The organism is Agarivorans aestuarii, from assembly GCF_019670125.1.
GTDB lineage: Bacteria > Pseudomonadota > Gammaproteobacteria > Enterobacterales > Celerinatantimonadaceae > Agarivorans > Agarivorans aestuarii.
Window position 1 is genome coordinate 1,479,589 of record NZ_AP023033.1, and the last position, 56,643, is coordinate 1,536,231.

General features: G+C 43.9%; 58 protein-coding genes (2 of these 58 cut by a window edge). 30 read left to right on the forward strand and 28 right to left on the reverse strand.

Annotation, left to right across the window (positions count from 1 at the left end; translation table 11 throughout):
- Positions 1–2,668: the 3' portion of a diguanylate cyclase gene (locus K5609_RS06930; RefSeq protein WP_221076535.1), read on the forward strand. The gene continues 533 nt to the left of window position 1, outside the view; 2,668 of the gene's 3,201 nt are visible here — the last part of the coding sequence; the start codon falls outside the window, past its left edge; it ends in the stop codon at positions 2,666–2,668.
- A gap of 287 nt (positions 2,669–2,955) precedes the next feature.
- Complete coding sequence (locus K5609_RS06935) at positions 2,956–3,966, forward strand: MBL fold metallo-hydrolase (protein ID WP_221076536.1); 1,011 nt, start codon at positions 2,956–2,958, stop codon at positions 3,964–3,966.
- 34 nt (positions 3,967–4,000) lie between these two features.
- On the opposite strand, the gene K5609_RS06940 is transcribed toward K5609_RS06935, so the two are convergent.
- Entirely contained in the window at positions 4,001–5,380 is a 1,380-nt protein-coding gene (locus K5609_RS06940) for a glycosyl hydrolase family 8 (protein ID WP_221076537.1), read from the reverse strand.
- Between the two features lie 394 nt (positions 5,381–5,774).
- Between K5609_RS06940 and K5609_RS06945 the strand changes: the two genes are divergently transcribed.
- The 3 genes from K5609_RS06945 (at position 5,775) to K5609_RS06955 (ending at position 7,689) form a co-directional block, all read left to right on the forward strand.
- The gene (locus K5609_RS06945) at positions 5,775–6,650 is read left to right on the forward strand and encodes a WYL domain-containing protein (protein ID WP_221076538.1); all 876 of its coding nucleotides are present in this window, start codon (positions 5,775–5,777) and stop codon (positions 6,648–6,650) included.
- An 8-nt stretch (positions 6,651–6,658) separates the two neighbouring features.
- Positions 6,659–6,877 (forward strand): DUF6500 family protein, encoded by a 219-nt coding sequence (locus K5609_RS06950; protein ID WP_221076539.1) that lies wholly within the window; start codon positions 6,659–6,661, stop codon positions 6,875–6,877.
- A 149-nt stretch (positions 6,878–7,026) separates the two neighbouring features.
- On the forward strand, positions 7,027–7,689 hold the full coding sequence (locus K5609_RS06955) for a cation efflux transmembrane domain-containing protein (protein WP_221076540.1): 663 nt from the start codon (positions 7,027–7,029) through the stop codon (positions 7,687–7,689).
- A 78-nt stretch (positions 7,690–7,767) separates the two neighbouring features.
- Here K5609_RS06955 and K5609_RS06960 read toward each other — a convergent pair whose 3' ends face one another.
- The 3 genes from K5609_RS06960 to K5609_RS06970 all read right to left on the reverse strand — a co-directional run bounded on the left by K5609_RS06960 (position 7,768) and on the right by K5609_RS06970 (position 10,383).
- A complete protein-coding gene (locus tag K5609_RS06960) occupies positions 7,768–8,145 on the reverse strand; it encodes a hypothetical protein (RefSeq protein ID WP_221076541.1) in 378 nt (125 codons plus the stop codon).
- Between the two features lie 461 nt (positions 8,146–8,606).
- Entirely contained in the window at positions 8,607–9,494 is an 888-nt protein-coding gene (locus K5609_RS06965; RefSeq protein WP_221076542.1) for an NAD(P)-dependent oxidoreductase, read from the reverse strand.
- 199 nt (positions 9,495–9,693) lie between these two features.
- Entirely contained in the window at positions 9,694–10,383 is a 690-nt protein-coding gene (locus K5609_RS06970) for a hypothetical protein (protein WP_221076543.1), read from the reverse strand.
- A 166-nt stretch (positions 10,384–10,549) separates the two neighbouring features.
- On the opposite strand from K5609_RS06970, the gene K5609_RS06975 reads away from it, so the two are divergent.
- A complete protein-coding gene (locus tag K5609_RS06975; RefSeq protein WP_221076544.1) occupies positions 10,550–11,917 on the forward strand; it encodes an aminotransferase-like domain-containing protein in 1,368 nt (455 codons plus the stop codon).
- Position 11,918: 1 nt separating this feature from the next.
- Here K5609_RS06975 and K5609_RS06980 read toward each other — a convergent pair whose 3' ends face one another.
- Positions 11,919–12,287 carry a winged helix-turn-helix transcriptional regulator gene (locus K5609_RS06980; RefSeq protein ID WP_016402764.1) on the reverse strand — a complete coding sequence of 123 codons (369 nt, stop codon included), beginning with the start codon at positions 12,285–12,287 and terminating at the stop codon, positions 11,919–11,921.
- A 157-nt stretch (positions 12,288–12,444) separates the two neighbouring features.
- Here K5609_RS06980 and K5609_RS06985 point away from each other — a divergent pair, with 157 nt between their 5' ends.
- Both K5609_RS06985 and K5609_RS06990 read left to right on the forward strand, forming a co-directional pair.
- Positions 12,445–13,116 carry a glutathione S-transferase family protein gene (locus K5609_RS06985; RefSeq protein ID WP_221076545.1) on the forward strand — a complete coding sequence of 224 codons (672 nt, stop codon included), beginning with the start codon at positions 12,445–12,447 and terminating at the stop codon, positions 13,114–13,116.
- A gap of 50 nt (positions 13,117–13,166) precedes the next feature.
- Positions 13,167–14,255, forward strand: coding sequence for an alkene reductase (locus K5609_RS06990; protein ID WP_221076546.1), 1,089 nt, complete (start codon positions 13,167–13,169; stop codon positions 14,253–14,255).
- A gap of 98 nt (positions 14,256–14,353) precedes the next feature.
- On the opposite strand, the gene K5609_RS06995 is transcribed toward K5609_RS06990, so the two are convergent.
- Entirely contained in the window at positions 14,354–14,812 is a 459-nt protein-coding gene (locus K5609_RS06995) for an invasion associated locus B family protein (RefSeq protein ID WP_221076547.1), read from the reverse strand.
- 55 nt (positions 14,813–14,867) lie between these two features.
- Entirely contained in the window at positions 14,868–16,106 is a 1,239-nt protein-coding gene (locus tag K5609_RS07000; RefSeq protein WP_246611953.1) for a nidogen-like domain-containing protein, read from the reverse strand.
- Positions 16,107–16,386: 280 nt separating this feature from the next.
- Here K5609_RS07000 and K5609_RS07005 point away from each other — a divergent pair, with 280 nt between their 5' ends.
- A complete protein-coding gene (locus tag K5609_RS07005) occupies positions 16,387–16,929 on the forward strand; it encodes an NUDIX hydrolase (protein WP_221076548.1) in 543 nt (180 codons plus the stop codon).
- Here K5609_RS07005 and K5609_RS07010 read toward each other — a convergent pair.
- Positions 16,926–17,540 carry a class I SAM-dependent methyltransferase gene (locus tag K5609_RS07010; RefSeq protein WP_221076549.1) on the reverse strand — a complete coding sequence of 205 codons (615 nt, stop codon included), beginning with the start codon at positions 17,538–17,540 and terminating at the stop codon, positions 16,926–16,928. The genes K5609_RS07005 and K5609_RS07010 overlap by 4 nt on opposite strands.
- A gap of 106 nt (positions 17,541–17,646) precedes the next feature.
- Between K5609_RS07010 and K5609_RS07015 the strand changes: the two genes are divergently transcribed.
- On the forward strand, positions 17,647–18,531 hold the full coding sequence (locus K5609_RS07015; protein ID WP_221076550.1) for a LysR family transcriptional regulator: 885 nt from the start codon (positions 17,647–17,649) through the stop codon (positions 18,529–18,531).
- Here the strand turns inward: K5609_RS07015 and K5609_RS07020 are convergent.
- The 7 genes from K5609_RS07020 to K5609_RS07050 form a co-directional block, all read right to left on the reverse strand.
- Positions 18,523–19,014 carry an ureidoglycolate lyase gene (locus K5609_RS07020; protein ID WP_221076551.1) on the reverse strand — a complete coding sequence of 164 codons (492 nt, stop codon included), beginning with the start codon at positions 19,012–19,014 and terminating at the stop codon, positions 18,523–18,525. The genes K5609_RS07015 and K5609_RS07020 overlap by 9 nt on opposite strands.
- A gap of 9 nt (positions 19,015–19,023) precedes the next feature.
- Entirely contained in the window at positions 19,024–20,031 is a 1,008-nt protein-coding gene (gene alc, locus K5609_RS07025) for an allantoicase (protein WP_221076552.1), read from the reverse strand.
- 125 nt (positions 20,032–20,156) lie between these two features.
- Complete coding sequence (locus tag K5609_RS07030; RefSeq protein WP_221076553.1) at positions 20,157–20,984, reverse strand: MurR/RpiR family transcriptional regulator; 828 nt, start codon at positions 20,982–20,984, stop codon at positions 20,157–20,159.
- Between the two features lie 40 nt (positions 20,985–21,024).
- Positions 21,025–21,747, reverse strand: coding sequence for an amino acid ABC transporter ATP-binding protein (locus K5609_RS07035; RefSeq protein ID WP_281423345.1), 723 nt, complete (start codon positions 21,745–21,747; stop codon positions 21,025–21,027).
- Positions 21,740–22,390, reverse strand: a complete 651-nt coding sequence (locus tag K5609_RS07040) for an amino acid ABC transporter permease (protein WP_221076555.1) — start codon at positions 22,388–22,390, stop codon at positions 21,740–21,742. Before K5609_RS07040 ends, K5609_RS07035 begins: the two co-directional genes overlap by 8 nt.
- Positions 22,391–22,402: 12 nt before the next feature.
- Positions 22,403–23,071: an amino acid ABC transporter permease gene (locus K5609_RS07045; protein ID WP_221076556.1), complete on the reverse strand. Its 669-nt coding sequence runs from the start codon at positions 23,069–23,071 to the stop codon at positions 22,403–22,405.
- A gap of 11 nt (positions 23,072–23,082) precedes the next feature.
- On the reverse strand, positions 23,083–23,871 hold the full coding sequence (locus tag K5609_RS07050) for a transporter substrate-binding domain-containing protein (protein ID WP_221076557.1): 789 nt from the start codon (positions 23,869–23,871) through the stop codon (positions 23,083–23,085).
- A gap of 437 nt (positions 23,872–24,308) precedes the next feature.
- On the opposite strand from K5609_RS07050, the gene K5609_RS07055 reads away from it, so the two are divergent.
- The 6 genes from K5609_RS07055 (at position 24,309) to K5609_RS07080 (ending at position 31,559) form a co-directional block, all read left to right on the forward strand.
- A complete protein-coding gene (locus K5609_RS07055; protein ID WP_221076558.1) occupies positions 24,309–25,007 on the forward strand; it encodes a spondin domain-containing protein in 699 nt (232 codons plus the stop codon).
- 13 nt (positions 25,008–25,020) lie between these two features.
- Positions 25,021–25,728 carry a spondin domain-containing protein gene (locus K5609_RS07060; RefSeq protein ID WP_152779470.1) on the forward strand — a complete coding sequence of 236 codons (708 nt, stop codon included), beginning with the start codon at positions 25,021–25,023 and terminating at the stop codon, positions 25,726–25,728.
- An 82-nt stretch (positions 25,729–25,810) separates the two neighbouring features.
- Positions 25,811–26,512, forward strand: a complete 702-nt coding sequence (locus K5609_RS07065; RefSeq protein ID WP_016402779.1) for a response regulator transcription factor — start codon at positions 25,811–25,813, stop codon at positions 26,510–26,512.
- Positions 26,502–27,995 carry a sensor histidine kinase gene (locus tag K5609_RS07070; protein ID WP_221076559.1) on the forward strand — a complete coding sequence of 498 codons (1,494 nt, stop codon included), beginning with the start codon at positions 26,502–26,504 and terminating at the stop codon, positions 27,993–27,995. The genes K5609_RS07065 and K5609_RS07070 overlap by 11 nt, the downstream gene beginning before the upstream one ends.
- Positions 27,996–28,433: 438 nt before the next feature.
- Positions 28,434–29,642, forward strand: coding sequence for an MFS transporter (locus K5609_RS07075; RefSeq protein ID WP_221076560.1), 1,209 nt, complete (start codon positions 28,434–28,436; stop codon positions 29,640–29,642).
- Between the two features lie 294 nt (positions 29,643–29,936).
- Positions 29,937–31,559, forward strand: coding sequence for a patatin-like phospholipase family protein (locus K5609_RS07080; protein WP_221076561.1), 1,623 nt, complete (start codon positions 29,937–29,939; stop codon positions 31,557–31,559).
- Between the two features lie 34 nt (positions 31,560–31,593).
- Here K5609_RS07080 and K5609_RS07085 read toward each other — a convergent pair whose 3' ends face one another.
- Both K5609_RS07085 and K5609_RS07090 read right to left on the reverse strand, forming a co-directional pair.
- Positions 31,594–31,764, reverse strand: coding sequence for a hypothetical protein (locus tag K5609_RS07085; RefSeq protein WP_221076562.1), 171 nt, complete (start codon positions 31,762–31,764; stop codon positions 31,594–31,596).
- 94 nt (positions 31,765–31,858) lie between these two features.
- Positions 31,859–32,221, reverse strand: a complete 363-nt coding sequence (locus tag K5609_RS07090; protein WP_221076563.1) for a hypothetical protein — start codon at positions 32,219–32,221, stop codon at positions 31,859–31,861.
- Between the two features lie 118 nt (positions 32,222–32,339).
- Between K5609_RS07090 and K5609_RS07095 the strand changes: the two genes are divergently transcribed.
- A complete protein-coding gene (locus K5609_RS07095; protein WP_221076564.1) occupies positions 32,340–33,197 on the forward strand; it encodes a hypothetical protein in 858 nt (285 codons plus the stop codon).
- A gap of 99 nt (positions 33,198–33,296) precedes the next feature.
- Here K5609_RS07095 and K5609_RS07100 read toward each other — a convergent pair whose 3' ends face one another.
- Positions 33,297–33,608, reverse strand: coding sequence for a hypothetical protein (locus tag K5609_RS07100; RefSeq protein WP_221076565.1), 312 nt, complete (start codon positions 33,606–33,608; stop codon positions 33,297–33,299).
- 78 nt (positions 33,609–33,686) lie between these two features.
- The gene (locus tag K5609_RS07105; RefSeq protein WP_221076566.1) at positions 33,687–34,202 is read right to left on the reverse strand and encodes a hypothetical protein; all 516 of its coding nucleotides are present in this window, start codon (positions 34,200–34,202) and stop codon (positions 33,687–33,689) included.
- Between the two features lie 208 nt (positions 34,203–34,410).
- Here K5609_RS07105 and K5609_RS07110 point away from each other — a divergent pair, with 208 nt between their 5' ends.
- On the forward strand, positions 34,411–35,190 hold the full coding sequence (locus K5609_RS07110; protein WP_221076567.1) for a hypothetical protein: 780 nt from the start codon (positions 34,411–34,413) through the stop codon (positions 35,188–35,190).
- 138 nt (positions 35,191–35,328) lie between these two features.
- On the opposite strand, the gene K5609_RS07115 is transcribed toward K5609_RS07110, so the two are convergent.
- The 3 genes from K5609_RS07115 to K5609_RS07125 all read right to left on the reverse strand — a co-directional run bounded on the left by K5609_RS07115 (position 35,329) and on the right by K5609_RS07125 (position 39,247).
- Positions 35,329–35,601: a hypothetical protein gene (locus K5609_RS07115; protein WP_221076568.1), complete on the reverse strand. Its 273-nt coding sequence runs from the start codon at positions 35,599–35,601 to the stop codon at positions 35,329–35,331.
- 478 nt (positions 35,602–36,079) lie between these two features.
- A complete protein-coding gene (locus K5609_RS07120; protein WP_221076569.1) occupies positions 36,080–37,471 on the reverse strand; it encodes a hypothetical protein in 1,392 nt (463 codons plus the stop codon).
- A gap of 315 nt (positions 37,472–37,786) precedes the next feature.
- Entirely contained in the window at positions 37,787–39,247 is a 1,461-nt protein-coding gene (locus tag K5609_RS07125; protein ID WP_246611954.1) for a polysaccharide lyase family 7 protein, read from the reverse strand.
- A gap of 578 nt (positions 39,248–39,825) precedes the next feature.
- Between K5609_RS07125 and K5609_RS07130 the strand changes: the two genes are divergently transcribed.
- The 3 genes from K5609_RS07130 to K5609_RS07140 are packed head-to-tail and all read left to right on the forward strand — an operon-like array spanning position 39,826 to position 43,183.
- On the forward strand, positions 39,826–40,488 hold the full coding sequence (locus K5609_RS07130; RefSeq protein WP_221076570.1) for a nucleotidyl cyclase domain-containing protein: 663 nt from the start codon (positions 39,826–39,828) through the stop codon (positions 40,486–40,488).
- Positions 40,460–41,200 (forward strand): hypothetical protein, encoded by a 741-nt coding sequence (locus tag K5609_RS07135; RefSeq protein ID WP_221076571.1) that lies wholly within the window; start codon positions 40,460–40,462, stop codon positions 41,198–41,200. The genes K5609_RS07130 and K5609_RS07135 overlap by 29 nt, the downstream gene beginning before the upstream one ends.
- 33 nt (positions 41,201–41,233) lie before the next feature.
- Positions 41,234–43,183, forward strand: a complete 1,950-nt coding sequence (locus K5609_RS07140) for a RecQ family ATP-dependent DNA helicase (RefSeq protein WP_221076572.1) — start codon at positions 41,234–41,236, stop codon at positions 43,181–43,183.
- Between the two features lie 16 nt (positions 43,184–43,199).
- Here K5609_RS07140 and K5609_RS07145 read toward each other — a convergent pair whose 3' ends face one another.
- Entirely contained in the window at positions 43,200–43,604 is a 405-nt protein-coding gene (locus K5609_RS07145; protein WP_221076573.1) for a ribosome recycling factor family protein, read from the reverse strand.
- A 121-nt stretch (positions 43,605–43,725) separates the two neighbouring features.
- Between K5609_RS07145 and K5609_RS07150 the strand changes: the two genes are divergently transcribed.
- A complete protein-coding gene (locus K5609_RS07150; protein WP_221076574.1) occupies positions 43,726–44,106 on the forward strand; it encodes a SpoIIAA family protein in 381 nt (126 codons plus the stop codon).
- On the opposite strand, the gene K5609_RS07155 is transcribed toward K5609_RS07150, so the two are convergent.
- The 4 genes from K5609_RS07155 to K5609_RS07170 form a co-directional block, all read right to left on the reverse strand.
- On the reverse strand, positions 44,103–44,405 hold the full coding sequence (locus K5609_RS07155) for an AzlD domain-containing protein (RefSeq protein WP_221076575.1): 303 nt from the start codon (positions 44,403–44,405) through the stop codon (positions 44,103–44,105). The two genes, K5609_RS07150 and K5609_RS07155, sit on opposite strands and share 4 nt — an antisense overlap.
- Positions 44,402–45,124, reverse strand: a complete 723-nt coding sequence (locus tag K5609_RS07160; protein WP_016402801.1) for an AzlC family ABC transporter permease — start codon at positions 45,122–45,124, stop codon at positions 44,402–44,404. The genes K5609_RS07155 and K5609_RS07160 overlap by 4 nt, the downstream gene beginning before the upstream one ends.
- Positions 45,125–45,157: 33 nt before the next feature.
- Positions 45,158–45,982, reverse strand: coding sequence for an AraC family transcriptional regulator (locus K5609_RS07165; RefSeq protein WP_016402802.1), 825 nt, complete (start codon positions 45,980–45,982; stop codon positions 45,158–45,160).
- A 584-nt stretch (positions 45,983–46,566) separates the two neighbouring features.
- Positions 46,567–48,972, reverse strand: a complete 2,406-nt coding sequence (locus K5609_RS07170; protein WP_221076576.1) for a M48 family metallopeptidase — start codon at positions 48,970–48,972, stop codon at positions 46,567–46,569.
- Positions 48,973–49,221: 249 nt separating this feature from the next.
- Here K5609_RS07170 and K5609_RS07175 point away from each other — a divergent pair, with 249 nt between their 5' ends.
- From K5609_RS07175 to K5609_RS07185, 3 genes are all read left to right on the forward strand, one after another.
- A complete protein-coding gene (locus tag K5609_RS07175) occupies positions 49,222–49,605 on the forward strand; it encodes a VOC family protein (protein ID WP_016402805.1) in 384 nt (127 codons plus the stop codon).
- An 87-nt stretch (positions 49,606–49,692) separates the two neighbouring features.
- Positions 49,693–50,373 carry a helix-turn-helix transcriptional regulator gene (locus K5609_RS07180; RefSeq protein WP_040307408.1) on the forward strand — a complete coding sequence of 227 codons (681 nt, stop codon included), beginning with the start codon at positions 49,693–49,695 and terminating at the stop codon, positions 50,371–50,373.
- A gap of 160 nt (positions 50,374–50,533) precedes the next feature.
- Positions 50,534–50,959 (forward strand): N-acetyltransferase, encoded by a 426-nt coding sequence (locus K5609_RS07185; protein ID WP_152779427.1) that lies wholly within the window; start codon positions 50,534–50,536, stop codon positions 50,957–50,959.
- A 68-nt stretch (positions 50,960–51,027) separates the two neighbouring features.
- On the opposite strand, the gene K5609_RS07190 is transcribed toward K5609_RS07185, so the two are convergent.
- Positions 51,028–51,597, reverse strand: coding sequence for a lipid-binding SYLF domain-containing protein (locus tag K5609_RS07190; protein ID WP_221076577.1), 570 nt, complete (start codon positions 51,595–51,597; stop codon positions 51,028–51,030).
- Positions 51,598–51,763: 166 nt separating this feature from the next.
- On the opposite strand from K5609_RS07190, the gene K5609_RS07195 reads away from it, so the two are divergent.
- From K5609_RS07195 to K5609_RS07215, 5 genes are all read left to right on the forward strand, one after another.
- On the forward strand, positions 51,764–52,759 hold the full coding sequence (locus tag K5609_RS07195; RefSeq protein ID WP_221076578.1) for an AraC family transcriptional regulator: 996 nt from the start codon (positions 51,764–51,766) through the stop codon (positions 52,757–52,759).
- Positions 52,760–52,970: 211 nt separating this feature from the next.
- The gene (locus tag K5609_RS07200; protein WP_221076579.1) at positions 52,971–53,618 is read left to right on the forward strand and encodes a tetratricopeptide repeat protein; all 648 of its coding nucleotides are present in this window, start codon (positions 52,971–52,973) and stop codon (positions 53,616–53,618) included.
- Between the two features lie 425 nt (positions 53,619–54,043).
- A complete protein-coding gene (locus K5609_RS07205; protein WP_221076580.1) occupies positions 54,044–55,216 on the forward strand; it encodes a glycerophosphodiester phosphodiesterase family protein in 1,173 nt (390 codons plus the stop codon).
- 201 nt (positions 55,217–55,417) lie between these two features.
- Positions 55,418–56,098, forward strand: coding sequence for a tetratricopeptide repeat protein (locus K5609_RS07210; RefSeq protein ID WP_221076581.1), 681 nt, complete (start codon positions 55,418–55,420; stop codon positions 56,096–56,098).
- A gap of 160 nt (positions 56,099–56,258) precedes the next feature.
- Positions 56,259–56,643 carry the beginning of an alpha/beta fold hydrolase gene (locus tag K5609_RS07215; RefSeq protein ID WP_221076582.1) on the forward strand. Its footprint extends 551 nt past the window's final position, so only the first 385 of its 936 coding nucleotides appear in the window; its start codon is at positions 56,259–56,261; its stop codon lies beyond the right edge, outside the window.

Genomic DNA, 56,643 nt, shown 5'->3' on the forward strand with positions numbered 1-56,643 from the left:
TGTTGATACCCAATATGCTCTGGCTAATCGCCAAGACGATGAAGCCTGGGAAGGCTTCTTAGATTGGCTCGATGACACTACATTGTTGCATAACTTGCCTATTAGCCAATCACCATTAAAAGTACATTGGCATTATCGAGACTGTGTAAAAAGTGCAGAGTTACTAGTTGCAGAGAACATCGCGTTTATGGCGTGGCCGGAGGCCGAAGTTGCTGCCCGCTTAATGCTAGAAACTGCAGATTTAGAAAGTAGTTTAAAAGTAAGGCTACAGTTATTCTTGGCAGAAGCTTTGTTGTATCAAGGTGAATTAAATGCAGCTGTGACCGAATTAGAACTTCTTCAAGTTTTCCAAGAGTCTTTAAACAATACTTACGACAAGGTGCGCTTGTTAAATTTGCTCAGCGTTACCTTGGTGCAACAGCAAAGTTTTGAAGAAGCAATGCAATGCTCAGAAGCGGCCTTAGAGCTCGCTGGACAAGCCACAAATGGTCATTTGGTGGCGCAATCCTTGTTCGTAAACTTTTATGCTCATGATAAATCATCTACGCCGCTAAAATTGGCTGAATTTGCCCATTTAGACAGTGAGCTGCAGCAATACAACATGGACTGCTCACGGCTGTATGCCTTGCGCAACTATTACACCTATTTGCGTTTTTACGAAGATTTAGATTCAAGCATTGCTTTAGATTTTACTCAAAAGGCGGTAAAGCTAGCGCGCCGTATTGGCCACCGACAAGGTATCGCTGCCAGCTACCATAGCAAAGGCATTATTTATTCTTATATTAGCCGTTACCACGCCACCTTCCGCTGTTTTGGTATTAGCTCGCGTATTCGAGAAGAGCTTGGTGAAGCCAGTGAGCGGGTACGCATGTATAACGGCACCGGCTACTTTAATACTCTTTTAGAGAAATATCCTGAAGCCCAAGAACAGTACTTGGCTGCTTACGATATTGCCCGGCACACCGGTGATTACTCTGAGCTGGTAGTGACCTTGTATAACTTTGCCTGGTTATACTTTTGCACCCGCGATTACCAACAAGCCTGTGATGTATTGGAGCAATTGGTAAGAATTTGTCGAATTAGACAAATGACTCACTTCCCCTTTAGAAACCTCTACGACGTATTTAGCTTAAAGGGTTTTTGTCATTCTAAACTTGGCGAGCGTGCTCGCGCCCAGCAATGTTTAGAGCGTATGCAAGGTTTGCCTTTTAAGCCCTCTGGCACCGGTGCATTTTTAAAAGCCTTGTTGCAAGGTGCGCTTGAAGTGGTAGATGGTCGCTTAAATAAAGCCGAAGAAATATTCGAAGAAGCGCCTGCCTTACTTGGTGAAGTGGTCGACATGGACAGCCGTTTGTTGCCGCAGTGCAGCACCGAGTTGTTAGAAGTGTATAGCCGCCGCGGTAAATGGGAAGCCTGTGATAACTTGCTGAACAATAGTCTAGCCATGTGCGAAGTGCTTATTTTGCCGCGATTCACCGAAATCTTTAACAGTATTAGAAACATCATTGATAAGCGCCAAGTATTTTACGCCAAAGACATTGGCAGCTATAAGCTAGCGTCAATTCATCTCAATCTTGATGATTTAGTACGCAGTGCTAAACAAGATACTCAGCTTCGCCAAGTGCAGCAGCGCTTAAGAGAAATGCAGCTCATTAGCCGCATGCAATCGTTGCCTGAACGCTTTGAAAGCACCGTAGATTTAGCGGTTGAAAGCTTAAAGCTGGTTTGTGGTAATTTCACTGTGCAAGTGGGAATGGTGCACCACCTAGCGGGTGACGCTTGGGAAGAATGGGCGCATGTAGGTAAATTGCTAAGCAAAGAACAAGTAGAGCAATATTTAGCACATGTGAAAGACAACCAGAGTACTTGGATAAACAATAGCTTTAGCTCAAAAGGTGAAGATGGTAAACGTGCTACTTATAACTCGGTTGCTTGCTTACCAATATTTGTAGATGAACATTTATATGGCGCGTTAACCCTTTGTAACTTCAACAGTAATCGTTATTTTGACCGCCAAGATCAAGATACACTTAATTTAATTAGCCGCCAGTTAGGCAGCCAATTACAGCAGCTTAAGCACCGAGAAAACCTGCTTAAGATGTCTACAACCGACTCGCTTACAGGGCTGCTAAACCGACAAGCATTGTTAGCACGCTTAGAGCAAGAACTGGTGATGTTTGAGCAGCAGGCTGGCACCTATCACTGTTCTTTGGCTTACATCGATTTAGATAACTTTAAAATTGTAAACGATTTGCTAGGCCACGATGTTGGCGATAAAGTGCTTTCGGCTTTCTCTGATTTGTTAGTCGACACCATGCGCGCTGGCGATATTGTTGCCCGTTGGGGCGGTGATGAATTTGTGGTGGTTTTCCCCAGTGCCAAACACGACCAAGCAAAGCTCACTGCTGAACGCTTGTTGGCCAACCTGCACAAGAAAAATTATTTTAAAGAGCAGTTACGTGCTTGGGCAGAAAAACCAGAGTTGGTGGACAACTTACCCGATCTTAGTTGCTCAATCGGTATTACCGATTGTGGTGGCGTAGAGCACAATGATTTAAACGAAGATTGGTTACTTAAACAAGCTGACCGTGCCCTATATCGCGCGAAAGCCGAAGGCAAAGGGCGGGTGAGTGTTATGAGTTTAAGCAAAGAGTTTGAGCTGGACTAAATAAAACAGTATTGCGAGAAAGCGCTGGTAAACCCCAGCGCTTTTTTATTGCCTAATATCAATCACACCAAGTTAGTGATCAGAAATAACGCAGGAAAATACTCGAGAATAAGGCAGGATTTTTCGATAAGTAGTTAATCTACAATCAAAAATTTTAACGCAGTTATCGAGTATTTTAACCAGGTAGAATGAACAGTTACTTGGTACGATTGGTATAACGACTTGCCAAAGCTTATGACTAGACACTAGAGTGAGCTTTCTTGGAAAAGATTTAAGGGATGTAAAGCGTGAAGTTATTGGTAAAGCTGTTGATTTTGGCTGCGGTTGGCTTAGTCATCGCCTGTAGTTCGTCGGATAAAGAGTACCAAAATAACCATCTTGAGCCGATCGCTAAAAACCCCTTTAAGTTCTTCTATGTTCGTTATTTTGGTGATACTCGTTGGTCTGATCAAGCTGCCGAAGCTTACCGCGTACCACGCCAAGATGTTGATCTAGAGCTACTTAAAGATGAGCACGCAGGTACAAAGGTGACTTGGTTAGGTCATTCTAGTTTCTTAGTACAACTGCCAGAGTTGACCTTTCTTACTGACCCGGTTTTTAGTGAACGGGTATCGCCTGTGAGCTTCGCTGGGCCAAAGCGTTTGGTGCCACTCACCTTTAATCCAGAAGACTTACCCAAGGTTGATTTTGTAGTGATTTCTCACAATCACTATGATCACTTGGATAAAAAAGCCATTAAACACTTTGGTAATTCTACTCATTATTTTGTGCCAGAAGGCTTAGGTATTTGGTTTGAAAAAATGGATATTAAACCAAGTAATATTACTGAATTGCCTTGGTGGGGCTCGCAGCAAAAAGGCGAGGCCTTAATCACTGCTACGCCTAGCCAACATTGGTCGGCACGCGGCTTGTTTGATCGCAATAAAAGCCACTGGGCGAGTTGGTTGATTGAGTTTAAAGGTAAGCGTTATTGGTTTGCAGGAGATACAGGCTATAACCCCTATGACTTTAAAGAAATAGGTGAGCGAGCGGAAGAAATCGATTTGGCCTTTATTCCTATTGGTGCTTACTCACCGCGTGGTTTTATGAAAGATCAACACGTTAACGTGCCTGAGGCGATTAAAGTTCACCAAGATGTAAAAGCTAAACTGTCGATTGGCATGCACTGGGGAACTTATCCTCTTACGGCAGAACCGGTAATGGAGCCCGCCGAGTTGTTAGAAGACCTAAGTAGCAAACAAGCCGCGTCGGCACCGTTTATTACAATGAAAATGGGCGAGACCTTATTATTGGATTAGGGTTATACCGCTAAATTAACCCTAGAACTTAAGCCTAATTTAGTGCCGGTTTATAGGTATTCCCTGTGAGAGTAAGTGCATATAAAGCCGAAAGCGCCATGCCGTAGTAATCGTTATTGGCGTTTTCATAACCGTTAGCCCCAATGTTCCAAGGCAGGCTGCCATTTAAGGTTTCATCAACCCAATGCTCGGTGTAATTGTTAGCATTGTCTGGATACCAGTTATAGAGCATTGCCGCTACTGCAAATCCTCCAGAGAAAGAACGGCCGTTATAACCAGCGGAGTTACCGGTTGCTTGGGAAATATCTGCTTTAATATCGGCAATGCCGCCATTATTGGAGTTGTTTACTAAGTCGTTGATTAAACGACGAGTCCAGTTTTGCGACTCACTGGTTCCATACCAGGCATAGTCCATGGTTACCCGCCAAGGAATGCGTGAGGCATCTGAGCCATAGTTAGTACTTCTGCCAGTTACCGCGCTTCCATCTAACTTCATCCAATCGGGAACAAAGGTTTTATCCCCATTTGAGCCAGCTTTTTGTTTGTCGAGTAATTTGCTGTAAAGATCACGCGCGGCCGAATTCCAGCGGTCATTGGCATTTTTCACCGAGCTGTCTACCGAAGCCACTTCAGCAAAGTAGCGGAAAAATGCGGGTATAGAATAAGAAGCATCGATTTCATCTTTACAAGGGTCGAAGTTAGATTTTTGATAAGGTTTCACCACCCATGTACCGCCGTCATCTGCGCACCAATGTAACCAGTTATCGTGCAGCTCATTAACTATGTGAATCGCCTCTGCGCGATAATCAATATCTGGGTTGTCCCATTTATCAGCGGCAACAAACAGTGCCATGGCGATATCAATATCACCATCAGTAGCTGGGCCACCGCCACCTGCACCAAAACAGGTTTGGTTTTGGCCAACAATGCCATAACAAATTTGGTTGGTTACTGGTGAGGCATTATTCCAGACTAACCAAGGCATTAAGTCTGCATTGTTATCATCTAAGGCTTTTCTATAAAACCGAAAGAGTTTATCGAAGCGAGTTTTGTCGTCGCCATAAGCGGTAACTAGCATTCCGTAACCCATTCCTTCAGAGGCTGTTGCGTAAGCATCTTTACTTACATTGCCGCTACCATCGCGCAGAGCTCCGCCAGAGCCCCATTTTACTCGCGCCATGTTAGTACCAGCGTCGACGATGTAGTTGTCGACAAAACGGTTATATATGGTGTTCAGTTCTGATGCGTTAATCGCAGTGTCGTTGGGTAGCAATATACCGCCCCAATAACCAGAATTGGCTAAATTCTGTTTACTTAATGCCGCACTGGCCGAAAAACTGGCGCAATTTAACATCAATGCAGAGCCGATTATTGCGCAACTTAGCAATGGGCGCGTAGTTGAAAAAACTGTCATTGTTCATCCTTACAATTGATCATTATTATTTTTGTTAGCGCTAACAGTGATAGTTTATATTTTGTGCTGATCAAAAAGTGTTCAGGATGCGCTTTGGTCTTAGTGAATGTGATCTAGATGTGTGACATTGGTTGATAGTAATTTGTTAAGTTGTTGATAAAAAAGGATTGATTTATTTCATGGCCTTTGCTGGTTTTGAGAGGCTGGAAGCTATTTGCTAAAAAATAGTTACTTAGCTTGCAAAAAAAAATAATTGTTCGCTTCGTCTTATAAGGGATTTTTTACTTTAAAATCGGTTTATATCACAGCTATTTTTATACCTAATCAAAATGATTGCCTATGCCTAAAGTGCTTGTTAATATTTGGTTTTCAAGATGAACAGAGCGAAGTGAAAATGGAGTTGAACGAACTAAACCATGGACAAAGAAGCCGACTAGCTTTTATTGATTTTAGCCTAGAGTACTTTGGCGAAGTTAGTCGTGCCGACTTAATTAGTCGATTTAAAACAGGCCTTGCAGCTGCAACTCGTGATTTAGCCAGCTATAAGCAACTTGCACCTAATAATGCTTTTTTAGACCATAAGGCGCGCAGGTATTTACGCAGAGATAAATTCTCTCCTTTGTTTTCTCATAATCCCGAAGCGATCTTAACGGGGCTGTCTCATGGCTTTGGTGATGGCTTGTCGTTTCCTCTAGAGCCCAGCGATACCTGCTTTGATGCGGTGAGGTTGGTGCACCCAAAGGCCGATTATATTGCCTCGATTATGCGTGCTATTCATCACCGCGTGCCGTTAAAATGCAGCTACCTGTCTATATCGTCTGGCGAAAGCAGCCGAGAAATAGTGCCTCACAGTTTAGTGAACAATGGTCACCGTTGGCATGTTAGAGCTTTTGACAGAGTAAGTGGGAGCTTTAGAGATTTTGTATGTACTCGCTTTACCCAACTCGAAGTACTCGATCAGTCAATTGCTACGCTAGAAGCTCGTGATTATGACAAACAGTGGAATCACATTGTGGAGTTGGAGCTGGTGGCTCATCCAAGTTTGCAATACCCACAGGCTATTGAACTTGATTATGCGATGCATGAAGGGGCGCTTAAACTTGAAGTACGCGCTGCGTTGGCGGGGTATTTGTTACGCCAATGGAATGTTGATTGTTCAAAACAACACAGTTTGAGTGGTGGTGAATATCAATTAGCCTTAAAAGACAGCAAGGTATTGGCAAATGTATCTGGCTTAAGTATTGCGCCAGGTTGGCAGTCAGAGGATTAACAAGAACGATGAGAGCAAGCTTACGCAGCCATGTTATTAAGGTTTGCCAAAGCAAAATTGACGCTAAGGGCAGTAATGTAGGTTTGTCTTTCTATGCGTTTTTTGCCAATAAAAATGATAATCCCGAGCTGCTAATGGAAGCTGCCAGGTGGTGGATTGAAACTCATCAGCTCGATCATTTCGAAAAAGCGCATAAAATTAAAGCATTAGTTGAGTCTGAGAATTAACGCTCACTTGTAGGCTTGTATTTCGGCTCTCTACTGCTGTTTTTCTAGTGGAGAGTTCGGCTTGAATGTGGATTATTTAACCACTACAATAGCGAACTTTTATTGTTTGATAGAAGGTTGTGGTGCCAAAAGGCGTCATAAGTAGTTAAATGTTTCGCTCCGCTGTAACAGAAAAAACGCTGTTAAGTTTTTCTAGTTTTTCCTCCTTTTTGTTCGCTTTACTCGGTATCAGCCTTGGTTTATGGGCCGGTTCTTTAGTGATTGTATTTGATGGTGCCTATTCTTTGGTGAGCCTAGCCTTAACGTTAGTTTCGCTGGGCTCCCTAGCGCTTAGAAAACACCCTATATTTGAAGAGCAGCCCAATAAAGCATTAATGATAGAGCCTGCGGTTGTAGCCTTCAAAGGCTTGGCTATTAGTGCTATGTGTTTGTTTTCATTTGGATCTGCGGTTTTGGCTATAGTAAATGGGGGCCGCGATGTAGATACCGGTTTAGCTTTGGTGTTCGGGCTGCTTAATGTTGTTGGTTGTGTCGCGACTTACCTAATACTAACAAAAGCCAGTAAACAGTCTTTGCTACTGGATGCAGAAGCGAAACAATGGTTAATGGACAGTGTGATAAGTGGGGCGGTACTGCTCGGTTTTGTGGTGGCTATGCTACTAAGCAAAAGCGCCTATGCTGCATTTGCTGTTTATGCTGATCCGGCAATGGTGATTATTGCCTCAGCATATTTCGTTTGGGTTCCGCTTAAAATGACCTTACGAGCGCTAAATCAGCTAAATAGTATTAGAAAGCTTGAATTTAGTTATTAGCTGGAAGCGAGCTGTTAATATTTGGCGAACCGAGAGTAAAAAGGCGTAAAGTAATAACTTACGCCTTTTTTGTTTGGCTTAGTTGCTGTAGCAGCTATCCCAATCGCCGTAGTTTGCGTCACCGGCAAGAACTTGCAACTCAACGTCACCTAGTACTTTAACAATGGCGGCATTGGCCAGCTCAATCACGGCATCTAACTCTGCTTGCTCGGTGAAAAAGTTAATGGCTACATGGTACTGTTCGTTAAAGTAGGCGATAAACAGCTCCCAGCCTTGCTGTTGTTGGGTATTGGCTAGCTCAGCATCTACTTCATCAAATTTTTCAATGTCTGCTATAAAACGGATTTCGGCACAGGTCTGTGCAAAAGGTCCAATCGCCATCTTTTTTAGGTGGCGGGCTTTATGGTGGCTTTTAACTTGTGGTTTGGCTAAATCAGGAACAGAGATAACAGTCATTTTAAGTACCTAGTGGAAAATAGTAATTGGATTCAGCCAGGCAACATTTTTATGCCAAGCTGTTTGAGCGCGAGCTTAGTCTAGCTGCTGCATTGGCGCAAGCTAAAGCTGAGAGTCTAGCTATTTTTGTACTAGCATAAATCACTGTACATCAAAGCTTACAGTCAAGTTTTGCCAATTGAGCTTGCTTTGCCTGAGATGGGTTAATATTAGACGGTGCTAGCGAAAAAGTTGTCAGTTTGAGCCGCTGCGCTAGGCAAGACAGATGCAAGCATACTGGTAGCTACCATACATACTTTTTGGTGTTGTTGCGGGTATGAGTTGTCGCGCTCTTTTTCGTTTTTTTGAACTTCTATTGTTTTTAAGTATTCACGTTCTCGCGTGACTCCCACCTAAGGCCACTGGCCTTAGGTTTTTTTTGTCTGCAGTTTGCTGCTTAATAATAAGCAGCGAAAGGGCAGCTAGCGCTGCTCATCATCGAACTGTTTGATCAGTACTGACGTGTCGGCGCGAGAATAGCCACGCTGTTGTAACTTGGCATATTCATTATCAACTTGTTTGGCTAAAGGTAAGGCAACGCCCAGTTTGTCGGCTTCATCAAAGCATATTGCTAAGTCTTTTCTCATCCAATCAATGGCAAAGCCAAAGTCAAACTCATTGGCGGTCATGCTGCTAGCTCGATTGCTCAGTTGCCAGCTTCCTGCTGCGCCATGCTGCAGCACTTCGACAACTTTGTTTATATCTAGATTAGCGGCTTCTGCCAGTTTTAAGGCCTCGGATAAACCTTGCAAGATTCCAGTGATACAAAGTTGATTAACCATTTTGCAGCGCTGGCCATAGCCTACCGGCCCGATTAAATTAACGGCCTTGGCATAGCAATCAAAAACAGCTGCTACTTTGCTTAAAGTGGACTGCTCTCCGCCTACCATTACTGTTAGGCAGCCGTTTACGGCGCCGGCCTCACCACCAGATACCGGCGCATCGAGAAATTCAAGTTGGTGGGCTTTGGCCGCGCTATCTAGCTCACTGGCAATTTCTGCCGAGGCAGTGGTATGGTCAACTAAAATGCTGCCTGGTTTTGCAGCGCCAATAATGCCCTGTTCACCAAGATAAACCTGCTGCAGATCTTGATCGTTGCCTACACAGCTTAAAATAACATCTGCTTGGCTAGCGGCTTCCGCTGGGGTAAATGCTTGTTTACCTTGGTACTTGGCTAGCCATTTTTTAGCGGTGGCATCGGTGCGGTTATAAACCACCACTTGGTAGCCTTGCTGGCTTAAGTGACCAGCCATAGGAAAGCCCATTGTTCCTAAGCCTATAAACGCAACGGTAATTGAAGATGATGTCATAACGGTTGTCCTTAACAAGTCAAACTAAGTGCAGCAACCCGTGCTGAATTATTAACGATAGTTGCATTGAACTAGTTCATTGGCAATTGTTTGGGCGTTAATTGAAGCTTTAACTAAAAATTGACTTATTTTGCTGGTTCAATCTGGGTTCTTAGGCGCTTATAAGCTAAAGACCGTAAGTCTTTTTCGTTGTTAGCCATTAAGAGCTGAACTTTAACAGATGCATACTAAGTTCAAGCAATAGATTGCGATTAGTGATCATTGAGTCCCAGGATATAAACACTAAAGTTAAGCCACTACCTAGAACTATCCAGCGCCATCGATAAATACAGGTATCTTGGCCAGTAAAACGCTTGTGCAAAAAGAACATACCAGCAAAGAGTAATACGAGAAAACACCAGTAATAAGCAACATCGTATGCTTCTGACGCTGACATTGCTAAGGTTTGATGGCAAAACGCCAGCAAAAAAATGAGAGAGTTAAACAGAGCTGGAACTTGAAATAGGGTTCTTTGAAAGGCTTCGCTAATAAAGTATTGCGATTGCTTGGCGACAATATTCTGTTCTAAGTAAACTAAGTCTGAGTCTAGCTCTAGAGTTGTCTGCAATATACTTATTTGGGGAATTAGCTGGTCAACAATGTATTGCCAACGTACAAATATTTGTCTTAGTTTGCTCAGATGAATGCTATCAACAATGTATAAAGCAAAGGGAAGGAAAATGACCGCAAACATTCCTGCTGGCTCTGATACTTGGGTAAGCAGTAATCCAAAAAGTGCAACCTTAATATAGGTGATTCGAGTGAGCGCAAGTTTGTCACTGACAATATCAACACGGGCTTGAAGCAAATAGTTTGTAAGAAACTCTAGCTGTATCTTTTCTTTGCACATAGAGCCTCCTTTTGAGGTAATAGAGCTAATTGTAGTTACTAATCGTCTGCTGGGTAGCAATAAATAGTGCGGCTCTATGGCAGAATCTTTTGAACAGTAGTTATTCACGAAATATCATGCAGATAGCTTTATCCTGCTAATTGTAAATAAGGGAGTGAGCGTAGGTTTGCTAGATACATTACTGCTAGGTTTTAATCCAAAAGCTCGACCTCTATATCTTGAAATTGCTCGGTGCATCGAGAATGCCATCTTAAAGGGGCAGCTAGACTATCAAGATAAATTACCAGCGCATCGAACTCTCGCCAGTGAAATTGGCAGTAGTGCGGTAACGGTGCGACAGGCTTACCAAGAATTAGAAAGCAAAGCGCTGCTAAGCTCTGGGGTTGGCAAGGGTACTTTCGTTTCTTTTAACGTAAATCTTAGCGCTGGCATTAAAGGGCGTACTCAGAATGAGTTCAACCTTTCCTTGGTTACACCGTTAAATGGCCCCTTACTTAAGCCTTTAAGCATTCAGCTAAGCGCGCTTGCCAATGCTGACTTAAGTGCCTATTGCGATTATGAGGCAGATGCCGGTAACGCAGAGCAGTTGGCCATTTTGCATCAATGGCTGCAAACTCAAGGCATTGATTGTGAAAAGAGCCAAGTGATTGTCTGCCATGGTGCCCAGCATGCTTTATTGGTTGCAGTATTGGCCTGTACTCAAGTAGGGGATAGGGTTGCAGTAGAAAGCTTGTGTTATCCGGGGATCCTCTCGGTGCTCCGCCAAACTGGCAGAATACCTGTGCCAGTGGCGCTTGATGAGCAGGGTCTAGTGCCTAACTCTTTAGAACGGCTGCATGAGCAACAAACTATACGGGCGTTAATGCTGGTGGCTTCGTGTCAAAACCCAACTGGAACGGTAATGCCGAATCAGCGGCGTGAGCAACTAGCGAAGGTGGTTAAGCGTTGCGCTATTCAAGTGATAGATGACGATATTTATGGCTTTTTGGCTGCAGAAGAGATCAAACCCTTTTATCATTTTGCCCCGCAGCAAAGCATCTATCTAACGAGTTTGTCTAAGTGTGTATCGCCGAGTTTGCGGTTAGGGCTGTTGGTGGTACCTAAAAGTAGTCGTGACGATTATATAAATTTGGTGAGAACAACGGTTTGGTTGCCTTCGCCCTTACTTATGCAGCTAGCTTGTCAGTTAATTAACAGTGGAGCTGTAGCCAAAATAACTCAATGGCAGAAGCGTCAAGCATTGGCGCGACAGAATTTGGCAAAAACAATGCTCAATGAACTAGAGTTTGTTAATCAGCATTTGGCTGACCATTGTGCCTACCACCTGTGGTTATATCTGCCACAGGGCTGGACCAGCCAGGCCTTTGTAGAGGTAATGATCGGCCATCATATCCATGTAAGTGGTGAGCAGCATTTTAGCTTCGAGGGTAAACAGCGACCGGCAGTGCGTATTAGCCTCATGGCCACGCAAAGTCTATCCGATCTAAAACATGCGTTAGGTTTAATTCGTGATGTTTTGCTGCGGCGAATTTAAGCTACTCGTGGGCCTTTTGATAGGCTTTTCCCCAGTCACAAAGCAAATCTAAGGCCGGATTTAATTGTTCGGCTAAAGCGGTTGGGGTGTACTCAACCCTTGGTGGCACTTCGGCAAATACTTTGCGTTCTATCAGCTTATCTTTTTCTAAATCACGCAGTTGTTGGGTTAAGGTTTTTTGAGTGATTTTTGGGATCTCTCGTTTTAGTTCACCAAAACGTAGCGTTTTACCACGTAGTTGATACAAGATAATCACCTTCCATTTACCACCAATTACTTCAATGGCGGTCGAAACAGGGCATTCATGCTTTTGCTCTGTCAAAGAAACTTCACAATTTTTTTCTGGGCTAGAAGCCGCTGAATCCAACATTAGGCACCTCGAGGAAACTAAATATCTAATTAGTGCGTACTTGTAGTTCGCTAAAAGCGTTCTTATAGTTACCAAAAGATACTATGTTTCGTTTGGATACAAAAGTTATATCGATTGGCCAAGCGCATATTTGTTAATTTATACAAGGAATCACTCGATGTCAGCCATTTATAAGCCGAACCAAACTATTGAACTGATAAGTTTCAAGCTTTGCCCCTTTGTGCAACGCTCGGTGATTACTTTATTACACAAAGGTATCGATTTTGAGATTAAGTACATTGATTTGGCCAACAAACCAGACTGGTTTTTAGCACTATCTCCTTTAGGCAAAGTGCCGGTGCTTAAGTACGGCGACGATGTCTTGTTTGAGTCTGCGGTGATAAACGAGTTCTTGGATGAAATTACCGAAGGCTCTTTAATGCCGAGTGACCCTCTACAAAAAGCCAAAGATCGCGCATGGATAGAGTTTTCAAGCCAAGTATTAATGGCGCAGTATCAAACCTCATTAGCCAAAAATCAGGATGACTTTGTTCAAGCAGAAGCTGGGCTAAACGACAAGCTCTCGCGTCTAGAAGCTTTAACCAGTGATAAGGGCTTTTTTAATGGCGAAGACTTAGCCTTAATCGACACCGCATTAGCGCCATTGTTTACCCGTTTTGCGGCGATAGAAAGCTTGTTTGAGCGCGATTTACTTGCAAACTTTCCCAAGCTAAAGGCGCTAGGGCAACACTTGTTAGCCTTGCCAGAAGTATCGGGCTCGGTAGTTGAGAACTTTAACTCACTGTTTGCCGATTACTTAGGTAATGCCGAGAGTTGGCTTACTAAGTAGCTCGCTAAAACGTTTGTTTATTACTTTTAATGATCTTAAAGGATAAAGATATGTCTCTAAGCCAACTGTTTACACCAATCAAACTGGGCGATATAGAACTGAAACATCGTGTTGTTATGGCGCCGCTTACCCGTTCTCGTTCTGCCCAACCCGGCGACTACCCCTACGAGCTTAACGTGGAATACTATTCACAGCGAGCGAGTGCTGCTCTTATTATCAGCGAAGCTACGCAAGTGTCCGCTCAGGCCAAGGGCTATGCTTTTACGCCAGGTATTCATAGCGAGCAACAAATTGCCGGTTGGAAAACAATTACTGATGCTGTGCACGCCAAGGGCGGAAAAATCGTGCTGCAACTTTGGCATGTTGGCCGTATTTCTCATTCGGTTATTCAAGAAAATGGTGAATTGCCGGTTGCGCCGTCGGCGATAGCCGCAGAAGGACAAGCCTTTACTGAACAGGGATTTTTAGATTTTGAAACGCCACGAGCGCTTGAAACAGAAGAGCTAGCTTCAATTGTTGAGCAGTTTAAACAAGGCGCTATTAATGCTAAAAAAGCCGGATTCGACGGTGTAGAAATTCATGCTGCCAATGGCTATTTACTGGATCAGTTTCTCAAAGACGGAACCAACCAGCGTGACGACATCTATGGTGGTTCAATAGAAAATCGAGCGCGCTTAAGCTTGGAAGTTACCCAAGCAGTGACCGAGGTATGGGGAGCGGGTAGAGTAGGGATTAGAATCTCGCCAACCGGCACCTTTAACTCGATGTCTGATAGTAATCCTCAAGCTTTGTTCAACTACTTGGTTGAGCAGCTTAGCCCCATGAAGCTTGCTTATCTCCACGTAGTAGAGAATTTTGCTGGAGCAAGCAGCGAAGGTTTCGACTTCACTCAGTTGCGCAGCCGCTTCGCGGGCGCATACATGGCAAATGGTGGTTATAGCGCGAACAGTGCAGAACAAGCCATTGCAGAAGACAGTGCCGACCTCGTGTCGTTTGGCTCCCCGTTCATTGCCAACCCTGATTTACCCGAGCGCTTTAAACAAGGTGCGGAGTTGAATGAGTTAGACCAAGACACTTTATATGGTGGTGGAGCGAAAGGTTATACCGATTACCCCTTTCTAATGAGTGTAAGCTCTTAAGTTTTCATTTCTTTGCGAAAAAGCTGAAGCAAGAAATGTTTGTGCAAGTCCACAATTCCCTGTGGTGTTTGGCCTCGCGTGCGAGGCCTTTTTTTGTGTTATTGAATCGAGCGATAGGCTTGTTGAAAACCATTAAGAATCACTGGAAATGCAGTTTGTTGTTGGCTGCTTTTAACAATGTAAGCCACCGACATGACTTGGCTACTTTGCAAATCTTCGATTAGCTGTTTATCTGCCACTACATTTACTTCACAGAGTTTTTCATCGCAATTAGTAATAGGCAGGTGTAAAGGCTTTTGTTGGTCTATTTTTAAACCAATTCCCTTTTTGGGGTCTGCTTTGGCACTAATTCTAATTTTTAGAATAGGTTGTTCACTGTGATCGAAATAGCTTATGCCTGCGATTACATCCGCTGCATCTCCTTGCTGCTTCATCACCATTTGGGTAATAACACAAGGTTTTCCTACAGGGCATTTTACTGTCCAAGCTTCAAAGTCTTTAGCATAGCTAGAAAAAGATATTAAAGCAGAACACAGAATTAAGATTAGATATTTCATCAGTTTTCCATAACAAAAAAGGGAGCTATTTGCTCCCTTGTTTAGAACATCAATCTTATGCTGGCAATAGAGTTGATGGTGCAGATTTGCTGCGCTTGCGAGAGCTTAACAATAATACTACTGCGATTAATACTAACAACCAAGTGCTCGGCTCTGGTACCGATGCACCAGGCCCTGGTACAAATTCAACAATAGGTAGTTGGCGCATTGCTACATTACCACTTTCAGTGAAAGTTAATTCTGTAACAAAAGCGGTTGTATCTGTTGGGTCGACTTCATTGCTAATATCAATACCAGTGATGCGGAAGCGGTCAACACCGTCAATACCGAAGTCGTAAGCGGTGCCTGCAGCCAGGTTAGCTACTTGCTCCCACTCAACTCCATTCCACAACCAAACAAAGAACATGTCATCATCAAAACCAATTGGTAAAGTAACAGTGCGGATGTTTGGACCTTGATCAACGATGTAGTCGTAACCTACTGCAACGTCTGGGTCAATAAAGATAGGCTCATTGGCATTCACATTAAAATCGAATGACCAGCCACCATCAACCACTACCGGCATTATTGGATTTTCTGGTGTTGCACCTGGCAAGGCGCCGTCACGCACCGCAAAGCGCCAAACACCGTCTTCGCCAGTGTTAGAGCTAGATACTAGATCTAAAATGTTCTCACTGAATGAACCAGGTAAAGCAAAAAAGTTTTCGCCATCACCAGCATCATAACCCGCTTGGGCTGGAGTGCCGCCTAGGCCATTCTCACCATTTGAAGCATCGCCAGTTGTCCATTGCAATTGGTCGTAACGAAACTCAACATCAAAGTTGCCGGCACCAGTGTCTGAACGGTCAATCAGAACAGCTTGAAAGCTATTGGTTTTAGAATCATTTGAGCTGTAATAACCAACGTTATCCCAAGTAACCGCGACTACCCCATCACTAGGGCTTCCAACGTATACTTCACCACAGCCATTACAACGAGTATCAACATCCGCCCAAAATGGCGCAATTATTGGTTGTTCAGCGATAGGGAAGGCAACTGGAGTAAAGCCAGACAATGAACTTTCAAAGGTAATGTTACCGTTATTGTTTATGAAAAACTGATCGTAGCTATTACCGAAATAATTGATTTCGAACGGCAGGTCTAATTGATTAGAAGAACCATCATCATTTCTGCCCATCGCTAGCTCGCCGTAACCAGCATCGCCACCAAAACCACTTAACATAGTGGCTTGAGCTGCAAAGGAGCCTAGTAGTAGGCTGGCTGTTGTAAATAACGCCAAAGATGTCTTTTGCACAAGTATATTCCTTTAAATTTGTTCCAAAGATGTTTAGTTAAGCTAATGTTTTATAATAATATTTTCGGAACTCTCGGGTGCAATAATCAAGCCTATGTAGACTAATCCTTAAATTTCATAAGCTTAGCCTTAAATGGTTGGACCTGTTAGTCTTCAGCTGTAAAGTTTATCGACATAAAAGTTTATAAATACAATGCTTGATAAACCTCGGTAAGGTATCAGTTGCTTGTAACCTGCTTTGTTGCTAAATTCGCCAGCCAATTTTCTACCGTTTGGTGCTATGCGTTTATTAAAGTCTACTGTTCACCCTGATCTCAGTTCCCTTGATGGGAAGGCTTTGGAGCGAGTTGCAGCAAGAGCAATTGTGCTGAAGGGGGAAGAGATTTTGTTAATGTATACCGAGCGTTATCATGATTACACCTTGCCTGGCGGCGGTGTTGACCAAGGCGAAAACCTGATTGAAGGCTTAAAGCGGGAGCTGAGTGAAGAAACTGGTGCACAAAATGTGCGCGATATTCAGTCCTTTGGCTGCTATGAAGAATATCGCCCCTGGTATAAAGATGATGCTGATTACATGCATATGCTGTCCTACTGCTATTTGTGCAAAATTGATGATGAACTTGCCGAAAATGCCTTAGAAGACTACGAAATCAGCAATGGAATGAAGCCAGTCTGGTTGAACATTCATAGCGCCATCGCCCATAACCTAGAGACTATCGCCAGTAATCCTAAAGCGGGTATGTCGGTTGAGCGCGAGACCTTTTTACTGCAAAAAGTGGTGGCAGAATGTTTGATCAACTCGTCACTTAAACAGGCAGTTTAAGTTCGCGCCACCAAAAACACTGATAGAGCTTTCTCTGGTCGCCACTTGGTGTCGATGCTAAAGCCTTGCTGTTGAAAGCTATTCAGCAGTTCTTGCTCGGTAAACACTCTTACTAAAGGCATCAGGCCTAGTGCTTTACCAATTGGGCCAATTAGCTTAAAAAATTTCATTCTGTCGCCTAAACAAGGGGTGCTACTAATTAGTACCCCACCTGGTTTTAGCCAACTTTTTATGGTCGCTATAGCGGTTTCTTTGTCTTCCAATAGGTGAATCAGGTTAAGTGCAAAGACGATGTCTACCGGTTCATTTACCACTAGCTCTTCGACTGTAGCTTGCTGAAAACTTAGATTGTCTATTTGCTGTTCTTGGCGTTTTCGCTCTGCAATATCTAACATTGCGGCTGAGATATCGGTGGCGAGAATGTGTTTTAGATAAGGGGCATGTAGTAATGCGGTTGAGCCGGTACCACATCCCACTTCAATGGCCGTAGCATCTTTAGAAAAGTACTCGCGGCTAAGTGCTAGTTTTTTCTCATAGCTAGGAATATCTGAAATAGCGCGCTTAGCGTAAGAGCTAGCATGTTTGTCCCAAAACTTATTGCGAGTATCCATCAACATTTTCCCTAATGAGTTGCGTTTAGCGCTGATTGAGTGAATAGTAATCATGCTTAAAACAGGTAGCAATAATCAATAATGCATCTTGGGTATACGTATTTGTATGGATAGGCGTTCTATAAATTTTGATTGGAATAGGGCTCGGGCTTTTTTGGTCACCTCTGAAGAAGGCTCTTTATCCGCTGCTGCGCGGGCATTAGCGATGACTCAGCCTACTTTAAGTCGCCAAGTGGCGGCCTTAGAGCAAGAGCTAGGGGTTTCCTTGTTCGAGCGAGTGGGGGGCAGGCTAAGCCTTACTGCCAGTGGCGTAGAGTTATTGGCACATGTTCAAGCCATGGGCCAAGCGGCTAATAACTTGTCTTTATCCGCTTCAGGTAGGGCAGAAGCCATTGAAGGTGATGTATGCATTTCGGCTTCGGAGGCCGTGGCAGCTTTTGTTCTGCCGAGTATTGTTGAGAAACTACGGCTACACGCCCCGGGTGTGCGGGTAGAGATTATTGCCAGCAATGATTCTAGCGACCTACTACGCCGAGAAGCAGATATTGCCATTCGGGCATATCAACCTACCGAATTGGAGTTAATCGCCCGCCGCGTTGCGGATATCGATGTGCATTTATATGCGGCTAAAAGTTACTTAGCTAAGTGGCCACAGCCTCGCACTATTCAAAGTCTTGCTGATGCAAAATTCCTCGCTTTCGATAAAAACGATGAGTTGATTAATGAGCTGGCTAAGCTAGGTTTCTCGCTCAAGCAAAGTAACTTTCCGGCGGTGGTGAGCAACCATTTAGTCCAGTGGGAGCTGGTGAAACAGGGCGTTGGCATTGGCTTTATGTTAGAGCAAGTAGGCGACAGCGAGCCCTTGGTCGAGCGCGCCTTTCCTTCTCTAGCTGCAATCCCTACACAATCTTGGCTGGTGGTTCATCGAGAGCTAAATACCAGCCGACGACTGCGTATGGTGTATGACTTTTTGGCCGAGCAGCTAAGCTAGCTGTAGCTGTATACTTTCACTTAGTTGCTGTTCTACACAATTGGCTTCTTCGCCGCTTCGGTCAATCACCAAAAAGTCGCTAGTGTGCTGCAAGCTAATCAAAGGGTGATGCCATACCCCGCTGTGATAGTTAACGCCTTGGTCAGGCTGTGCCCAAAAGGCGCAAATGCTATCTTCATCTAACTCACCAGGCTTTGCCACTACCACAACATAAGGGCGTTGGGACAAGGGCATAAATAGCTGGCTGCCATAGGGATGGTGTTCCAGCATATCTATGGCTAGTGGCAGCTGAAAGGCTTGACCTCGAAATATCGAGACAATCAGCTTGGCTTGGTTGCCACTGGCCTGTAATTCGGCCAAGTCGTGGAAGCGACTGGTGGTTCCACCATTGATTGCAAAGGGCGAGACTTTGTCGCAGGCCACTACATCACCAAAGGGCGCAAAGGCCGCTTGAGTAAGCGGCTGTAAGCTGAGTTTTTTCATACCGGTTCCTTAAACGGATTTACCCCATAAGCGCAGGCGACTGATGCCGCCATCGGGGTAAATATTCACTCGAATATGAGTGATGGTGCCAAGCGAGTTTAGCTCGTTAAAGTGATGGTCATTGTCGGCGCTAAGTGACTTAGCAGGCAATAACTCCTGCCAAAACATACTTTGGCTGATCAAGCTTAAATCGTTAGGATCTTGAATATTGGCTGCTTGTATCGACAGTTTATCGGGGAAGTTGCCTTTAAAGTGAGTGGTGGCCACTTCAATTTTATCAACCTCGCCAGCTTGACCTAAAGCGATAATGCACCAATCGTTACCCGGCTCTCGGCGGCGGCGGGTTTCCCAACCATCGCCCATGTTAACGCCTTTGCCTGGCGCAAGTAGATTGCTGGGTGTACCGTAATGCGCATCATTGTATCCAATGACTCTGCCGCCATTTTTAAGGGCAACTAGATCAATGCTTTGCTCACTTGAGTGTTGTGGGATGGGGTGGCCAAATACCCGTAAACGGGCAATGCCACCATCGGGGAAGATGTTAATTCTTAGATGACTAATCGGCTGCTCAGTGTCTACAGCAAAAAAGTGGTGGTTATCGGCACTTAAAGCACTGGCAGAGAGAATACTGTGCCATTGGGTATCACTTGGTGGTGTATCTTGCTCACAGTAGCAAGCTTCAACACTGGCCGCTGGGGCAAAATTACCGGTAAAAAAGCTAGTATCTAGTTGTAGTCCTTTAACCTTGCCTGCAACCCCTAGTTTTACGATGCACCAGTCGTGGCCTGCATCACGACGGCGGCGGCTTTCCCATCCGTCCATCCATTTGCCGTTATCATCATATTTGTCTGGGTAAAACAGCGCCGGCAAGTGGTTGAGCATGCGCTCGGCTTTGGCAAAAAAATCGTCACTCACTGCGATGATTTGGCTGCCTAAACGGTTGTCGGCTAAGTTTACACACTGTTGGCTAAAGGCTGGCGCATCGGTGGCAGCTGGGGCAGTTATGGCTTGGCTCATAGTTATCCTTAAATTTGTTGAGAGAATGCGCTAATTGGCTCATTGTCTACTTGTTTGGTTCAATTGTTTCACTGCTGCTTAGTGGTTCCCCTTATTGGGTTCTGTAAACAACAGTGAGGTAATGTTTAGTGGTGAGCTTCTAGCTCATCAAGTAATTGATAATTATTGCTGACTTGGTTGCTATGGGTTTGAGCTGAATGCGCTAAGTAATCGTAGACCTTGTTGCTTAAATGGGCGAGCAAGCTCATCGGCGCTGCATAGCTATCTAAGGCAGAATGATTGCTCATCGGGCAGACCAATAATTGGCTTACTTGAGTGCGATAGCATTGGCCACTTTGGTCGGTAATCAGCAGGCAATTCAGATTTTGTAATTGCTCTATAAGCGCTGTAAATAACTTAGGTCTGCGGCGAATACCTATTATGATCACTAAGTCTTTATCGTTGAGTTGGGCTAGCTCTTCACCAATGCTTTGGCCTGGAACCGGCAATAAATAGACCTGTTTGCGACACTGCATCAATTGCTGGCGAAAGTGCAAAGCCAGTGGATAGCTGTTGCGATAGCCAATAATGGTTATCCGTTTGGCTTGGCTAATCTGCTTAACTAAAGCCTCGCAATCAATCTGTTCTAGCTGCTTAAATACTTGGCTAATTGCTGCTAAATCGCTGTGTTCACTCGTATCGCTCGCTTCACTGGTTAACAGGGGTTGTCCCCATTCGCGCTCTTGGCGGAGCTCGTCACAGACGTGCTGATGGTCTTGGTAACCAAGTTGACGGAAAAAACGGCTCACACTGGCTTTGGAGACTTGGCAAGCGCTAGCGATTTCGGCGGTTGATTGAATCAATACTTTATCGGGATGATGCTGCAAGTAATCTGCAACTACCCGTGCTTTGGCCGAAAGCTGCGGATAGTGTTCAACAATACGTTGGTTAAATGCACAGGCCGATTTTGTCATGATTACTTAAGGTCCTTTTAATTTCATTATTGCTTACAGCTTATAACACTGCAGAAATAAAACTTTGTAACTCGGTGGTTTGGGGCTGAGCAAACACCTGTTTGCTGTCGCCGGTTTCCCACACCTTTCCTTGGTGCATAAAGACCACTCTATCACCAACGTCGCGAGCAAAGTTCATTTCGTGGGTGACTAAAACTAGCGTCATGCCTTCGGCGGCCAGTTGTTCTAAAACTTTGAGTACTTCGCCTACCAGCTCAGGGTCGAGAGCCGAGGTTATTTCGTCACACAGCAATACTTTAGGCGACATAGCCAAAGAGCGGGCAATGGCCACGCGTTGTTGCTGGCCACCCGACATGCTAGTGGGGTATTGATCAAACTTGTCGGCTAAACCCACTTTTTCCAGCACTTCTTTTGCTAGCTCGCGACATTCTTGCTGGCTTTTCCCCAGTACTAACTTGGGCGCTAACATAATGTTTTCGCCAGCGGTCATATGGGGGAAGAGGTTAAAGTTTTGAAACACCATACCTACACTACGGCTAAGTAGCCTAAGCTGTTTTTCGTCTTCGCTTACCGCTTGTTTATCTACAATAATGGCACCACTTTGAAAGGGTTCTAAACCATTAATGCAACGCAATAGGGTGCTTTTTCCAGAACCGCTTCGGCCAATAATAGAGATAACTTCGCCAGCCTTTATTTTTAAGTCTATGCCTTTTAGCACATGGTGTTGGCCGTAATACTTATGAATTTGTTCAATACTAACCAGTGACATTGAGCTTCTTCTCCAAATGCTTGCTGTATAAAGACAGCGGGAAACACAACAAAAAGTACAGCGCTGCCACTAAGGCAAACACTTTAAAGGGTTGGAAGGTGGCATTGTTAAGCATGGTGCCGGCTTTAGTTAACTCTACAAAACCAATAATGGATGTGAGTGCAGTGCCTTTCACCACTTGCACCGAAAAGCCTACGGTAGGAGCAATGGCCACGGTGAGTGCTTGCGGCAAAATAACGTAGCGCATGGTTTGAAAGAAGCTCAAACCCAAGGTGCGAGAAGCTTCCCATTGTCCCTTGGGTAAAGATTCAATACAGCCGCGCCAGATTTCACATAAAAAGGCACTGGTGAACAAGGTTAAACCAATGATGGCAGCGCTCCAGGCGCTCACATCAATGCCAATTAGCGATAAACCAAAGAAGGTAACAAACAGCTGCATCAACAGTGGTGTGCCTTGAAACAGCTCTACATAGCCTTTAACCAAGGCGCTTAACACGGGGTTTTTGCTTATGCGCATAAAGGTTAGCAGCAGGGCAACTAAGCCACCGCTGGCAAAGGCAATGAGTGATAACAAGACCGTCCAACGCGCTGCCAGTAGCAGGTTGCGTAAGATGTCCCAATCGGTAAATTGCATCATATTAAACTACTCCTACAATGCAGGGTTTTTGAAAACGCGACGTGCGGCCAGCTCAAACAGTTGGCGCATGGCTATGGCTAGCAGCAAATAAATCAGTGCGGTGAGCAAGTAAGATTCAAAGCTTAAAAAGTTGCGCGACTGAATAAAGTTGGCTGAGAAAGTGAGCTCTTCGACAGAGATTTGCGAGACCACCGCCGAGCCCAGCATCACGATAATGCATTGGCTAACTAAGGCCGGATAGATACGTTGAAACGCAGTGGGTAATACAATACGGCTAAAAATGTGCCAGTGGCTTAAGCCTAAGGTTTTACCCGCTTCCCACTGGCCTTTAGGGGTGGCTTCGATACCTGCACGAATAATTTCGGTGAGGTAGGCGCCTAGGTTAATCACCATGGCCAAGCAGCCCGCTTGCCAAGCACTTAGTTTTACCCCCAAGGCTGGCAAGCCAAAAAAGATGAAGAATAACTGCACAATAAACGGTGTATTACGAATGACTTCTACATAGGCGCTTATGAGCCAGCGCAACCAAGCTTTATTACTTATTTTACCTGCAGCCCCTGCAGTACCGAGTAAGATCCCTGCAAAGGTTGAATACAAGGTGAGCTCGGCAGTGGTGAGTAAGCCCTTGGCAAGCTCAGGCATGTAGGGCAGTAAGCCACTAAAGTCTAGTTGGTAGCTCATGGCGCGCTCCTTTAGTACAACTCTTTAGGTAACGATGTTTTAAACCATGCAAGCGAGAGTTTCTCTAACTCACCACTTTGTTTTGCTTTAGCAATTAGCTCGTTTACTTTGGCAACCAGTGCTGGCTCGCCTTTAAGCACACCTACATAACACGGAGAGTTTTTAAGTAAGAACTTAGTCTCTGGCTTGCGTGTTGGAACGCGCTTGGCAATTTCTGTGGCAACTAAATTACCAGTGGCAATAAGCTCTACTTGGCCTGATAAGTAAGCTGACAGGGTGGTGTTATTGTCTTCAAAACGTTTAATGGTGGTAGAGCTATCCACCAACTTGCTTAGCTCTATGTCTTCAACTGCGCCACGGGTAACACCAACGGTTTTACCTGCCAGTTGCTCCGCAGAATCAACGCTAACCTCTGCGGCGCCAAATACACCAAGGAAAAATGGTGCATAAGCTTCACTAAAATCGATGGCTTTTTCACGCTCGGCGTTTTTGCCTAGGCTAGAAATAACCAAATCAACCTTGCGGGTTTGTAAGTAGGGAATGCGGTTAGCGCTGGTTACTGGCACTAATTCTAGTTTTACATCTAGCTGCTCTGCTAGGTAGCGAGCCATATCAATGTCGTAGCCCATGGGTTGTAAATCACTCCCCACCGAGCCAAACGGAGGGAAATCTTGTGGTACGGCTACTTTTAATACGCCGCGCTCCATTAAAGTAGCTAGTTGGTCGGCATGGCTTACGGTGCTGCTTAGAGCGCAAAGTAAAATGGCTGCGCTAGCAAATAGTTTTTTGAAGGTATACATAAAGCTTCCTTAGCGAGTTTACTTGGTGTGAAACGAATGAATCTTTTGTTTTTTATTTGCAACGTACGAGCCATTAAGCCGGAAGTGAAGTAATTATTTAATAATTCCTTTAAATACATATGGTTATAGGTTTTTTGTTTGATGGAGAGGTGAAGATGCTCTAGCGGGTGGTGTTTAATATTTACCCATCTTGGTGCTGTTTGGGATCTGTTTGGTGCACGAATTACTACTAAAGTGGTATCTCTGAGTTTATTTGAAACAAATCGCAAATATTTGTCTAAATCTCGTTTTTTCAAACAATTTTTTAAGTTTAACTGTTTGTTTTAAATGGGCTTTAATGCCTGTGATAGAAAAGTGATAAGTTCGTGAATTGGTTGGGACATGTGCTTCTTATACTGGATTTGACTGTTAAATAAGGACCGCAAAAGGAGCGAACCATGGATCTCAAGTCATCTCTGTTAGCAATGCCGTTTATTGCTGTAAGTACATTAAGCCAAGCCGCGGTAGTAGACGTTAAAATTACTAACTTAACGCAAGGTATTTACTACACCCCTTTACTAGTAACTGCACACACTTCTGACGCCCACCTATTTGAAGTAGGTTCTGCGGCATCGCCAGCCCTACAGATGATGGCAGAGGGTGGAGACATCTCTGGTTTAGTCACAATTGCCGACGGTATTGGCGCAGTGTCGTCAGCCAATCCAGTGGCTGGTTTATTAGCACCAACCGATTACGTGATGGTGAGTGACCTAGATACTGGCAGCAACACCCATCTGAGTATTGTGGCTATGTTACTGCCAACCAATGATGGTTTTGTAGGTAAAGACAGCTGGGAAATTCCAAGTGAAGCAGGCACTTATACCTTCTACATGAATGGTTATGACGCCGGCACCGAAGCCAACGATGAGATTGTAAATGGCGGCGGAGCTTCTGGTACTCCTGGTATTCCTGCAAACCCTGGCATGAATGGCGGAACTGGCGGCAGTGGCGTAGCTACAGCATCAAGCAATACCAACATTCATATTCATCCTGGTAATGTGGGTGACCAAGATGCAACGGGCGGCATGAGTGACCTAGACAGCCGTATTCACCGCTGGTTAAATCCAGTTGCAAAAGTGGTTGTTACCGTTAAGTAATTAAGGAGGATCTATGGCTATCTCAAGTTTTAGTAAGAGAGCCTTGGCCGTAGCGGTAATGGCGGCAGGACTAAGTGCATGTGGCAGTGATGACGAGAAAATCGTCGTGGTTGAGCCAGATACGCTAGAGTATGAAGTAACCATTTATAACGACACCTCGGCGCAGCCCTTATCACCAGCTGTAGTGGGTATTCATAGTGCAACCATCAGTTTATGGTCGCTAGGCACTTCTGCTAGCGTTCCTCTAGAAACCATGGCCGAAGGTGGTGACGCTAGCCAGTTAGCAGACATGTTTACCGATGATAATGTTGCTGTTACAGGTGCTGGCGCTATTGGCCCAGGCGCTTATGAAACCTTAATGATTAGTGCAAGTGAGCGCAGCGATATGCAGTTATCACTAGCCACTATGATGGTAAATACTAACGATGCATTTACCGGGCTAAATGGTATTGATATTGGTGGCTTAATGGTGGGTGATAGCATGACCTACAGCTTGCCAGCCTATGATGCAGGAACCGAGCAAAACAGCGAAGCGGTGGGAACGATTCCTGGGCCAGCTGATGGCGGTGAAGGGTTTAACGCGGCACGTGATGATGTAATGAATAAAGTTTCGCGTCATCCCGGTCTAGTTACACAAGCCGACGACCCTGCGTCAGTATTGCTGCCAGATCATCGATTGTCTGGCACAGTGGGAAGAGTAGTGATTACTCGTACCAACTAGCGCAGAGAACACTACACCCGTACTTAGGTGCGGGTGAGTGCCTTACTCATTGTGGTCGTTCATTACAAGGAAAGGAGCCTATATGTCCCCGCGGATCCTGGTCATTGAAGACGACCACGATATTAATAACCTGATCACCATGAATCTAAACGACATGATGTATCAAGTAGAAAGCTGCGAGAATGGCGCGCAAGGTTACGCTAAAGCCAGCAGCGATAACTTCGACTTAATCGTGCTTGATTTAATGCTACCCGGCATGGACGGTTTAGACATTTGTCGACAACTTCGCGCCCAACAACACAACACGCCAATTTTAATGCTCACCGCACGCGACTCAGAGGCCGATCGGGTGGTGGGTTTAGAAATGGGTGCAGATGACTACCTCACTAAACCCTTTAGCGTGCGCGAGTTGCAAGCAAGAGTGAAAGCCATGTTGCGCCGCGTTGATATGCTAGTGCAAAGCCAGCAACAAACCGACGCCACTACCATGCAGTGGAAGGACTTATCCATCGACATTGGTCGTCGCCAAGTATCAGTGCGCAATCAGGCGGTGGAGCTTACCTCTACCGAGTTTGATTTACTGCTGCATTTGGCCAAATCACCGGGTTTAGTATTCAGCCGAGCTCAGTTATTAGACCAAGTTTGGGGCTATAAACACAGCGGCTACGAGCACACCGTAAATTCGCATATCAATCGACTACGCACCAAGTTAGAAAGCGACCCTTCTAATCCTGAATACGTGCTAACTGTGTGGGGAGTAGGGTACAAGTTTAATGATGTTTAGATTTATCAGTTCTTTTTACAGCAAGTTAATGCTGGCCGTGGTGGTGTGTTTTATTTTAGCGGGTGGCTTATTACTGGGCTTGGCTCATCAAAGCTCGCAGCAGTATCAAAACGAAATTGAACAAAAACTGCATTTACAATTAGCCGAACATTTAGTTTACGAAAGCCAATTGTTTAAAGATGGAGAGCTTGATCCTAAAGCGATTAAGCAGGCTTTTCATTCGATGATGATCTTAGGCCCAAGTTTTGAGTTCTACATTCTTGATACCGCCGGCAAGGTGGTGACTTACTCAGCCGATCCCAGCAAAATCAAACGCAGGCAGTTAGATTTAAAGCCAATTCGAGATTTTATCGACGGTTCTAGAGCCATGCCAATTATTGGCGATGACCCTCGTTCTCCCTCAAGAAGTAAGATTTTTTCGGTGGCCGAAATTCGTGAAGGCAATAGCTTAAAAGGTTATCTATACATCATCATTGGCGGCGAGATCTACGACAGCGTTGCCGAGCTGCTGCAAAGCAGTCACATTATGAAATTAAGCATGCTGGGGCTTTTGTTCATTTTAGGTTTTAGCTTGTTAGTGGTATTTCTCATCTTCGGTTTGCTTACCAAACCACTGCGTCGCTTAGCTAAGGATATTGATCAGTTTCAGCATGTTGGCTTGGAGCAAACCGCTAACATTGCAGGGCATTGGCAAAATAACTCTCACGATGAAGTGCAAAAGCTAGGCGCTGCCTTTAGTGATATGGCCACCACCATTAAGGGCCAATATCAAAAGGTTAAAGACACCGACCAATTGCGCAGAGAGCTTATTTCTTATGTTTCTCACGACCTGAGAACACCGCTAGCATCACTGCAAGGTTACTTAGAAACTTGGCAGTTAAAACACCGAGACTTATCTCCAGAAGAAGGTGAGCAGTTAATTAAAGTAGCTTTAAGCAGCGCACGTAAAACCTCTAGCTTAGTGGAGCAGCTATTTGAGCTGGCTCACCTTGATAGCGACCAAGCTACGATTAATGAAGAGTCAGTCGCAATTGCTGAATTAGCCCAGGACGTAATTCAAAAGCTCGAGTTAGCTGCCCAGAAAAAGCAGGTGGTAATGAGTGTAGAGCCGCAAGACCCATCCTTAGTCGCCTGCGCCGATATTCAACGTATTGAGCGAGTGTTTACCAACTTGTTGGAGAACTCGATCCGTCACTGTAGCGAAGGCGACGAGATTAAAGTAAAAATCGACCAAGCAGAGCAGGGCAATAAGTTAGCCATTACCGTAAGTGATACTGGCACTGGGATCCCCAGCGATGATTTACCACATATCTTCGACGCCCACTATCGAGCAGCTAATCGAGCTAAAGATAAAAGTTCACATGGCGGTTTAGGTTTGGCCATTGCTAAGCGAATAGTGCAACTGCATCGTTCATCAATTAGCGTGGAGTCCACCTTAGGCGAAGGCACCCGTTTTTGTTTTACCCTAGATAAACCTATGTAATTCTGCACTTTTCACTGGGCTGGCGCTTATCGGTGTAGCCCAGTGAATGTTGATATATAGGCGCTGGCTTGTGCAGTTTTTAACTTCTTGTTGTTGCTGTTTCTTGCACAATAAAACTGCTGATTAAGCTATGCGCTTTGTGCATATATTCCCTGAGTTAAATTCATTAGTTTGAGGAAACAGAACTGCGTACACTCCGCGCTTCTTTTGGTTACCCGCAAATAAAATACCCTATGTTTTCGCAATCTATTCTGGCTCAAATGCTGAGAATACTGCTGTTATTAAGCTTAACGCTGCTTGTTGTGCATCACTCGCCAAGCTTATTAAAGCTGTTGGCTGAACAGGCTATGAATAGCGGCTGCCATCAAATTAATGACGATGCATCGCAGCATCAACATCACTCTCACCACCATTCTCATCATTAAGTAAGAGGCTTACATGAGTATTTTTCGCTTTCCGGCATTGGTTTGGCTAGGCATTGGCATTTTGGTTATCTCGCTTGGTATTCGCCAGTCCTTTGGTATTTTCATGATGCCAGTATCAGAGCACTTTCAGTTAGGTAGAGAGTTTTTTAGCTTTGCCATTGCCTTGCAAAACTTGTTGTTTGGCATGTTCCAACCTTTTGTGGGGATGGCTGCAGACAAGTGGGGAGCAAAACGAGTGATAGTGCTGGGAGCGGCAGCTTATGCACTGGGTTTATATTTAAGCTCAATCGCCGCGCTGCCTAGCATGTTGTATCTATCTTTGGGTGCATTAGTAGGGCTTGGGCTTAGTGCCACGAGCTATGTGATTGTATTAGGCGCAGTGGCTAAAGTAGTACCTGCTAAACATGCCGCAAAGGCTTTTGGCTTAACTACCGCGGCAGGCTCCTTTGGTATGTTTGCAATGATCCCAGGCGCGCAACTTATGTTAAGCCAAATGGGCTGGCAGCAAGCCCTGCAAGCTTTTGCTTTGTTATGCGCGTTAATGGTGGCGTTTGCCATGTTTATGAAAACCGCTAAACCTAGTACTGAAAATCAAGTGGTAGTAGACGAAAAGCAAACCCTTAAAGAGTCCTTACAAGAGGCGTTTTCTCATAAAGGTTATTGGCTTATTCATGCTGGTTTTTTTGTCTGTGGTTTTCATGTGATGTTTATTGCCACTCACTTACCGAGTTACCTCGCTGATAAAAACTTAAGTGCCACAACCGGGGCCATGGCTTTAGCCTATGTGGGGATCTTCAATATCTTTGGCTCGTATTTTTGGGGCGTAATGGGCGACAGATTTAGCAAGCGCCATGTTATGTCGGCCTTGTATCTTATGAGAACAGTGGTCATCGCTGGTTTTGTGAGTTTGCCGGTGACCGAGAGCACAGCGGCATTATTTGGTGGCGCTATTGGCTTTTGTTGGTTAGGTACTGTGCCGCTTACCTCTGGTTTGGTTAGGCAAATATTTGGCGCTCGCTACTTATCTACCTTGTATGGCTTGGTGTTTTTTACTCATCAAATTGGCAGTTTTTTAGGCGCTTGGGCAGGTGGGCGTATTTATGATTACTACGGCTCTTACGAACCTATCTGGTGGTCAACTGTGGCACTAGCTTTTATCGCAGCATTAATTCATTTGCCGATTAATGATAAACCGGTAATGCGTTTGGCAGCTGCGAGTTGATCCTATCAGGGTGATATAGGTTTACCTCTTCTTAACACGTCTTTGGACAAAAACGAGTCAGCTTACCTAACCCATTTGGAACATTCTGACTCTTCGGATGACTTCTAGTACTGGAGGCGTACGGCCACCCAAAACGTTCCTGGTTAACTTTTCTTATCAACTACAGGTTAGGAAACCTGACTCCATATCCTAATGCACTCTGTTCTTTTGACCCACTTATTTGCCTATGTCACTGGACTCAACTAACTTTATTCATGTCCATGGTTAGGTCGACACACAGGGAAGTACATAACGATGAGTAGGTTCTATGTAGACTATTGGTCTCGTGAGTGGATCGATGAGAATCATTTTCCAGAGGTTGAATTAGAAAGCTTTCAGCAACACTATACCCATAGAGATTTGGGTGTCGCTTTTTCCGGTGGGGGGACTCGCTCAGCGGCATGTACCTTGGGACAGCTTAAGGCATTAGATGAATTAGGTTTGTTGCCAAGGGTCAAATATATCTCGGCAGTATCTGGGGGGGGGTGGGCGGCGACGCCATTTACCTATACCGACGATACTGAGCTGTACTTTGGTGAGATTAGAGACCCTGAAAATATCACCTTTTCTAACAGCAAATCTGTACATTCTAGATCAATGCAAAGCGCGATTTCAGACTCTCCGCTCGTTAGCAACCTTATCGTAGGCGGACTAAAGTTAAAAGGTGATGAGAGTTTTGCTTACTCGCTTGGTGAGGTATTTTTAAAACCCTATGGGCTGCATGACCCGAGTCGATATTTTACTTTCGATCAAGAGAGCGAAGTCTTAACTCGCCAAGGCTTTCCTTCTAGTACTAAGTTGGATTTTTATCATGTACGCAAGGGGGCGCCCTATCTAATCCTTGGGGCGACTCTACTTAACGAAGATGGCTTAGCTTCAGACAAGAAATACCACGTTGAATACACCCCCTTTTATTCAGGAGTGAGGGTTGGTCATGTAGATAAAGACCTCTGGAGTAGCAATGACTATTTTGGAGGTGGCTACATTACGAGCTGCGGTTACGACTGTAAGGGCCCCTACAGCAAGCGAGACTTAGATGGACGCGAACAGCTGCTGGTGAAGCAGGCTCCGGTACTTAGCTTCGATATTACAAATGAAAAAGCTTTTTCTCTAAATGACATTATTGCCAGTACTGGTGCAGCACCTCAAGAAATAACGAGCAATATAGGATTAGGAGCACTTGGTTTCCCTGAGTTTAATCATATGCCATTGAATCCAGAAGAGGGGGATAACTCAGTATCCGAGGAATATCCGCACTCTGATGGTGGCCATCTAGAGAACCTTGGTATTATGCCATTGCTGGCGCGCAAAATGACCAAGATTGTGGTTTTTGTGAATACCAAAAAGCCGTTTTCTCCAAATATGAAAAAGCCTTTGGATAGTGGGTTTAACAAATCGGTGCAAGCCTTGTTCGTGCCAATCGATAACCTATTTAAAAAAGAAGATTTTTCCACTAATGTGGTATTTAACAATGGTGAGGAAGAGCTGATAAAGCTTATAGAGCAGCTCAGTCAACTGGTGAAAAAGGAATCCAGTAGTGATGAATATATTGCCAAAACTGCTTTGTTTGCAAAAACCAAGCTAGTAACCACGAACAATGAGCACTACGGAATAGAAGCAGGTCATGAAGTCGAAATCACCTGGGTATATAACTGCCGAAGCTCTGCTTGGGAGCGAAAACTAAAAGACAAAGACCTTGCTAAGTTGATAACGAAGAAGAAGCGCTTGATTGGCAATCAGGAAGGGCTAGAAGATTTCCCTCACTACGGCACATTCTTTGAAAACCCTAGGGGAGTGGTAGAGCTCACTAAGGTGCAGACAAATCTTTTGACTAATCTTTCTTATTGGGTGGCAAAGAAAGCCCTAGATGAGGTTTAACAAAGAAAAATGAGGCATCTGTCTCCTTGTTTTTTTACTTATCTTCCTCTGGAATAGGAGCAACCAGAATATCAGTAGATGAATGGTCGTTAAGGCTGGTTTTAGGTGCGTAAATTAACATCACTCCTACCCAATCGACAAAATTTAAGACGGGCCTTACACGTGTTGGTGATGAACGCGCAGACACGTCTTTGGACAATTTCAAGTTACGGGTGAACCGTATTTTGAGAACCTAGAAAGTGCCTAGGATTCTCAGGCCTTACCAATACTGTACATAGCCAAACCTCTTTAAAACACTGTCATTCAACAATATACCGGCTTCCTTCCAATTCACCAAAAGAAGAGAGTGTGATATTAAGGCGCCTAAAAAAACTAAAGAACTGCAATAAACTTACTTCTAACTGACGCTTCTTAAGCCTTAGTGTTGCGTTAGCAGCCAGTACATTTTGTAGTGACTGCCCCTTCTCCAACTGCATCACTAAACATTCAATAATCACTTTATCCGTGTCTATATAAGTGAATTCTGCACCGACTATGACATCCCTGTCCGCTATTAGCCCTTTTTTTCTTAAATGCTCCAACAAGAAGTCAGATTCATTATCATCAGCTGCTATGCTTCCGTTCCAGTCGTTGTACTGCGTTGATGCCTTAAATGTGGTCATGACTCTTCCTATCGCCTATTAATTTGCAACAGTTTTACACATGAGTTAAATGGCCACCAAGCATAACAATGGTTATGCTATTCCCTTCAGGATGAACGCACTATGCTTATGGAGCTCCATGGAAACACACAAAACTAAAGCTGAGTTACAAGCTGAAAAAGACTCGGAAGCGCTTTGGGTTAAGATCCAGCAGGAGATTTGTTCTGCACAGATATCTAAGTCACTAAGGCTTCAAAAATGTTCTCCAACAGCGTTCTATGAGTACCTAAGAAAAAAACAGTTCGAAATAGGCCATTACGGCGTGCAACGACATACTGAGAACTTCGGCCGCTTTGGAAAACTAACTGAAGCTACCTCCCTCGTAAGCAAGAACGAAAACCTCTATTTAGTTAAACAATACTTTCCAAATAAAAAAGGTTGCCTTGAAAGAGTAATCGGAACGGACTTAGGTGCTGTTTACACCAAGCATTGCGTAGAAAGATTGATAATGCGGCGAGCTATCAAAAACCTTAAAGGCTTAGCAGAAACAATAGAGAAAATTGAGCGAACTGTTAGAAATTCTGATTTTACTTCCCATTATGGTTCTTTAGATCAAGATGTGGAATATACGATAGTCCTGGCAGATTTGGTGATTTTTGCAAAACCTGACTTTGAGGAAAGCGATGTTTTTACCGCTATATATAAAAGCTGCCTTACGTCTAATGAGTTTTCAAGCAAGCAATCAACGGTTGTTAAGCATATTTTAAACTCTCTCAATACAGATGCCTGCTTGATTGCCTCACAAGATATCCCATCAAGCATCCATCACGCAAACAATGTAATTGAAAGCACCAAGGTTCGAGTGGCCCACTATGATCAGCTAGAGGCTATAACAGGTATTCCCAGCCCTGATGGTTTTAAAGCCGCAGCAAAAGAGCGTGGTAGATTTTCGAAGTTTTTGGAAGAAATGCTTAAACAGAACAAAGAGGTTGTTTAGCATTCTTAACAAGAAAAACAAAATAAGCTTTTTCGAACACGAGAGCTTTCATTCCTCTTTGGGCTTCAATTCACCAACCGGCTTAGCTTATTCTAGTTGCTAGGGCACAGCAATGTACTTGAATGACTGCAATCCAAGTCTTTTAGCGTTCGCTCTTGCCGATGCTTTATTCATAAACGGGTGAACCCCTTGTTCAGTTAAGCGGCGTAACGACTCTTCTACTGAATCAACTAACCATACATTACCCGCACAAGGTGGTGTGCCGCTTATATGTAAATGGCTTAATTGTCCTTCTTCATTTATCAAAGAAACCGTTTTGCTTTCAACGTAGTTCAGCTCAATTTCCACAACTGAACCATCTGCCCTATAAAACTTGGGAATACGATGCCCCGTTGTCAGTAAGTATTTCATCAATATATTCCCTCACTTTTCGCTAGGAGGCTTTGCGAATTTATGCGCCTTTCTATCAAGTTAATGTGGTAGTCGATATTAGTTTGGCGACTCGGTGATAGAAATTACTTTTTTGTCTATGTCTTCCACACCTTTCGTACCGTGGTAGTTAGACGCTCTTTCGATATCACCCACTGCTAATTTAAGGTTACTTTCGCAATAGTACTCATAGCCTATTCCAGAGTTGGGGTATTGTTTATCTGTACCTTCGTAATAAGACCTGAAAGTCACCGTGTATTGCAACTCACCGCCAGTGCAATATTTATTACTATCATCCGTATTGCGGTTTCGATAGACACGCGTTTCTTGATTTGCTTTTAGTGTTTTAATTACTGCTTCATTGCTTTCAAGTTTAGCTTCTAGCTCTTCTGAACGGTTGGCTTTATTAATTGTTTCCTGAGCTTTCGCCATGTGAGCCTTGTCAAGCTCTTGCTTTTTATCTTCCTTATTGAACCAATCATAAAGCCCTAAAGGAACACTAATAATCCAAAAGCAGCCACCAATTAGACCCAATTTGATAGCAATCTGAGTTAGCTTGTTTTTGGCATTTTTCATATTGATAAAGCTTCCTTGCTTAGACCACTTAATCGTACATCCAAATTAAGTTAAGTACCAAATGACTGACGCAAAGAATTCTGTTCACTCGCTGCACTGAATCAATGTATTAGTTTCGACCAGATCTTAACAACATCACTATACTTACTCTTTAATTAACACCGAGTTTGGCCATGGTTATTTTCAAAACAATTTTAAGGAGCGGCGCATGGGTGATAACCAGGATGAACCTATTAACGATCCGATGGGCATTGCCCTATTGTTAACAAACTTGGAACATGAATTTTGCGAGTTAATTGACGATCAAACATCATCTGAAAGAAAAGCGGCGGTGCTATTGAATGTGTTACACCTACGCATCATCACACGTATTCTCGAAAGCTTTACTGAGACCACGACAGCACTTGCTGCTTTTGAATTCGAAGGCGCGGAAGATCATGCTCAATCGTCGACCCCACCCGCTGCTAACGGGCTAGAAACTGAGACTGCCCGGGAGCTGCATGAATTTATTGAAACAGTCAATATGTTTAACGCAAGATTAAATGTAGTAAAAGCACATGTATGGAAAGCGCGCAGCGATATTATCTTTACCAGCTTGGCCATTCTGCTAATGTGGCGCCATAGAAACTATGAGAAGCTTCTGGAAACTTTAAAAGCTGTAAGCCTGTTTGTGATTGACGCAGAACTCGGTGGCGCAGCGGCCCTTTTGCAGCAAATTAAAGACATGTGGGAGAGCGAGCGAACTCGAAAGCATAAGGAGAATGTGCGCAACAAAATTTGGATAGAGAAGCGAGGTGAATTCAATCATTGTTGCATTGAGTGGCTTTTTAGCGCCGCTTTCTTTATCGAACTAATGAAATCGCACATACAAGGCGCCCATGCCGACAGTGAAACATTGAGCTCGCGAGCTGCTGAGCAAATTGAACAGTTCCATACAGCAGAATGGCAGATAATAAAGGAAACCTTAGAAGCGCGGCCGAATGTATAGTAAAAGCAGTCGGAGAGTTTACAGCTCTCTCTTTGGGTTTCAATTCACCAACCAGCTTACTATCAGAACTTTAAGGAGCTATTAAGCACACAGATATTCACTATTTGCTTGGTTAGTACTTAAGACCTTACTCAGCCTTTATTGCTTCAAATTACATCGACTCTGCCAGTAAATGGATTGCCGAGAACCGGTATATTGTTCAGCTAGAAAAGTCATTGAAGGGGCATGCCCTAACTCAGCCATCATTCTTATATTAGCAAAGGCTTTGTCAAATAAAGGGATGGCCTCTATGCTAACGCTAAGTATCGCATCGTAGAGATATTGATCGTTGGAATCATCATTTACTAAGCTCCACATATAGTTTTTGAAAAAGCCACTAAACAGATTCGTAACATCTGTTGGCAGGTCCATTTTTAGGCACTTATGTAGGAGTGTGGCTGTCCTCAAAAGAAGATGGGGGTGTATTGACGAATTAAGAAAGCTGCTCGGTAATTCACACTTTTGTGTCTTTAAATGCTCAAAATCAACGGTAATGAAATTATCATAACCGTAGAGCTTTATGTATTGCTGTCGGCGAGCAATAAAGTTTGATCGTTTTTTGCTATTAGGTTCTATTTAATCTCGGAAGTAGTGAGATTAAAGATTGATCATTCTCCAACACGTTTTTGGACAATTCTGAGTTAGCGATTTTGCTAATTTAGAGATCTACGGATTAGGTGGCGTATGGCAACGCTGTATGTCCAGCTCTTCTCTGGGTTATTGCAAATGGAAGCTAGATCAGTTCTTCAGTATGTGTACCCTCGCCATTGAAAGCGTCATCTGGAATACGTAATTAGGTGCGCCACAACACCTTAGTAATAAGTTCGATCTGACATACTATCGAATCTACTTACTTAGACAAAGGGTTCATAGACTTAACGTCACTAACAATCTGCTTTAGTAAGCTCGTGTGCTCCTTAACGGTATTAGCAGATAAAGCATGTTCAAGCTTCTTATCTATAGGTGTTCTGTAGATCTTGTCTACTGACTCCATGATCAACTTGTCTTTGTTCTCATCAGTGTTCAACTGTTCAGCATAAGAGTTCACAGTCAGTGCTACAGCAGACTTGAAAGCATACTCCTCTTGGAAGTTTCTTTCTTTCGAATACTGCGAGATAACAAACCACATAAACGCCAAAGCAGGGATGATTTTTAATGAGTTTACAGCGAAGCTTTGCCAAGTCAGTTCAGCTAAAGACGTTCCATTAAAGATAGAACCTATCCACCAAATAGTAAGACCCGCAGCTACAGGAACAAGAAAACCCCAGAACTTGATAGTACCTGTCAGTTCTTTTTTACGTGCTTTAAAAGTCTCAAACAAAGAAGCTCCTACTTCACGACCTATCAGATCGTCTAGGTATTGGCTTCGTTCGTTGTAGCTATTATGTCTTTGTTCTATATCAGCTAGTGCAAGCATCATTTCAGAGTCATGCTTCGCAAACTCTGCTCTTTGATGTTCCGTATTAGAAAACGCTTCTTCGAATAGCTTATCTTGTTCGGCTATAAACTCGTCTAACTTTTCTTCTCTTTCTTTTAGAAAGTTCTGTGCTTCTCTTATCCGTCGGTCAAGGTCTAACTTTGTTTGCTCATTACTGTTTACCCCGTCTTCGGCACGAGTGATTATCTGCAAACCTTTATTGTTAATACTGTTGATTTCAGACTCTTGCTGTCTAGCCGCTTCTAACAGACTTGTAATCTCGTTTAATTCGGCTGATTTAGACTTGGTTAAGTTATCTAACTTAGCTTTCGTTTCTTCGAATTCGTTTAGTAGCTCAGAAAGGTTTTCAGAAACACCTGACAAGTAGTTTTTTAAAGTAGTGATTTGATTTTGTTCAGTTTCAAGGTCTATCGGACTATAGAAGTCAGATGAACGAACATATAAACCATTCAAAGTTAAGTAATGAAGCAATCTATTGATACTCGATACAGCAGCAGGATAGTTATTACCGTTTATCTGATTAACCAAGTTAGCAAAATCTTGGTTCAAGTTACCGTTGCCAAAGTCATTTTGAAAGTTACAAGTAAACGGCATGAACTTTAGCTGCCCATTTATATCAGCATGTTCAAAAGCAACTGAGATACGTTCTATTGCACCTACAAACTCGTTTATAGACAGCTCACCGATAACCGTTTGGTCAGTATCAGCTACATCAGGATATGCTTCGGTTAGTTTTGTTGAAAGATCTATATTGCTTAATCGATCTAAAGCATCCTTGACTTGTTTCGCTTGCGTTTGATTCATAATCACTCCCTAAAGATCTGAAAACATTCTACATAAATCGAGAAAAAAAGCGATTTACTATAGGTGTTCCAAACTCTAGGGTTGCTGTGTGGTAAGACCCTAGCTGACTAGACATTACACAGATAAGAAAATGTAGGTCAAACCACCTCACAGTGATTTGTGAGGTTGAACGCTACTGGCAAGGAATGGGGCATAAATGTGCTGGCAATTAATTTAGCTAAACCTAGTCATCTACAATTTGTTTTTTTTAAAACATAAAAAAGGCCGCTTAATTAGCGGCCTTTGTCTGCTTGTTAGATACTCTGACAACTCAACTTATGGGTTGTAGTTATCGTGAGTATTGGTCAATTTGTAGAAAGTGACTTTTGCGTAGTCGCTATCGTTACTGCTGTTGTCTTGCAGGTAGATGCCGGCTTTAAAGTACATGTAGTTGCTGGAATCATCGTAACCACTGCCAGACATGTTGATAGTTTTGCTGGCGAGCTGGCTGCCATTTTGGCTGATCTTGGCAGTAAGTGAGTCACCATTCACCGTAATGGTATAAGAGAACTCTTCGTTCAAGGCGATACCGTTTGATGGGTTAGAGGTGCTGTTTAAATCACCATTTGAACTTACCATGCTGCCTAGTAGGTTGTACCACGTTTCGTTACCACCGTCTGATTTCGACGTTTCGTGGGCAAAGTAAATAGCACCATTACTGTTACCCGGTAGTTTGTGGTAGTAAAGGCGGATAGGTTCGTTCCCCTCTGCATGAATTTGCCCAATTACAATTCGGCCCACTTGCTCGTTGTTTGAGCTTGTTGTGGTCACGTGATTTACCGCAAGGGTGGCGTCTAGTACACCGTCAATGCCGCCAAAAGCGCTTTGGCTGCTGCTTGGAATACTTGAAAACGCCCAGTTATTGTCTTTACCACTGGTAGAATACGAGGTGTTTCCGCGGCGCAACATTTCGCGTAATTCGGTGCGTACATATTTGGTACCGCTAGAGGTTGTTACCCCTTTAACTGGCGTGTAAAACACCATGCCGCCGTCGCTACCGGTGTAGAAGTAGCTATCTTCGTAACTTGCCGCTAGCTCTACTTCTTTAATTGAAGTGGCGTAACCGTCGCCTTCATCTACTGGAATGCTTAGGTACCAGTCCAATAGATCAAAATTGCCAGAAGGTGCTTTAGACGCATCAAGATTGTGGTCACCGCCGCCGCTACCGCCACCTGAACCGCCGCCAGATGTATCATCGGTTCTGGTTAGTTCCCATTGCTGGTTAATGTTGCCGCTGCTTGATGTCCAAAGGTAGAGTGATTGGCGCAGTGCGGCACCGCCATTGCCATCGATAGAAAAGCCTGGTGCATTGCGTTTTTCAAAACGGTAGATCTCGGTGCCACTGGTTACTTTAACTTTCTTCCAGTGTTGGTCGTAGTTGCTGGAATCACATACCTCTAGGGTAACTGCTTGACGCTTAGCACCACCCGTTCCGCCATCCCAACAAAGGCTAGTACCCTCTTTCTTGTAAGAGTAGTAACCACTTCCATGACTAATTTGCACCCAGTTTTGATTTACATTGGTGGTTTTGGTTGTCCATAGGTAAAGCTGCTGTCCTTCAACAGCGCCGCCGTTCCCATCAATTGAGTAGCCCGTTTCCATCTTTTGCATGTTGAAAGTTGCAGCAGTCGCCAACGAAGAAGATAGCGCTAGAACAACAAAGCAAAGTGATTTTTTTAGTGCTTTACCATTAATGAGTGTCTTGTTCGAATCAGTGCATTTATCAATAGGTTTCATTACTCATTTCCTTATTTGTAAAACCTTGTTGCTTATTGTGAAGTTACATTAAGGCAGACTAAGACGAGCGGGTTTATCCTTAGTTGCCCAGCCTTCTGCAGGCCACGGCTTACCAACTGCTTAAAAGTAAATGACCAACAGCGTTCATAAACGTGATGATTTGTTTATGAAATTTGATGTTAGCTTTGTTGATGATGAAAAAATCAGCGATGAACTGCAATAATGTGTTTTTATAATACAATTGTTGTTATTTTGTGAACTAGTCATACAAATATGAAATTAAATGTTGCTTTGCTTGTTTTTTAAGCTAAAGCAAGGTTTACCAGTTTTAGCCTTATTTGGTGGGTTTTTAGCCTTTTTGAGCTGGATTACTGGTTAAGTTTGAACTGAAGGCTCTTTTTTCACCTATACAAAAATCTAAAATTGTATGATTTATATGAGCTTTAAGTTTGTTGAATGCTGGTCGATGTGCTTAGCGGGTAATAAGCAAGTTACTTTATGGTATGTAACTTATTTGGGTTACATTTTACAAAGTAACTAATTTGGGTTACCTTGTTCTCAATGAAGAGGATAATACTATGCAGCAGGTAGCCGTTCTTACTGGGGACTTAGTTGGCTCTAGCGAGTTAAACAGCCAAGATTTTGCAAAAATTTTGCAGCGATTGAGCGCTAGTTTGGCTTTAGCCAGCGAACGCTACCAATGTCGCTACGAAATTTTTCGCGGTGATGCTTTTCAGCTGGTGCTAAATGATCCACGCCAAGCATTAGAATGTGCTTTAGCCATTCGTTTAGATTTAAAAGCCTCTGGCGATAAAAACTTAGCCTTTGATGCACGTATTGGAATTGGTATTGGCGAGATAGATCCTTTGGCGGAGTTTGTGTCACGCTCAAATGGTGAAGCCTTTGTATTATCTGGGCGCGGACTAGATAGTCTTAAACGTCACTATTTGGGAATATTTAGCAACGACACTAAGTTTACGCAACGTATTGAATTGCTAACTAAATTTGCCGATCATCAAGTGCAAGAGCTTACCATTAAACAAGCGCAAGCCTTGTCGTTATACTGGCAGCTAACTGAGCCAAGCCACGCAGCACTGGCGGCGCAACTTAATAGTTCACGGGTAAATGCCACTAAGTTGCTCAATCAGTCTCAGTACCAATTGCTAGAAGAATATAAACTGTTTTTTATCCAACTTATGGAAGAGTTTTATTATGGAAACACTGGCGCAATTCGCTCTTAGTATTGGCTTAGCTTATCTGTTGTTAGAGTTTTATTGTTTACCAAACTCTTGGCTCGAGGCCATTCAGCAAAGTAAGTTTGCAGCTGGTGGTTTGTATTTTCGCGCGCTGCTTATCACGGTGTTGTTTGCAGGCATAAGCATGTTGTTTGTATCAGCACTTGGCCCTTTGTTAGCGGCTATAGCGGCATTGTTTATCGCCAGTGTGTTAATTGCTGGGGTAAGTGCTTACTTGCCCGATAGAAGCCGTTATTACCTTGGCCAGCAACTAGCCCAGCTTGCAGTATTGTTGCTATTGGTTGTGGAGCTAAGCCAAGCCTGGCCGCTAGTGAGTGTGCTCTTCGAGCAAGCGATGCAGGCCAAAGTATTAGTAATTATTTTTGCTTATTTACTTATTTGGGGGCCATGTTCAAAGGTGCTTGGCTTAATCTTGCAGCGCTGGAGCCCACTTACTGAACAGCCAAAGCAAAATTTACCTATGGCTGGACAGGCGATTGGCATGGTAGAGCGTAGCTTGGTGCTTACTTGTGTATTGCTCAATCAATTTGCCGCAATTGGCTTTATCGTTACCGCCAAATCGATTTTTCGTTTTGGCGACCTAAAAGATCATACCGATCGAAAACTTACCGAATATGTAATGCTGGGTACTTTACTTAGTGTTGCCGCCAGCGTGTTTATTGGCTTGGCTGCACATGCCTTATATCACGCCCTATAGTTAAATTTATTTAACCACTAAGAGCTTACCTACATGCCTCAAGATTTATCTGCTCAGTTAAAACAACATTTTGGATTTGACGGTTTTCGCCAAGGGCAAGCACCGGTGGTGGAGCGCTTATTGGCTCAGCGTTCTTGTTTAGCGATTTTTCCCACAGGGTCGGGTAAATCGTTATGTTATCAGTTTACCGCCTTGCAACTGCCGCATCTTACTTTGGTGGTGTCTCCGTTATTGGCATTGATTAAAGATCAGCTGGCTTTTTTACAGGCTAAAGGCATTGCTGCAGCCAGTTTAGATTCCACCTTAACTGCTGAGCAAAGTAAGCAGGTAATGAGTGAGGTGCGCAGCGGCAAAACTAAAATATTAATGGTCTCGGTAGAGCGTTTTAAAAACGAGCGTTTTCGTCAGTTTATACAATCGGTGTCGGTATCTATGTTGGTGGTAGACGAGGCGCACTGTATCTCTGAGTGGGGGCATAACTTTCGCCCCGACTACTTAAAGCTGCCGCAATATCGTCAAGAACTTAACATTCCTTTAGTGCTGCTATTAACCGCCACGGCCACTAAAAAAGTAAAACTCGATATGGCCGCGCGCTTTGCTATAGCAGAAGATGACATCGTGCAAACAGGCTTTTATCGAAACAACTTAGATCTAAGTGTGCAGGCCTGCAGTAGCAAGGATAAACAGCAACAGCTATTAGCGTTTATTCGCCAACAAACGGGGGCTGGCATCGTTTATGTTACCTTGCAAAACAGCGCTGAACAGGTGGCAAGCTTTTTACAGCAACAAGGCATAAATGCAGTTGCCTATCATGCCGGTTTTGCTAATGAGCAACGCCAACAAACGCAAGATGATTTTATGGCGGGCAAAGTACCGGTGGTGGTGGCCACCATAGCTTTTGGTATGGGGGTAGATAAAAGTGACATTCGCTTTGTAGTGCATTTTGATTTGCCGAAGTCTATCGAAAACTACAGCCAAGAAATTGGCCGAGCAGGGCGCGATGGTCAGCTTTCGCACTGTTTAACCTTGGCGAATTTAGACGGTTTAACCACGGTCGAGAACTTTGTATACGGCGATACGCCTGAGCAAAGTGGCATAGAAGCCTTGTTGGCAAACATTCAGGCTGAATCTCAAGGCGAGCAATGGGAAGTGCAAATAAACAGCCTGTCTAGCCTTACTAATATTCGCCAACTGCCACTTAAAACCCTATTGGTGCAATTGGAGATTCAAGGTCTTATTAAGCCTTTATATGCCTATTATGCTGATTTTAAGTACAAGTTCTTAGTAGACAAAAGCGCAGTGCTAGCTCGCTTTTCTGGCGAACGCTTACAGTTTATTGAAGCGATTTTCTCCCATACTCAAATGAAAAAAATATGGGGTAGCCTTAACTTTGATGGCCTGTATCAGCAGTATCAAGCAGAGCGCTCCAGAGTAGTGGCCGCGCTAGAGTATTTGGCAGAGCAGGGCTTAATCGAGTTAGAAACCAAGAAGATTACCGAGGTATATCAAGTAAACGCAGCGGGTTTGGCCGACCCTCAACTTGCCAGCCGTTTAAGCCAGTACTTCAACGATACGCAAACTAAAGAGATTAAGCGGATTGCCCAGTTGGTTCGTTTCTTTGAATTAGATTCTTGCTTAAGTTACCAGTTAGCGCGTTACTTTGATGACCACAACGCGCCTGCACAATGTGGCCATTGTAGTGTATGCCGCGGGCAAGTGGCTAAGTTGAGTTATTCTGCGCCGCTTAAGCAGCTAGACGATGCTCAAGTGTTTAATTACTTACAAGAGCTTAAACAACATTTAAGTGCCAGCCAACAAGCGCTGCTTAGCCCCATAATGGCCTGTCGATTTTTAACTGGGGTGACCAGCCCTTGGTCTACAAAATTTAAACTTCGCCAGCTAGCTGGGTTTGCCTGCTGTGAAAAACAGCCATACGCAAATACCTTGCAGCAAGTAGAGCGGCTTTGGTCTCAGCTCGGCTAAATTTACGGCTTGTGACTTAAATTTCTGCGTCGAATCGTGCTTGGCGTGCTTCTGCCATGGTGCAATCGGTTAGGGCGATTAGCTCTGCTAAGGTGGCATTGGGCTTATCTTTTAAGATCCGGCTTAAGCGTTGCGCTTTAGGTTCTAGTAGGTCTTGATAGTGGGCTAAGCCTTGTTCCAGCTTAGTGGTTAGATACCTGAAGTCCTCAGATTCTAGATTTTTTAAGTCTTGTAATAAGCCGTTTAAGGCTGACAGTTCTCCCACTAGTTGCCAGTTTCTAGAGCGACGAATTCGTTTTAGTTGGCAACCCGATTCAAGCGCTAGTTGTTTAGCTTGCTTGGCATTGTTACCACCAATACGGCGAATCAATGAAGGCAGGGGAGTGATGATTTCTGAGTCTTTCATAGGCGAATTTTGCATTCAAACTAGCTTAAATACAATCGCCAAATGAGGGTAGATTTAATTGTATTTAATTAAGCTTGTGAGTGAGTAAATCTCGACCATACTGGTAGGGCAAGTTTGAATTAATAAGGGACTCAGTATGGCAATTCGCAGACACGGCATTACAGTGGGCATTGAGCGAGTAGAAACCCGCTTATTGGTTTCGTTTAAAGCCTGCGGCACACTCACTCATCAAGATTATCAAACCATTACACCTATCATTGAATCAGCCTTAGCTGAGGTTGAACATCCACAAATTCGTGCCTTTTTTGATGCTAGTGAGTTAGAAGGTTGGGAGCTAAGAGCCGCATGGGATGACTTAAAGCTAGGCTTAAAGCATGGCCAAGATTTTGAAAAAGTGGCTATTTTAGGCCACCAACAATGGCTAGAGTGGGCCTCCAAGGTGGGCAATTGGTTTATTGCTGGCGAAGTACAAGTATTTGAAGATGAGCAAAGCGCCTTGGCTTGGTTAGAAGATTAATGAATCAAAAAAAATACTGTCATGCTCACAACTGTAGTTATTAGTGCATTACGGGTGAAGTAGGCTAACAGTGCAGCTAGCACGGCGGCGAGCAGATAGGGATTGTCTAAGGATAATGCCAATTGTTGATCGCGAATAAATACGATCGGAGCAAATATGGCCGTTAGCACTGCAGGGGCTGAGTAGCTTAAAAACTGTAACGTTGTCTTGTTCAACCTAAGCGGAATTTTTGGCTCTAAGAACAGGTAACGGCTGGCAAATACAATTGCGGCCATAGCTAAAATAGTAAACCAAATCATTGCTCTTCTCCGCGCCACTTAGCGTAAGCTGTGGCTAAACCCATAGCCAGCAGAGCCGAAATGAGTAGGCCTCCAGGCACTGCATAAAGTTCACACGCTACCGAACTTACTAAAGCGATAAGCACACACAGTAAGCCCGAGCCATGTTTTATGTTTGGCACAACAATGGCGATAAAAGTAGCGGCAATGGCGAAGTCTAGCCCCCAGCTGTCTAGGTTTTCGATATTTGCGCCAGCCACAATGCCCACCGCAGAAGCGATATTCCAACCAAGATAAAAACTTAAGCCGCCCCCTAATGCGTACCAGCGATCAAAGCGTTCAGCTTTGTCTTGATTAGCAATGGCAAACAATTCATCGGTAAGCAAATAGCCCAGTAACAGGCGCCACTTTAGCGGTAAGCCGCTAATCTTGGGGCGCATGGCCATGCTGTACAGAAAGTGGCGCGAAGTAATTAGCATGGTGGTAACCAGCATACTTAACAGGCCAGATCCCAGCTTAAACATGCCGGTAGCTACCAATTGGGCAGAACCCGCGAATAAAATGGCCGACATAGCTTGGCTTTGCAAAGGGCTAAGGCCTGCCTCCATTGCATAAGAGCCCGCTAATATTCCCCATGGCACAACGGCAATGGTGAGCGGCAATACCGCTAAGGTACCTTTGGCAAATGCGGTGAGTTTATTAGACCAAGTTAAATGGTTTATATAGTCTGTACTGTTCACAATTTTCCTTGAGAGGGTAAAAGGCAGGCTTAGCTAAGCTGCAAGTTCCTTGGCATAACGGCCAGGAGAAACACCCAAAGCGCGTTTAAAGTGGCGGCTAAAATGGCTTTGATCATGAAAGCCACAATCTAAGGCGACATCCAATTGTTTGTTACCTTGGCGCAACAGTTGTTTGGCTAAGCGTAATCTCGCTTGAATTTGGTAAGCATGTGGCGGAAGACCGTAGCGCTTTACAAACTGCTTCACTAAATAACAAGGGCTCAAATTCACTAACTTAGCCAGTTCGCTGAGAGAGACATTAGCTTGAGGCTGCTCATCCAAAAACTGCTTCACTAAACTAAGGTGATTGCGCTCATTAAAGGTAGATGTGGTTGTTGGGCGAGTTTTAGCGTGCCGAGTCATCAGTAAGCTCAAGCTCGCGTACACCATACTCTCACGTTGTAAGCGATTGTTAGAGTTCGCCAGTAATGCAAGGGTAGCGCGTAAAGAGCCAGCAACCACCGAATCTTGCACCACTGCTTGGCTAAAATAGGGAGCGCCTTGTTGCTTAATGCCTAAGTCTTGGCTGAGTTGTTCAAATTGCTCAGGAGTGGGGTACATGGCCTGATAGGACCAGCCTCCTTCCGAGGCCGAGCAGCCAGTATGTACTTCATCGGCGTTCACCAAAATAATACTGTCTTGCGGGGCGATATGGTTGCCACCGGTGCGGTAAAACTGTTGCGCGCCGCTTTCAATCACACCAATGGTGTAGCCTTCGTGACTATGCCGCGAAAAGTTTTGCTGTTGATAGCGGGCATTCAGTATTTCTATACCGCCTAACTCGTCGGCAAGCTGATAACGTGCTTGTTCTTTTGTCATTGGCTTGCCTCCTTACTGGCCTGAAGAATACCAATCGTACCAAGTAATTGATCATTCTAACTGGTTAAAATGCTCGATAACTGCGTTAGAATTTTTGATTGTAGAGTAACCACTTATCGAAAAATCCTGCCTTATTCTCGAGCATTTTTCCTGCGCTATTTCTGACCACTTACTTAGTGTGATTGGTATAAGCTGTCATCATAGCGCAGATTTAGCAGGAGGTTTTGTACAAAATTGTTCGCTTTGGGTTTAGTTTGCTGAGTTAGTGCTAGGGCCTGTTGATCTTTGGTGTTGAAATTTTATTCAAGATAAGCGGGCTTTAATCGCGGCGAGCACTTTGAAACCTAGTGGGCTAAGTGAAAAGTGTTCAACGAAGAGTAAAGTTCGCTTATCTGAACCCTTCGGGCAGCATTCCTTAGCCATTTATTCAGCGTTAGCGAGTGATTAATAAGCCCACTTAACTTCACACTCACTGCCTTGACTAAATGGCTAATAAATTGCTGTAAAAACCATCAGCAAAGATCAACAGGCCCTAGTTACTCTGCTGGTCGTGGAAATATGTGCTCTAGACGAGAGATAATGCTCTAAACCAAAGCGAGCTCATCGGCGGGTTCACTTAGTGCTTGAGTATCTATGCTGCTCTCAACTTCCATACATAGTTGGCTTAGTTCGGCACATAACCAATAGTGTTTGTATTTTGCTGCCTTATAACTCTGTTCACAAATGAACATATATTGCGAGGGTTGAATAGTGAGGGAGAAGTCCAGTACGCCGCCATTCCAGCCTTCGATAAACTCAGCCAAGTTAGGGTATTTAGGATCTGGCAGGCTAATGTTTTTCGCTTCAATGGCTAAACGCTTAGTTTCTAAGGCGCACAAGTTTGTTTGCGCTAATAGTCGAGAATGAATTTTTGCTTGCCATTCATCGTCTAGGTTGATTAGCGTATCGAGGATAAAGTGAAAACGCTCTAAGTTATTGATAATTGGCTCCAGCTTAGCCATGCCTTGCAGGGCGTTTAATAAGCTATCTAGCCGGGCACTTTGTTGGCTCGACATCAACGAACGGCACAGCATAATGCGGTGATGTAACAGTTTATCAAAGGGTTTAAATTCATTTTGATGCTGCTTTATTGCCGCCGTAGATTCGGTGATTAAATTACCAACATCAACTCGATTACTAGCAGGCAGGTCAAAATCTTCCGGCGCTATATTTAAGTTAGCTTCATAATAAAGCTTTACTAAAGAGGCGACACGCAAGGTGTCTAGCTGCTTAAAGTAGAGCTGTTCCTGATTGTTGATCTGTAGGTGTTGGGCATTAATCTGCGCGATGCAATCGCTTAAACCGCTGGGTTTATTGTCGACAAGGTTTGAGAGATGGAAAAAGCGTCCGCTGTAGATCTCTCCAAAAAACTGCTTTAGGTACTCGGCAGTTTGTTGTTTTTGTTGTTCATTCTCAATTAAGCTGTCGTTGCTCACCGTAAATTTACTGGGCTGTTTTATGCCTTGCTGAGTATAGAAAAAAGCACTTACCGACTCGCTTAAGGTGTCGATATCACCGATTAGCAAAACTGCAGGTAATTCAGATTTAAAAATACCTTGGTCGCCTCGTGAAGTAACAAAAGCAATACGATCTTTATCTGCAGGGTGACTATCCCAGGTTGAGCTGTCTGTGCGCTGCATTTGCTGTTCTATTTTGCTCATCTGCGCTTTGCTGGTTTGCTTGGCTAAATTGGCAACCGCCAACGGTATATTCGCCAGTAGTTTGTTGTCATTCCAGGCTAGTTTATTGATGTCTGCTACTTTTTGCGCAGCTAAGGCCAGCTTACGCAGTTCAATGGCGGTGTTCTCAAACTGATCGCTACCCACAAAGCGGCTTTCGTAGCTGTCGGCGTCAAACTCCATTGCGCGAGACATATATTGAGTGAGCTTAAAGTTGAGATTAAACAAACCTTTAAAAATGAATCGAGTAAGGCCTATAGAAAGCTGAGCGGCAATAATTGCGATATTCATAACAAAGGGCATGTGTTCTTGCTTAGCCCAGTTTTGCAGGCGTAAATCCCATTCGTCGGGCTGGTAGGCTCGGCTATAAAACCAATGGTTAACGGTTTGCACAATATAGCGGGTTTGCATCGCCTGGGTTTGAGCAAAATGGCCAAACTCGTGCGCCAAAATGCCACTTAACTGGCGCATATTCATGCCGGTTAGTAAGGGCATGCCAATAGTTAGGCGTAACTCGCCTTTACGCAGGCTAAGCCAGCCGTCTAGGCCTCCGGCAGAGGCATTTACTTGGGTATCTAAGCAAATTTCTGTTGGGCGAGGAACCGATAGTTTGTCGCACATTACATCAACTAGATTGAATAATGCCGGAGCTCTTTTGGCTTGTAGGCGATATAGTTTGGGTTGCTGGTAGCTGGCAAATAAAGGTTTAAGCAAAAACAGAAACAGCACAATAACAATAAAATAAGGAACAACGAGGAGAAATTGCTTAGCAATGCCACCAGAAAAATCACCGATGTTGTCAACTAATACCGAGAAGTAAAACACCGAAAAACTGATTAAACCCATTAACATAAGCAAGTAAATAAGCGGAGCAATTAGGCTAATAAGTAGCGTGCATATCATGCCAATTCGGTACTCTCGGCTTACGCTAGATCGCGGAAACTCACCACTAAGCAGTTTAATAAAGTCTGCTTTTAGTTTAGGCGCGCCGTTTTGTTGAGCCTTGCTATGAGGGGTAGTTGGTGCAGCGTTGTTTGCTTCAAGCACTGCCATTTCTCTAAGCTCAACGCGCAAGCCATGTTCGCTAAATACTGCGGCAAGGCTTTTAGCCAAACTGAGTGACAGGCTCTCTTTGAGGACATGTCCTTCAATTAGGTATTTTTGAGCAGTAGCTGGTGTGATATCTAAGGCTTTACACAGACTATGTACCACATGGTTATCGCGATTATTTCCATTTTGAGCGCCTAAACTCACTAGCTCATATTTAGCCACTCACATTTCCTTGTGTTTATAGTGATAAATTTGTCGCCAGAAGTTTTGCAAATAAGCTAATCATATTCAATAGCTTGGCGCTAAGGATGCGCCACTACTTGTAAACTCTTCGAACTGGAACAAGGTTTATTTGAGTAAATTAATTTCAACTACTGAAACCCTACTGACAGGTAGGTGTCAGTAGCAGGGGATTATAGTTATCTCACTGGCTGGCCATGGGGGCTAGCCGGTAACAGCAAGGAGATAGTTATGTTAGCAGTTGCACCTTTAGTATGGGCAGAGATCGCCGTTGCCAATATGGACCGCGCGTTAGCTTTTTACGCCGAGCACTTTGATCTAACCTTTCGCCGCGAGAATATGGGCGATATGGATATGGCCATTCTAGAAACCGAAGATCCAGAGGCTGCTAGTTTTGGTTTATGTCAGCATGAAATGATGAAGCCAAGCATGGATGGCAGCACCGTTTATCTGCATTTGAGCGAAAAGCTTAGCCCTTTAGTAGATAAAATCACTCAATCGGGCGTGCAGATCTTAATGCCTGTTACCGCCATTCAAGATGGCGAGCATGGTTACTTCGCCTTATTTGTGGATAGTGAAGGTAATAAAATAGGTCTGTGGTCTAAGTTCCAGTAATATCGACGTGGTTATGCAAGCAAATTTAGCTAGCTCAGCCTATAAAGCTGGGCTAGTGTTTGCTCTGCACTTTGGCAGGGATGATTTATGAGACGGGCAGACAGGCTTTTTCAGATAGTACAAATTCTGCGTATGCGGCGACTCACCACTGCCCAAGATTTAGCCGATCGTTTAGAAGTATCAACTCGCACCATCTACCGTGACGTACAAGACCTTTGTTTAAGTGGCATTCCCATTGAAGGAGAAGCTGGCGTAGGCTATTTGTTGCGCCAAGAAGTTAGCGTACCACCGCTAATGTTTAATGAAGCGGAGCTAGAGGCCATTCAAATTGGCATGCGTATGGTGCAAACCTGGGCAGGCAAAGAACTGTCTTCGGCTGCCAAGCAAGCCATGATTAAAGTAGAAGCGGTATTGCCACAACGCCTACAAGCCTATCAATCTTTAATGTTTGCCCCCGATTTTTATATCGACAGCGACCAATTCAAATACTTAGATCCCTTGCGTATTGCTTCGCAACAGCGTGAATACCTAGAGATTTGCTATCAAGATGCCAAAGCTGACTGCACCAAACGAGAAATTCGCCCACTGGCCATTTATTTTTGGCGAGGCACCTGGACCTTACTAGCGTGGTGCGAACTGCGTGATGATTTTCGCAGCTTTCGGGTTGATCGAATTACCGAATTACATCATCAAGAACGGGTGTTTAGCCACAGCCCCGGAAAAGAGCTTGATGACTTTGTAGAGAAAATGGAGCAAGAGGGGCACTAAATTTATGCCTTATTGTTTATTGGTTTCTTGATATTTCAGAGCTCGAATCAGATTTTTCGCAGCTAGCTTAACCTTCATCAAACTATCATTTAGCTGACATGCCCTTTCTCTGTTTGTTTGCGGTATCATTGTTTAACTTGTCACTAATTTCGCATTCACAATGATCCGACCTTATCAATCAGGTGATACTGAAACAGTATTGAATATATGGCTGGCCGCTTCGATAAAAGCGCACGATTTTGTAGATGCCAGCTTTTGGCATTCGCAAGTAGATAATATGCGTAATCTCTATCTACCTAATGCCGAGACTTACGTATATCAGCAAGACAACCAAGTACTTGGGTTTTATGCGCTTGATGAAAAACATATAGCGGCTATTTTTGTGGCACCCGATTCACAAGGGCAGGGTATTGGAAAACAGCTCATTGCTCATGCCAAGCAACAGCGCAGTGTTTTAACTTTGTCGGTGTATAAGCAAAACACCGCTAGTTATCAGTTCTATTTGTCTCAGGGGTTTAGTTTGGTGAAAGAGCAAATAGACCCACATACTGGTTTGCCAGAATACACCATGAGTACCGGTATCTAGAGCTGCAGAAAGCAAAAAGCTTGGCCAATTGAGCCAAGCTTTTTTGTTATTTGCTTACTTAGTTAAGTCTAGCTTTGGTTCAAGTCTTTATCTTTCCAAAACTTAGTGCCTTTTACGGTCGCTTCTAACGATAAGCCAGCTTCGGTCATTTGATAGATAGTTACATCTCCAATAGCACCTTCACTTTCTGCAGAGCCACCTTTATCGCCAGCTTTAGCAGATGCGTCAGCTTGCGCGCCAAACAACCAGCCAGATTCTACAAACTTGTCGTAAGCTTCTCGGGTGTTAAAAACCATCAATGCGCGGAAGTCTTTTACGCCAGCGCCAAAACCAACCCCTGCTTCACCCATATTCATATAAGTGCGTTTGCCGCTTTGGTTGTCGATGGCAACACCATGGCCGCCGCCAGCAGAGATAACAAATAAGTTGATACCGGCATTGCTAAATACTGCGTAACCTACTGCGCCGTTGATTTTGCCGGCAATGTCGCTATTTTCTTTCTTAAAGTCAACCAAGGTTTCTTGAACCATTTGGTCTGATTCGGCACGTTCTTCTGCTGCGCTTTTACTAAATGCAGGCATGCTAATAGTCATGTTTAAAAGTGCGATGGCGAAAATAGCTTTAAGTGATTTTGTCATTATTGATCCTAAATATGTGCTGGGTATAGCCAGCAAAAATTAACAATCTGAAATACAACTCGGCCTTTCAACTTGCTGCTATTTTAATCAAACTATGGTGGTAAATTGACATTTTGCGAACAAGTGCAAAAATAATGACTATGGTTCATAGGGAAGTGGCGGCGAGATGCAGGAATATCAATTTCAGTTACCAGCCTTAAAGTGGGTTGTAGACATCATGGAGCAGCAAGGTATAGACAGGCATCGACTGTTAGCCGCTGCAGATATCTCGCCGAGTTTATTGCGTCAAACCAGCGGCTTAATTAGTCAGCTTAAAGTGGCAAAGTTAATGACAGCTGCAGATCGCGCTAGTCAACAGCCTTTGGCCAGCGCACGTTGTGGCTTGTCGATGCCTTTGCGTAAGCAAGGAGTATTAGCCATTGCGGTTCAAAGCATGCCTAATCTAGAAGCGATGATCCAAATGTTGAAGGCATTCTTGAATGCTCAGTCGAGCGGAACTGACCTAGATTTAGTGCAAGAGGGGAACTTAGTTAGGGCCGAATTTAGTTTACGTTTTGCTGATCAACTTAGTTGTGACTCTATGCATAGGGCAATGCTGTGTAACTTATTTAAAACCTTCCAAACGTTGTTTGGAGAGTCGTGGCGAGCGACCGAAGTATGGTTAATGCATAGTTTTAGTCATACTAAAGAGCTATCCCAACTTCTTAATTGCCCGGTAAAAGACAATAAAGCTATTAATGCCATTGTGTTTGAACAGCGTTGGGCCCACGTTACTGGCGCGCAAGTTTACCCTGCAGAAGCATTGCGTAAACAAAGTAGCGAAACCTTACAGCGGCTTGAAGACTTGGATGATCTTATTTATCAGATTTTGCCGCCATTAATCTACGATGGAAATACCAGTATTGAGCATGTAGCGGACTTATTTGGAGTGCATGTTCGGGTGTTGCAAAAGCGCTTAAAAGCCAAAGGAACTAGCTATTCAACCTTGTTAGAAGACGCCAGAAAAACCATGGCAGTGGACTTTTTAGTTGATAGCCAGCTATCAATTGCAGATATCTCGCTGCAATTGGGCTTTAAAGAACCGGCCATATTTATCCGCAGCTTTAAAAAGTGGTTCAAGCAAACGCCACTGCAATGGCGTAAATCGGCGAAAGGCTATTAATAAATCTATTTTCTTTATTGTTGTATTTCATAATTACTGATTTGGTGACTCGGTTTGGTGATTATTGCTTCATTATGGTGTGATTTGGAATTTAGATTCTGTCATTACTTTGAAATATATGGTTTTTATATTTGGCATACAAAATGCGACATAGATCACAAGGGAGTGGGTTTAACTCCTAAGTTGTCGTAACAAGCCAAGGATGAAAATCATGAAAAAATTACATATTTGGTGTGTGGCTGGGCTAAGCCTAGCTTTGAGTAATAGCTTTGTGGCTTCTGCAAAGCCAAATGCTACTAATGAAGATCAGCGTTTAAGTGCTTGGTGCACCCAGCTTAAAAAACAGCAGAGTTGTTATAACTTACACCAGCAGTTAGCAGAGCAAGGCAGGCCAGAGTCGGCTTATTGGATAGGTAAAGCTAGTGCAAGAGGCATGTTTGAAGCAGCCGATTTAACTAAGGCGCTTGGTTATTACCAAGTGGCCAGCCAAGAAATGCACCCAGCAGCCAGCCGTGAATTGGGTTTGCTTTACTACCATGGAATAAGTGGTGAGCGAGATTTCGCAAAAGCGCAGCGCTTATTTGAACAGGCTATCGAGCAGGGTAACCCACAAGCTATTTGGGCACTGGCCCGCATGTACCATTACGGTCGTGGAGTTGAGCAAAACTATAACAAAGCCTTTGAACTGTTTAGCTTGGCCGCTGATAAAGGCTCTAAACCTGCTGCTAGTACTTTGGCTTACTACTATAAAGTAGGCTTGGCCACCAAGCCCAACCCGCGCTTAGCCAGTTATTGGCGCAACAAAGCTAATGATAAAAAATTAGTGACCTGGAATCGAAGCATTCCTGATTATCGCTAGTTACTAGGGTTTGTTTATCTTTGGTGTTGAAATTTTGTTCGAGATAAGCGGGCTTTAATCGCGGCGAGCACTTAGAAGCCTAGTGGGCTAAGCTAGAAGTGCTTAACAAAGAGTAAAGTTCGCTTATCCGAACCCTTCGGGCAGCATTTCTTAGCCATTTATTCAGCGTTAGCGAGTGATTATTAAGCCCACTTAACTGCACACTCACTGTCTTGCATAAATGACTGCAAAAACCATCACCAAAGATCAACAGACCCTAGAATCAACAAAGCCAGCATAGTTATTGCTGGCTTTGTTGCTTTTACAAGCCGTTCATCTTTGTGACATAAATCTAACATCAATTTTTCATCACTTTGTCACTCGATGAATCTTTACTGGTTAGCTCTTAAATCGATGTTATTCACCAACAATAAGGACGTTAACCAATGAAATTCTCTCAGCTAGGGCTATTTCTCTGCCCACTTGTACTATTAAGCGCCTGTAGCGACGACGACAATCCTATTCAAGCGGCCAACACTGGGGCTATATCAAAAGTGCAATTAGGGCCTCGTCCAGCATTCTTAGTTGATCAGCTCGCCGACGGAGAGCTAAAAACAAGCTTACAAGCGTGTGTAGATGACATGACAACTTATAGCGCAAGTGACTTCTCTATTGGTCACCGTGGCGCGCCATTAATGTTCCCAGAGCATACCAAAGAAAGCTATATGGCTGCGGCGCGTATGGGAGCCGGTGTGCTTGAGTGTGATGTAGCCTTTACCAAAGATGGCGAACTGGTTTGCCGCCACTCACATGCTGATTTACACACCACTACCAATGTACTGGCAGTGCCAGATCTAGCTGCTAAATGTTCAGTTCCCTTCACTCCGGCAGACACTGCTAATGGCGTAGAGGCCACTGCCGAGTGTCGTACCTCAGACTTTACCTTGGCTGAATATAAAAGCCTAACCGGTAAAATGGACGCGGCTAATAAACAAGCAACCACCGTTGAAGAGTACATGGATGCAACGCCAAGTTTCCGTACCGATCTTTACGCTGAGGTTGGCACATTAATGTCGCATAAAGAAAGTATTGCGTTGTTTAAGGAGCTAGGCGTAAAAATGACGCCAGAGCTTAAAACACCCGCTGCGCAAGACTTAGCAGCAGCAGGGATTACCCAGCAAGAATTTGCCCAAAAAATGATTGACGAATACATTGAAGCAGGCATTGAGCCTAGCGAGGTTTATGCTCAATCTTTCTCAATTGACGATGTAGAATACTGGGTTGCCAACACCCCAGAGTTTGGTGAGCAAGCCGTTTATCTTATTTACTTGCTTGATGGTGTGCCTAGCCCAACAGAAATTGCCGCTAAAAACATCAATATTGTTGCGCCCATTTATACTGCGCTTGTTGAAGAGCAAGATGGAGCAGTAGTTGCCACCGATTATGCCAAGCAGCTAAAAGAAGCGGGCTTAGATTTAATTACTTGGACCATCGAGCGCAAGTACACCTCAATGCATGAATTTGAAGTACTTAATGTACTTAAAAAAGATCTTGAGTTAGTTGGCGTATTTTCTGATTGGCCAGCCACTGTGACCTTCTTCGATAACTGCATAAAATAGTCACTATATTCATCGAACTGTTGCTGTTAATGCGTATTAGCAGCAACTTTGTGATCGCAATAGCACTTTTTTCTGTATTTCCCCTGCAATTGATTAATCGCAACAAAATAATTATTCACTATTTTCTTCGAGCGATTGTGTGGTAGCGTTGCTGCCGCTGCCTTCTTTGGTCATTAGGCAGTGGTCAACAAAGGAATAATAATGAAAAAATCAGTTTATTGTTTAGCAAGTTGTATTGCCGCCGCGTTTATCGTTGGCTGTAGCAGCAACAATCAAACTAGTACTAGTGAAACACCAGCCGCAGTTGTATGTAGCGGCGTGTGTGGCGAGCAAGAGTTTACTCGTGCTCAGCAACTACACCACGGTGACGGCGTAGAGCAAAACTACGATGCAGCCTTGGCAGAATATTTAAAAGCAGCCAAAGCAGGCAATGTAGCTGCCATGACGCAAGCTGCGGTGTTATACCAAGAGGGCTTAACTAGCCAAGGCAGTAAGCCTGAGCTGGCGGTTGAGTGGCTAATGGTTGCCGCCAAGCAGCAAGATGCAGAAGCGCAATTTCTATTAGCAGAAAACTTTTGGAATGGCATAGGCGCCGAGCAAGATTTTGGCAAAGCCGAGTTTTGGTATAACCAGGCAGCATTAAACAAACACCAAGAAGCTGCTTACCTATTAGGTTTGTATTACTTCGAAGGCGAAAACATGGATGAAGATCCTGAGCAAGCCTATGTGTGGATGTCGATTGCTGCGTTGCTAGGCCATGGAAATGCACCTGGCGATCGCGACTTCTTAATCGGCGAAGAGCTAGACATGACGCAGAAAAAAGCGGCTTGGAAAGAAGTAGATCGTTTAATTAAAGAAATGGGCATCGAGGTGCCTTGGTAGCCGTAATACGCTACTAAATCTTAGATGAACTTACTGTCATCACAACAATAATGAGTTGGTATTGATTGAAGGTTAAGTCGGTCAAATATTCGTCAATACTAACTCCTTTTTACAGTGCTTTATTGTATAGTTGAACTACCCCTTAAGTGGAGGAATGACGATGCTATATTTAATAGAGTTTTTGTTATTTTTACTGCTAGTGGCAGCCCTTGCCTTACCCTTTTATCGCAATCAAGAAGTGTTTGAAATTGCCGATATTGACGCCGACGACCTTCCCGGAAAACACGTACAACTTAGTCATGGTTTAGTTCACTTTCATCGAGAGGGGCAACGCACTGCGCCTGTTGTTGTGCTAATTCATGGGTTCTCTGCATTTTCTTATGTTTGGGAACGTAACGTTAATAGTCTACTTAAGCAGGGCTATCAGGTGATTAGCGTTGACCTATATGGGCGAGGTTATTCGGCTAGACCAAATACTGCTTATACTCGGCAGCTGTTTGTGGAGCAAATAAAGGAGTTGCTCGATGACCAGCAAATAGATGAAC

Bases quoted from the DNA above. Each gene is read 5' to 3' on its own strand.
- K5609_RS07115 (WP_221076568.1), bottom strand. From the start codon at position 35,601: ATGGACCTGCCAACAGATGTTACGAATCTGTTTAGTGGCTTTTTCAAA.
- K5609_RS07125 (WP_246611954.1), bottom strand. From the start codon at position 39,247: ATGAAACCTATTGATAAATGCACTGATTCGAACAAGACACTCATTAAT.
- K5609_RS07140 (WP_221076572.1), top strand. From the start codon at position 41,234: ATGCCTCAAGATTTATCTGCTCAGTTAAAACAACATTTTGGATTTGAC.
- K5609_RS07005 (WP_221076548.1), top strand. From the start codon at position 16,387: ATGCGTTTATTAAAGTCTACTGTTCACCCTGATCTCAGTTCCCTTGAT.
- K5609_RS07070 (WP_221076559.1), top strand. From the start codon at position 26,502: ATGATGTTTAGATTTATCAGTTCTTTTTACAGCAAGTTAATGCTGGCC.
- K5609_RS06970 (WP_221076543.1), bottom strand. From the start codon at position 10,383: ATGTGCAAAGAAAAGATACAGCTAGAGTTTCTTACAAACTATTTGCTT.
- K5609_RS07190 (WP_221076577.1), bottom strand. From the start codon at position 51,597: ATGACAAAATCACTTAAAGCTATTTTCGCCATCGCACTTTTAAACATG.
- K5609_RS07150 (WP_221076574.1), top strand. From the start codon at position 43,726: ATGGCAATTCGCAGACACGGCATTACAGTGGGCATTGAGCGAGTAGAA.
- K5609_RS06960 (WP_221076541.1), bottom strand. From the start codon at position 8,145: ATGACTGTTATCTCTGTTCCTGATTTAGCCAAACCACAAGTTAAAAGC.
- K5609_RS07080 (WP_221076561.1), top strand. From the start codon at position 29,937: ATGAGTAGGTTCTATGTAGACTATTGGTCTCGTGAGTGGATCGATGAG.
- K5609_RS07010 (WP_221076549.1), bottom strand. From the start codon at position 17,540: ATGGATACTCGCAATAAGTTTTGGGACAAACATGCTAGCTCTTACGCT.
- K5609_RS07055 (WP_221076558.1), top strand. From the start codon at position 24,309: ATGGATCTCAAGTCATCTCTGTTAGCAATGCCGTTTATTGCTGTAAGT.
- K5609_RS07065 (WP_016402779.1), top strand. From the start codon at position 25,811: ATGTCCCCGCGGATCCTGGTCATTGAAGACGACCACGATATTAATAAC.
- K5609_RS07185 (WP_152779427.1), top strand. From the start codon at position 50,534: ATGATCCGACCTTATCAATCAGGTGATACTGAAACAGTATTGAATATA.
- K5609_RS07110 (WP_221076567.1), top strand. From the start codon at position 34,411: ATGGGTGATAACCAGGATGAACCTATTAACGATCCGATGGGCATTGCC.
- K5609_RS07200 (WP_221076579.1), top strand. From the start codon at position 52,971: ATGAAAAAATTACATATTTGGTGTGTGGCTGGGCTAAGCCTAGCTTTG.
- K5609_RS07195 (WP_221076578.1), top strand. From the start codon at position 51,764: ATGCAGGAATATCAATTTCAGTTACCAGCCTTAAAGTGGGTTGTAGAC.
- K5609_RS06990 (WP_221076546.1), top strand. From the start codon at position 13,167: ATGTCTCTAAGCCAACTGTTTACACCAATCAAACTGGGCGATATAGAA.
- K5609_RS07180 (WP_040307408.1), top strand. From the start codon at position 49,693: ATGAGACGGGCAGACAGGCTTTTTCAGATAGTACAAATTCTGCGTATG.
- K5609_RS07060 (WP_152779470.1), top strand. From the start codon at position 25,021: ATGGCTATCTCAAGTTTTAGTAAGAGAGCCTTGGCCGTAGCGGTAATG.
- K5609_RS06940 (WP_221076537.1), bottom strand. From the start codon at position 5,380: ATGACAGTTTTTTCAACTACGCGCCCATTGCTAAGTTGCGCAATAATC.
- K5609_RS06945 (WP_221076538.1), top strand. From the start codon at position 5,775: ATGGAGTTGAACGAACTAAACCATGGACAAAGAAGCCGACTAGCTTTT.
- K5609_RS07095 (WP_221076564.1), top strand. From the start codon at position 32,340: ATGGAAACACACAAAACTAAAGCTGAGTTACAAGCTGAAAAAGACTCG.
- K5609_RS07210 (WP_221076581.1), top strand. From the start codon at position 55,418: ATGAAAAAATCAGTTTATTGTTTAGCAAGTTGTATTGCCGCCGCGTTT.
- K5609_RS07105 (WP_221076566.1), bottom strand. From the start codon at position 34,202: ATGAAAAATGCCAAAAACAAGCTAACTCAGATTGCTATCAAATTGGGT.
- K5609_RS07130 (WP_221076570.1), top strand. From the start codon at position 39,826: ATGCAGCAGGTAGCCGTTCTTACTGGGGACTTAGTTGGCTCTAGCGAG.
- K5609_RS06980 (WP_016402764.1), bottom strand. From the start codon at position 12,287: ATGTTGGATTCAGCGGCTTCTAGCCCAGAAAAAAATTGTGAAGTTTCT.
- K5609_RS07030 (WP_221076553.1), bottom strand. From the start codon at position 20,984: ATGACAAAATCGGCCTGTGCATTTAACCAACGTATTGTTGAACACTAT.
- K5609_RS07165 (WP_016402802.1), bottom strand. From the start codon at position 45,982: ATGACAAAAGAACAAGCACGTTATCAGCTTGCCGACGAGTTAGGCGGT.
- K5609_RS07135 (WP_221076571.1), top strand. From the start codon at position 40,460: ATGGAAACACTGGCGCAATTCGCTCTTAGTATTGGCTTAGCTTATCTG.
- K5609_RS07175 (WP_016402805.1), top strand. From the start codon at position 49,222: ATGTTAGCAGTTGCACCTTTAGTATGGGCAGAGATCGCCGTTGCCAAT.
- K5609_RS06985 (WP_221076545.1), top strand. From the start codon at position 12,445: ATGTCAGCCATTTATAAGCCGAACCAAACTATTGAACTGATAAGTTTC.
- K5609_RS07205 (WP_221076580.1), top strand. From the start codon at position 54,044: ATGAAATTCTCTCAGCTAGGGCTATTTCTCTGCCCACTTGTACTATTA.
- alc (WP_221076552.1), bottom strand. From the start codon at position 20,031: ATGAGCCAAGCCATAACTGCCCCAGCTGCCACCGATGCGCCAGCCTTT.
- K5609_RS07045 (WP_221076556.1), bottom strand. From the start codon at position 23,071: ATGAGCTACCAACTAGACTTTAGTGGCTTACTGCCCTACATGCCTGAG.
- K5609_RS07020 (WP_221076551.1), bottom strand. From the start codon at position 19,014: ATGAAAAAACTCAGCTTACAGCCGCTTACTCAAGCGGCCTTTGCGCCC.
- K5609_RS06955 (WP_221076540.1), top strand. From the start codon at position 7,027: ATGTTTCGCTCCGCTGTAACAGAAAAAACGCTGTTAAGTTTTTCTAGT.
- K5609_RS07040 (WP_221076555.1), bottom strand. From the start codon at position 22,390: ATGATGCAATTTACCGATTGGGACATCTTACGCAACCTGCTACTGGCA.
- K5609_RS07090 (WP_221076563.1), bottom strand. From the start codon at position 32,221: ATGACCACATTTAAGGCATCAACGCAGTACAACGACTGGAACGGAAGC.
- K5609_RS07050 (WP_221076557.1), bottom strand. From the start codon at position 23,871: ATGTATACCTTCAAAAAACTATTTGCTAGCGCAGCCATTTTACTTTGC.
- K5609_RS07015 (WP_221076550.1), top strand. From the start codon at position 17,647: ATGGATAGGCGTTCTATAAATTTTGATTGGAATAGGGCTCGGGCTTTT.
- K5609_RS07145 (WP_221076573.1), bottom strand. From the start codon at position 43,604: ATGCAAAATTCGCCTATGAAAGACTCAGAAATCATCACTCCCCTGCCT.
- K5609_RS07155 (WP_221076575.1), bottom strand. From the start codon at position 44,405: ATGATTTGGTTTACTATTTTAGCTATGGCCGCAATTGTATTTGCCAGC.
- K5609_RS06995 (WP_221076547.1), bottom strand. From the start codon at position 14,812: ATGAAATATCTAATCTTAATTCTGTGTTCTGCTTTAATATCTTTTTCT.
- K5609_RS07100 (WP_221076565.1), bottom strand. From the start codon at position 33,608: ATGAAATACTTACTGACAACGGGGCATCGTATTCCCAAGTTTTATAGG.
- K5609_RS07120 (WP_221076569.1), bottom strand. From the start codon at position 37,471: ATGAATCAAACGCAAGCGAAACAAGTCAAGGATGCTTTAGATCGATTA.
- K5609_RS06950 (WP_221076539.1), top strand. From the start codon at position 6,659: ATGAGAGCAAGCTTACGCAGCCATGTTATTAAGGTTTGCCAAAGCAAA.
- K5609_RS06965 (WP_221076542.1), bottom strand. From the start codon at position 9,494: ATGACATCATCTTCAATTACCGTTGCGTTTATAGGCTTAGGAACAATG.
- K5609_RS07075 (WP_221076560.1), top strand. From the start codon at position 28,434: ATGAGTATTTTTCGCTTTCCGGCATTGGTTTGGCTAGGCATTGGCATT.